This window comes from Clostridium carboxidivorans P7, from assembly GCF_001038625.1.
GTDB lineage: Bacteria > Bacillota > Clostridia > Clostridiales > Clostridiaceae > Clostridium_AM > Clostridium_AM carboxidivorans.
In genome coordinates, this window is record NZ_CP011803.1 from 5,130,569 (window position 1) to 5,188,239 (window position 57,671).

The 57,671-nt window shown below is 29.4% G+C and carries 48 protein-coding genes (2 of these 48 running past the window's edge); 32 read left to right on the top strand and 16 right to left on the bottom strand.

Translation table 11 applies throughout. The features are described from left to right. On the top strand, window positions 1–808 hold the 3' portion of the coding sequence (locus Ccar_RS23120; protein WP_007059218.1) for a CvfB family protein. Its footprint begins 62 nt before the window's first position; 808 of the gene's 870 nt are visible here — the last part of the coding sequence; its start codon lies beyond the left edge, outside the window; the stop codon is at window positions 806–808. A 159-nt stretch (window positions 809–967) separates the two neighbouring features. Further along, entirely contained in the window at window positions 968–1,789 is an 822-nt protein-coding gene (locus Ccar_RS23125; RefSeq protein ID WP_007059217.1) for a ComEC/Rec2 family competence protein, read from the top strand. Window positions 1,790–1,803: 14 nt separating this feature from the next. Here the strand turns inward: Ccar_RS23125 and Ccar_RS23130 are convergent, their stop codons facing one another. Together Ccar_RS23130 and Ccar_RS23135 are read right to left on the bottom strand one after the other, a co-directional pair. Continuing rightward, a complete protein-coding gene (locus Ccar_RS23130) occupies window positions 1,804–2,328 on the bottom strand; it encodes a chromate transporter (RefSeq protein ID WP_007065119.1) in 525 nt (174 codons plus the stop codon). Further along, window positions 2,329–2,865: a chromate transporter gene (locus Ccar_RS23135; RefSeq protein ID WP_007059215.1), complete on the bottom strand. Its 537-nt coding sequence runs from the start codon at window positions 2,863–2,865 to the stop codon at window positions 2,329–2,331. It abuts the gene before it with no gap. A 175-nt stretch (window positions 2,866–3,040) separates the two neighbouring features. Between Ccar_RS23135 and Ccar_RS23140 the strand changes: the two genes are divergently transcribed. Together Ccar_RS23140 and Ccar_RS23145 are read left to right on the top strand one after the other, a co-directional pair. Beyond that, the gene (locus Ccar_RS23140) at window positions 3,041–4,954 is read left to right on the top strand and encodes an NAD(+) synthase (RefSeq protein ID WP_007059214.1); all 1,914 of its coding nucleotides are present in this window, start codon (window positions 3,041–3,043) and stop codon (window positions 4,952–4,954) included. A gap of 127 nt (window positions 4,955–5,081) precedes the next feature. Next, window positions 5,082–6,056 (top strand): 3D domain-containing protein, encoded by a 975-nt coding sequence (locus Ccar_RS23145; protein ID WP_007059213.1) that lies wholly within the window; start codon window positions 5,082–5,084, stop codon window positions 6,054–6,056. 159 nt (window positions 6,057–6,215) lie between these two features. On the opposite strand, the gene Ccar_RS23150 is transcribed toward Ccar_RS23145, so the two are convergent. Further along, window positions 6,216–6,638 (bottom strand): YaaR family protein, encoded by a 423-nt coding sequence (locus Ccar_RS23150; protein WP_007059212.1) that lies wholly within the window; start codon window positions 6,636–6,638, stop codon window positions 6,216–6,218. Window positions 6,639–6,807: 169 nt separating this feature from the next. Beyond that, the gene (locus tag Ccar_RS23155; RefSeq protein ID WP_007059211.1) at window positions 6,808–7,002 is read right to left on the bottom strand and encodes an alpha/beta-type small acid-soluble spore protein; all 195 of its coding nucleotides are present in this window, start codon (window positions 7,000–7,002) and stop codon (window positions 6,808–6,810) included. A 365-nt stretch (window positions 7,003–7,367) separates the two neighbouring features. Between Ccar_RS23155 and Ccar_RS23160 the strand changes: the two genes are divergently transcribed. The 9 genes from Ccar_RS23160 to Ccar_RS23200 all read left to right on the top strand — a co-directional run bounded on the left by Ccar_RS23160 (window position 7,368) and on the right by Ccar_RS23200 (window position 18,439). Further along, complete coding sequence (locus Ccar_RS23160; protein WP_007059210.1) at window positions 7,368–8,336, top strand: glycosyltransferase family 2 protein; 969 nt, start codon at window positions 7,368–7,370, stop codon at window positions 8,334–8,336. Continuing rightward, a complete protein-coding gene (locus Ccar_RS23165) occupies window positions 8,320–8,739 on the top strand; it encodes a GtrA family protein (RefSeq protein ID WP_007059209.1) in 420 nt (139 codons plus the stop codon). The genes Ccar_RS23160 and Ccar_RS23165 overlap by 17 nt, the downstream gene beginning before the upstream one ends. A 24-nt stretch (window positions 8,740–8,763) precedes the next feature. Then, window positions 8,764–9,696, top strand: a complete 933-nt coding sequence (gene galU, locus Ccar_RS23170; protein ID WP_007059208.1) for a UTP--glucose-1-phosphate uridylyltransferase GalU — start codon at window positions 8,764–8,766, stop codon at window positions 9,694–9,696. 148 nt (window positions 9,697–9,844) lie between these two features. Beyond that, the gene (locus Ccar_RS23175; protein WP_007059207.1) at window positions 9,845–10,522 is read left to right on the top strand and encodes a response regulator; all 678 of its coding nucleotides are present in this window, start codon (window positions 9,845–9,847) and stop codon (window positions 10,520–10,522) included. Further along, window positions 10,519–12,027 (top strand): sensor histidine kinase, encoded by a 1,509-nt coding sequence (locus tag Ccar_RS23180; RefSeq protein ID WP_007059206.1) that lies wholly within the window; start codon window positions 10,519–10,521, stop codon window positions 12,025–12,027. The genes Ccar_RS23175 and Ccar_RS23180 overlap by 4 nt, the downstream gene beginning before the upstream one ends. Before the next feature lie 16 nt (window positions 12,028–12,043). Further along, window positions 12,044–12,448, top strand: coding sequence for a FlxA-like family protein (locus Ccar_RS23185; RefSeq protein WP_007059205.1), 405 nt, complete (start codon window positions 12,044–12,046; stop codon window positions 12,446–12,448). Between the two features lie 202 nt (window positions 12,449–12,650). Continuing rightward, the gene (locus tag Ccar_RS23190) at window positions 12,651–13,499 is read left to right on the top strand and encodes a glycerophosphodiester phosphodiesterase family protein (protein WP_007059204.1); all 849 of its coding nucleotides are present in this window, start codon (window positions 12,651–12,653) and stop codon (window positions 13,497–13,499) included. A gap of 943 nt (window positions 13,500–14,442) precedes the next feature. Continuing rightward, entirely contained in the window at window positions 14,443–15,972 is a 1,530-nt protein-coding gene (locus tag Ccar_RS23195) for a glycosyltransferase family 4 protein (RefSeq protein WP_156184595.1), read from the top strand. 25 nt (window positions 15,973–15,997) lie between these two features. Then, a complete protein-coding gene (locus tag Ccar_RS23200) occupies window positions 15,998–18,439 on the top strand; it encodes a sugar phosphate nucleotidyltransferase (protein WP_007059201.1) in 2,442 nt (813 codons plus the stop codon). 67 nt (window positions 18,440–18,506) lie between these two features. Here the strand turns inward: Ccar_RS23200 and Ccar_RS23205 are convergent, their stop codons facing one another. From Ccar_RS23205 to Ccar_RS23225, 5 genes are all read right to left on the bottom strand, one after another. Then, window positions 18,507–19,202 (bottom strand): response regulator transcription factor, encoded by a 696-nt coding sequence (locus tag Ccar_RS23205; protein ID WP_007059200.1) that lies wholly within the window; start codon window positions 19,200–19,202, stop codon window positions 18,507–18,509. Between the two features lie 10 nt (window positions 19,203–19,212). Continuing rightward, entirely contained in the window at window positions 19,213–20,655 is a 1,443-nt protein-coding gene (locus Ccar_RS23210; protein ID WP_007065116.1) for a sensor histidine kinase, read from the bottom strand. A gap of 9 nt (window positions 20,656–20,664) precedes the next feature. After that, the gene (locus Ccar_RS23215; RefSeq protein ID WP_007059198.1) at window positions 20,665–21,417 is read right to left on the bottom strand and encodes an ABC transporter permease; all 753 of its coding nucleotides are present in this window, start codon (window positions 21,415–21,417) and stop codon (window positions 20,665–20,667) included. Further along, complete coding sequence (locus Ccar_RS23220) at window positions 21,404–22,129, bottom strand: ABC transporter ATP-binding protein (protein WP_007059197.1); 726 nt, start codon at window positions 22,127–22,129, stop codon at window positions 21,404–21,406. Before Ccar_RS23220 ends, Ccar_RS23215 begins: the two co-directional genes overlap by 14 nt. 75 nt (window positions 22,130–22,204) lie before the next feature. After that, window positions 22,205–23,476, bottom strand: coding sequence for a hypothetical protein (locus Ccar_RS23225; protein ID WP_034826723.1), 1,272 nt, complete (start codon window positions 23,474–23,476; stop codon window positions 22,205–22,207). A gap of 367 nt (window positions 23,477–23,843) precedes the next feature. Here Ccar_RS23225 and Ccar_RS23230 point away from each other — a divergent pair, with 367 nt between their 5' ends. The 10 genes from Ccar_RS23230 (at window position 23,844) to surE (ending at window position 37,501) form a co-directional block, all read left to right on the top strand. Next, complete coding sequence (locus Ccar_RS23230; protein WP_007059195.1) at window positions 23,844–25,613, top strand: ABC transporter ATP-binding protein; 1,770 nt, start codon at window positions 23,844–23,846, stop codon at window positions 25,611–25,613. After that, a complete protein-coding gene (locus tag Ccar_RS23235; protein ID WP_007059194.1) occupies window positions 25,582–27,321 on the top strand; it encodes an ABC transporter ATP-binding protein in 1,740 nt (579 codons plus the stop codon). Before Ccar_RS23230 ends, Ccar_RS23235 begins: the two co-directional genes overlap by 32 nt. A 24-nt stretch (window positions 27,322–27,345) precedes the next feature. Beyond that, window positions 27,346–28,206 carry a polysaccharide deacetylase family protein gene (locus Ccar_RS23240; protein ID WP_007059193.1) on the top strand — a complete coding sequence of 287 codons (861 nt, stop codon included), beginning with the start codon at window positions 27,346–27,348 and terminating at the stop codon, window positions 28,204–28,206. 175 nt (window positions 28,207–28,381) lie between these two features. After that, on the top strand, window positions 28,382–31,828 hold the full coding sequence (gene addB, locus Ccar_RS23245) for a helicase-exonuclease AddAB subunit AddB (protein WP_007059192.1): 3,447 nt from the start codon (window positions 28,382–28,384) through the stop codon (window positions 31,826–31,828). A 296-nt stretch (window positions 31,829–32,124) separates the two neighbouring features. Continuing rightward, window positions 32,125–33,285 (top strand): ABC transporter substrate-binding protein, encoded by a 1,161-nt coding sequence (locus Ccar_RS27510; RefSeq protein WP_048030449.1) that lies wholly within the window; start codon window positions 32,125–32,127, stop codon window positions 33,283–33,285. Between the two features lie 80 nt (window positions 33,286–33,365). Further along, a complete protein-coding gene (locus tag Ccar_RS23255; protein WP_007059189.1) occupies window positions 33,366–34,250 on the top strand; it encodes a branched-chain amino acid ABC transporter permease in 885 nt (294 codons plus the stop codon). Continuing rightward, the gene (locus Ccar_RS23260; RefSeq protein WP_007059188.1) at window positions 34,251–35,162 is read left to right on the top strand and encodes a branched-chain amino acid ABC transporter permease; all 912 of its coding nucleotides are present in this window, start codon (window positions 34,251–34,253) and stop codon (window positions 35,160–35,162) included. It begins immediately after the preceding gene. A 4-nt stretch (window positions 35,163–35,166) separates the two neighbouring features. Continuing rightward, entirely contained in the window at window positions 35,167–35,946 is a 780-nt protein-coding gene (locus tag Ccar_RS23265) for an ABC transporter ATP-binding protein (protein ID WP_007059187.1), read from the top strand. Continuing rightward, entirely contained in the window at window positions 35,933–36,643 is a 711-nt protein-coding gene (locus Ccar_RS23270; RefSeq protein WP_007059186.1) for an ABC transporter ATP-binding protein, read from the top strand. Before Ccar_RS23265 ends, Ccar_RS23270 begins: the two co-directional genes overlap by 14 nt. A 108-nt stretch (window positions 36,644–36,751) precedes the next feature. Further along, window positions 36,752–37,501: a 5'/3'-nucleotidase SurE gene (gene surE, locus Ccar_RS23275; RefSeq protein ID WP_007059185.1), complete on the top strand. Its 750-nt coding sequence runs from the start codon at window positions 36,752–36,754 to the stop codon at window positions 37,499–37,501. 155 nt (window positions 37,502–37,656) lie between these two features. Here the strand turns inward: surE and Ccar_RS27670 are convergent, their stop codons facing one another. Continuing rightward, the gene (locus tag Ccar_RS27670; protein ID WP_007065114.1) at window positions 37,657–37,782 is read right to left on the bottom strand and encodes a hypothetical protein; all 126 of its coding nucleotides are present in this window, start codon (window positions 37,780–37,782) and stop codon (window positions 37,657–37,659) included. A gap of 44 nt (window positions 37,783–37,826) precedes the next feature. After that, window positions 37,827–38,747, bottom strand: a complete 921-nt coding sequence (locus Ccar_RS23280; protein WP_007059184.1) for a GntR family transcriptional regulator — start codon at window positions 38,745–38,747, stop codon at window positions 37,827–37,829. Window positions 38,748–39,092: 345 nt separating this feature from the next. On the opposite strand from Ccar_RS23280, the gene Ccar_RS23285 reads away from it, so the two are divergent. The 6 genes from Ccar_RS23285 (at window position 39,093) to Ccar_RS23310 (ending at window position 48,588) form a co-directional block, all read left to right on the top strand. Continuing rightward, the gene (locus Ccar_RS23285; protein WP_007059183.1) at window positions 39,093–40,697 is read left to right on the top strand and encodes a xylulokinase; all 1,605 of its coding nucleotides are present in this window, start codon (window positions 39,093–39,095) and stop codon (window positions 40,695–40,697) included. A gap of 108 nt (window positions 40,698–40,805) precedes the next feature. Then, window positions 40,806–42,161, top strand: coding sequence for a sugar porter family MFS transporter (locus tag Ccar_RS23290; protein WP_007059182.1), 1,356 nt, complete (start codon window positions 40,806–40,808; stop codon window positions 42,159–42,161). Between the two features lie 441 nt (window positions 42,162–42,602). Next, a complete protein-coding gene (locus Ccar_RS23295; protein WP_007059181.1) occupies window positions 42,603–43,301 on the top strand; it encodes an L-ribulose-5-phosphate 4-epimerase in 699 nt (232 codons plus the stop codon). Window positions 43,302–43,320: 19 nt separating this feature from the next. Beyond that, window positions 43,321–44,787, top strand: a complete 1,467-nt coding sequence (gene araA, locus Ccar_RS23300; RefSeq protein WP_007059180.1) for an L-arabinose isomerase — start codon at window positions 43,321–43,323, stop codon at window positions 44,785–44,787. A gap of 267 nt (window positions 44,788–45,054) precedes the next feature. Beyond that, entirely contained in the window at window positions 45,055–47,448 is a 2,394-nt protein-coding gene (locus Ccar_RS23305; RefSeq protein ID WP_007059179.1) for a phosphoketolase family protein, read from the top strand. A gap of 102 nt (window positions 47,449–47,550) precedes the next feature. Next, window positions 47,551–48,588, top strand: a complete 1,038-nt coding sequence (locus tag Ccar_RS23310) for an aldose epimerase family protein (protein ID WP_007059178.1) — start codon at window positions 47,551–47,553, stop codon at window positions 48,586–48,588. 113 nt (window positions 48,589–48,701) lie between these two features. On the opposite strand, the gene Ccar_RS23315 is transcribed toward Ccar_RS23310, so the two are convergent. Beyond that, window positions 48,702–49,850, bottom strand: coding sequence for an aminotransferase class V-fold PLP-dependent enzyme (locus tag Ccar_RS23315; RefSeq protein ID WP_007059177.1), 1,149 nt, complete (start codon window positions 49,848–49,850; stop codon window positions 48,702–48,704). 289 nt (window positions 49,851–50,139) lie between these two features. On the opposite strand from Ccar_RS23315, the gene moaA reads away from it, so the two are divergent. Beyond that, window positions 50,140–51,096 carry a GTP 3',8-cyclase MoaA gene (gene moaA, locus Ccar_RS23320; RefSeq protein ID WP_007059176.1) on the top strand — a complete coding sequence of 319 codons (957 nt, stop codon included), beginning with the start codon at window positions 50,140–50,142 and terminating at the stop codon, window positions 51,094–51,096. A 39-nt stretch (window positions 51,097–51,135) separates the two neighbouring features. Here moaA and Ccar_RS23325 read toward each other — a convergent pair whose 3' ends face one another. Continuing rightward, window positions 51,136–52,344, bottom strand: coding sequence for an EAL and HDOD domain-containing protein (locus tag Ccar_RS23325; protein WP_007059175.1), 1,209 nt, complete (start codon window positions 52,342–52,344; stop codon window positions 51,136–51,138). Between the two features lie 295 nt (window positions 52,345–52,639). On the opposite strand from Ccar_RS23325, the gene Ccar_RS23330 reads away from it, so the two are divergent. After that, window positions 52,640–54,358 (top strand): methyl-accepting chemotaxis protein, encoded by a 1,719-nt coding sequence (locus Ccar_RS23330; protein ID WP_007059174.1) that lies wholly within the window; start codon window positions 52,640–52,642, stop codon window positions 54,356–54,358. Between the two features lie 194 nt (window positions 54,359–54,552). Next, window positions 54,553–55,098: a hypothetical protein gene (locus Ccar_RS23335; RefSeq protein ID WP_007059173.1), complete on the top strand. Its 546-nt coding sequence runs from the start codon at window positions 54,553–54,555 to the stop codon at window positions 55,096–55,098. Window positions 55,099–55,331: 233 nt separating this feature from the next. Here Ccar_RS23335 and Ccar_RS23340 read toward each other — a convergent pair whose 3' ends face one another. The 3 genes from Ccar_RS23340 to Ccar_RS23350 form a co-directional block, all read right to left on the bottom strand. Continuing rightward, entirely contained in the window at window positions 55,332–56,030 is a 699-nt protein-coding gene (locus Ccar_RS23340; RefSeq protein ID WP_007059172.1) for a hypothetical protein, read from the bottom strand. A gap of 134 nt (window positions 56,031–56,164) precedes the next feature. Next, the gene (locus Ccar_RS23345; protein ID WP_007065112.1) at window positions 56,165–57,616 is read right to left on the bottom strand and encodes a HAMP domain-containing sensor histidine kinase; all 1,452 of its coding nucleotides are present in this window, start codon (window positions 57,614–57,616) and stop codon (window positions 56,165–56,167) included. A gap of 4 nt (window positions 57,617–57,620) precedes the next feature. Then, on the bottom strand, window positions 57,621–57,671 hold the 3' end of the coding sequence (locus Ccar_RS23350; protein ID WP_007059169.1) for a response regulator transcription factor. Its footprint extends 648 nt past the window's final position; only the last 51 of its 699 coding nucleotides appear in the window; its start codon lies beyond the right edge, outside the window; its stop codon occupies window positions 57,621–57,623.

Genomic DNA, 57,671 nt, shown 5'->3' on the forward strand with positions numbered 1-57,671 from the left:
TTTAGATGCAGGTACAGGAAATACTAGTGATGATATACTTTTACCAAATAAAAGTGCGTTAGAAAAAGAAATTTCTATAGGTGATGAAGTTAATGCTTTTATATATAGGGATTCAAAAGATAGAATTATAGCTACTTTAAAAGAGCCTATAGCCCAAGTTGGAGAAATTGCATACCTTAAAGTGGTGTCCAAAACTAAAATAGGAAGTTTTATAGATTTTGGAATGGAAAGAGATATTTTTGTTCCAATGAAAGAACAAGTTTACAGACTGGAAATAGGTAACTATTATCTATTTTATATATACTTAGACAAAACAAATAGAATTGCAGCTACTACAGATATAGATAGATACTTAGAAAATTTAAATGTTGAAGAAACAGATGAGATTTTAAATGGTAAGTATAGAGTAGGGGACGAGGTTACAGGGATTATCTATGGTTTTCAAACTAATAGAAGTGCTATGGTAGCTATAGATAAAACCTATAGAGGAGTAATACTTAAAAATGAGTATTTTGTAGATTTAAAAGAAGGATATGAGCTAAAAGTTAGAATTAAAAAAATATACGAGGATGGAAGAATGGGTCTTACTCCAAGAAAAAGAGCTGTGGATGAGAGAACGGAGCTCCAGGAAAATATAGTTCAATATCTTAAAAAACACAATGGAAGTATGCCTTTTAATGATAAAAGTTCTCCAGAAGATATAAAAGAAGTATTTCATGAGAGCAAGAATTATTTTAAAAATGCCTTAGGAGGACTTATGAAGCAGGGAATTATAGAACAAGATGAGAATGGAACAAGGCTGAAGTAATATTTGTGTAACTTAATAAATATCGTTGATGCAAAAATACATCATTGGTGCGAAAAGTCACCACTGGTGTATTTTTTCTTTTTTTCGTACATTTTACAGTCATATTATGATAAAAGAAACAAAAAATAAGTGCGAAATAGAAATTGGAGCTGATTTTAGTTGAAAAGAAAATTAATGATATTATTTATGATTATAATCGTTACAACAAATAGTGTGCTTGCTAAACAAAACAGATATGAAGTACATTTTTTAGATACCGGGCAAAGTGATTGTATATTAATAAAAACAGATAATAGCAATTACTTAATAGATACGGGAGCGTCTTATTATTCTGATAAAATTTTAAAATATTTAGATGCAAATGAAATTAATAAAATAGATACAGTGATTTTAACTCATTACCATGATGATCATTATGGTGGATTATTAGCCATAGCAGAGAGTAAAAAGGTAAACAAGGTATTGTTGCCAATGCATGATGATAAAATTAAATACACAATTTACAAGCAATTGACTAAAAAAGGTATTAGTGTGAAATATATATCTAATAATTATGTTCTAAAAGAAGAAAAAATGAATTTAAAGGCTTTAACTCCATTTAAAGAGGATAAAAGAATAGAAAATAATAATTCTATAATATTACAAGGTGAAATAGATGGGATAAATTATTTATTTGCGGCTGATTGTGAAAAAACAGAAGAAGAGTATATGATAAATAATAATAAGATAAGTCATTGTGATATTTTAAAGGTACCACATCATGGTTTAAACACAAGTAGTACAGAAGGTTTTTTAAAAAAAGCTTCTCCTAAAATTGCAATAATAACTTCTAATGGTGTGGAGAGTCCGGAAAATAAGGCTTTAAATAGAATAAGTAACATAGGAAGTATAGTTATAAGAACAGATTTACAAGGAGATATAGTAATTAAAAATGGAAATTTACAAATGACAAGATCTGATTTAAGTATAAAAATCAAGTAATTGAAATTTGAAAATTACCTGTAAAAAATTATTCCTAAAACACCTGATATAATTATTATAATTATAGGATGTATTTTTTTGTGAAGTAGTAAAATCATAGTAAGTACACCTATAATAACGCTTTTTAAATCATAATAAGATTCTTTAGCAAGAGATAAAAAGGCGCATATAATAAGACCTATAAGTGCAGGTCGCATTCCCATAAGTACTGATTTTATAAGTATAGATTCTTTAAATTTTAATATGTAGTGAGTAGCCACGGAAACTAAAATAAATGGTAAAATAACTACACCTATAGTAGCATATAAACTTCCCCAAAAACTAGAAACCTTGTAGCCTACAAATGTAGCTGAATTTATAGTAATAGGTCCTGGTGTAATTTGAGAAATTCCTATTATATCTATAAATTCTTTATAGTTGATCCAATGATTATTAGTAACTATTTCCCTTTCAATTAATGGTAATATGGTGTAACCACCGCCAAATCCAAAAGCACCTATTTTAAGAAAGCATAGGAATAATTTTATCAATAAGCCCATTTAGCCCACCTTCTTTCGACAGAAAAAGTATCCATAAATCCCTGATAAAATTATAATCAGTACAGGATGAAATTTGAAAAATTCAATACACAATACAGTTATAATAATTATTATTAAATTTGTGTAATTTTTTTTTATAGATTTTGATAAACTTACTATAGCAACTAATACTAGCATTGGTACTGCAGCACTTATGCCTTTAAATATTAAGCTTATAAAGTAGTTACTTCTAAATTTGGTGAAGAAAGAAGCTATAAGCAGAATTATAATAAAGGATGGTAAAATAGTTCCTAAAAGAGCTAAAATTGCACCCAAAATTCCACCTAACTTGTAGCCTATGAAGGTATTTATATTAACAGCAAGGGCACCTGGAAAGGATTGTGATATTACTACGATATTAAGAAATTCTTCTTTGGTAATCCACTTATGTCTGTCTACGACTTCAGCTTCAATAAGAGGAATCATAGCATAAGCACCACCGAAAGTAAAAGCACCTATTTTAAAAAAAATCCAAAACATGGAAAATATTTTACCCATGTTAAACACACCTCATTTCATTAATTATTATTTTATAATATAATGTTTATAAAATAAAGAATTGATAGTTGAAAATTACAATCTTATAGTTTGACAATTTAAAATTTCTAAATGATAATTATAATTGGATAATTTTAGTTTTGCCAGGAATAATATAAAGGAAAGGGATGATAACATGCCAACTGATAATTTTATAAGAGTAGCAGCTGCAAGTCCTATAACTAATGTAGCTGACATAAAATTCAATTTAAAAAACATAGTTAATTGTATAGATAATGCTATTGAACAAGGTTCAAAGCTTGTGGTTTTTCCAGAACTCTGTATAACTTCCTATACCTGTGCTGATCTTTTTTGGCAGCAGTTATTGCTTAATGAAGCCATAGATGGAGTAGAACATATATGTAGTTATTCTAAAGAAAAGGATATACTTATAGCTGTGGGTGCACCACTTATACATAATAATTGTTTATATAATTGTGCTTACATAATTTTTAATGGAAAAGTACTTGGAATAGTGCCTAAAAGCTATATTCCAAATTATACAGAATTCTATGAAAAAAGATGGTTTACAGAAGGTATAGGTATTGTAAATAAAAAAGTAAATTTGTTTTTTCAAGAAGAAATTCCTTTTGGAACTAACTTAATATTTGCTTGTGGTGATTTTAAGTTTGGATTTGAGATTTGTGAAGATCTTTGGGTTACTATTCCACCAAGCAGTTATTTAAGTTTAATGGGAGCAAATATCATAGGAAACCTTTCTGCCTCAAATGAAATTGTAAGCAAAGCTGATTATAGAAAAGATTTAGTAAAAGCTCAAAGTGCTAGATGTATGGCATCCTATATATATGCATCTTCAGGGGTATTTGAATCTACTACAGATTTAGTTTTTAGTGGTGATTTGCTTATAAGTGAAAATGGCAGCCTTTTACAACATAATAATAGATTTCAAAGAGAAAATGAAGTAATAACTTCAATTGTAGATGTAAATAAATTAAATAGTGAAAGGTTGAGAAACGTAAGCTTTAGAGATAGCACTAGGCTAATACCTGTTGAACCTCTACAAATAAATTTTGAATTTGAAAATTTAGACTACAAGAATTTTGATAGGTATATAGATAAACATCCTTTTGTGCCTTCTAATAAAGCTGAAAGAGATATTAGATGCAAGGAGATATTTAATATACAAACTTCTGGACTTGCAAAAAGAATAAGTCATACAGGAGTAAAGAAGGCTGTAGTAGGAATATCTGGTGGATTGGATTCTACATTAGCTTTATTAGTTATGATAAAAACATTTCGTATGTTAAATATTCAAAGTGAGAACATAATAACTGTAACTATGCCTGGTTTTGGAACAACAGATAGAACTTACAACAATGCTGTAAATCTATGTAAAAAACTTGGAACGGAATTTAGAGAAATAAATATAGTTCCAGCTTGTTTGCAGCACTTTAAGGATATAAGCCATGATGTTGAAAAACACGATGTCACATATGAAAATGTTCAAGCAAGAGAGAGAACTCAAATTCTTATGGATATAGCTAATAAAGAAGGTGGACTTTTAATAGGAACAGGAGATTTATCAGAGCTTGCTTTGGGATGGTGCACATATAATGGAGATCATATGTCTATGTATGGTGTAAATTGTTCTATACCTAAGACGTTAGTTAGATATTTGGTGAAATATGTAGCTGAAACAGAAGTTCCTAAAGATATTTCTGATATATTGATGGATATTCTTGACACTCCTGTAAGTCCGGAACTTCTTCCTAAGGATAAGAATGGTGAAATTGCACAAAAAACTGAAGATATAGTAGGTCCTTATGAACTTCATGACTTTTTCTTGTATAATTTTATAAGACAAGGTGCTGAACCTAATAAAATACTTTTTTTAGCAAAAGAAGCATTTAAAGATGACTATGATAATGAAATTATAGAAAAATGGTTTGAAAAGTTTATAAAAAGATTCTTTACTCAACAATTTAAACGTTCTGCTATACCAGATGGTCCTAAAGTAGGAACTGTAAGCCTTTCGCCAAGAGGAGATTTTAGGATGCCTTCTGATGCAAGTTACAATCTTTGGAAATAAATTACAAAATTTAGGCCATATAATTCCAAAGGGGTTGAGTTTTTATATGTTTTAATGATATAATAGAAAACATTAACAAGTTTTTTATAAAAAAATAACTTGATAACTAGCCTAAGGAGGAATTGTATTGAAGAAAAAAGCGTTATCTGTTGTTATGATGCTAGTATTAATGTTAATAACAAATAGCACTGCTCTTGCTGCTCCGAGCACTAGCACATCAGATGAATTAAAACAGGTTCAAGACAACAAGAAGGCCTTAGAAACAAAGGTTAATGACTTAAATAAACAAATTGACGAAGTTATGAAAAAAGTTGATAGCAATAAAAAAGATATGAATAAAGTTGCACAGGACATAAAAAATACACAAGTTAAGTTAGATGAGGTGGAGAAGAATTCAAAAGCTCAAGATGATTTGTTCAAAAAAAGAGTAAGATCCATGTATGTAAATAACAATGATGGTTATCTTAATGTAATATTGTCATCAAACAATTTAAGTGATTTTATATCCAAAATGGATATGATTTCAAAAGTAATGAGCTTTGATAAAAACCTTATTAATAAGCTAAAAGAACAAAAACAGGCAGTAACAAATGAAAAAAAGGTTCTAGATGATAAGAATGCCAAGTTACAGCAATTAAAAGCAAGTAATGAAAGTGCTTTATTGAGTTTAAATAAGGACATAAAAGCACAAAAAGATCTTTTAAGCCAAGCTAGTGAAAAGGAAAAGCAGTTAGTAGCTGCTCAAAATGTACAAGCTCCTAGTGTCAGCGTGGCTTATCAAAGTGGTACATTATCTCGTGGTATGTCTAAGTCTGTTTCATATTCACAAGTAATAAGTATGAGATCAACTGCCTATTCGGGAGATGCTGTTACTGCTTCAGGAACTGCAACTAAAAGAGATGGAAGTAGTTATAGTACTGTAGCTGTAGATCCTAGAGTTATACCACTAGGTTCCAGACTTTATGTAGAAGGTTACGGATATGCCGTTGCAGATGATACAGGAGGAGCTATTAAAGGAAATAGAATAGATTTGTTCTTTCCAACAGAAGGTGAATGTGAAAGTTGGGGAGTAAGAAATGTTACTGTTTATGTACTTAATTAAATAGTTATAATTAAACTCATCTTTTTAATGTCGGATGAATAAGCGATTATCCTAAAATCATAGATTTTAGATGTCTGCTTAAAGTTAGGCTGTACCATATTGGTACAGCCTTTTAAATTAGCTAAATATATATGTTTTTATTAAGTGAAATTTTTAAATTTATTTGTAAATGTCCACCATTAATCCTGTAATATCATCAATGGTAGCTGCTACGTTTAAATTATCTTTTTGTTCGCTCATAAGCATTTGAGTAAGTTCTTCTAATTTGTTATCTATAGTTTCTACTGTTATAAAATACTGTGTTTGCCAAAAGCTTATATCCTTTTTTACGCTGTACATATAGTTTAATATGGAACTAAGATATTCTTTAATCATTCTTTTATAAGCTTTAACGTCTGCATAGCATTTTGTTATAGCAAGTCTATTTCCCTTTTTCTTTATACTATCAAACATTTCTTTAAGTTGCTCTTCAGATTTTTGTTCCCTCTGAGAATTAAAGCTTTGGGAAAAATCTTTTTTCATTGATGTAGTCTTTTTTTCAGTAGTAACTGTAGAAGGTCTGCCTAGTCTAGATATTTCCATAAAATTACCTCCAATAAAATTTCAACAAAAATATATACTTCAAAGACTCACGATTTAATTTATATCTATTATATCGTAATTTCTGTAAAACCACAAAAATTATTTAATGAAATTAAATAAGGGCTTTGTTCAAAATGAGAACAAAGCCCTTATTATTAATTATGTTTTATTATAAACCTTTTTCGTAAGCTTCTACCATCTTTTTAACCATGTTTCCGCCTACTGATCCAGCTTCTCTTGCAGTCAAATCTCCATTGTATCCTTGTTTTAGATTTACGCCTACTTCATTAGCTGATTCCATTTTAAATTTGTTTAATCCATCCTTTGCTTCTGGAACTAATGCTCTATTACCTCTACTTGCCATAATAAATTCCTCCTTTTGAATCTATATAATATTTTTTTGATTCTATTAAAAGTTTGTACAGTTTTAAAGTTATTACTCTATTAAAATAGATGTAAAACATGAAGTATTTTCTACTTTCCTTAAAATTATACTTAAGCTTTATATTCTGAGTGTTTTAAGAAGAAAGTAATGAATAAAATGGTTGTTTTTAGTACAACTTTTATGCAAATGATATAAACATTTTTTATAATAAATATTAATGAAATTGTATTTAAGTTGTAACTAAACTGTAATAATAGAAGACTACAATAAGCATATAGATTCAAAGAAAGAGATAACTTAAATTGAAAATATTAAAAAATATATTAATAATTGAGGTGAATTAAATGAATAATAAAATAATGTATTCTATAGTAGTGCCACTATATAATGAGGAGCTTGTTGTTCAAGAAACTTATAGAAGATTAAAATCAGTTATGGATAATACAAAAGAAAATTATGAAATTTTGTTTGTTAATGATGGAAGTAAAGATAAAACAGTTAATATAGTAGAAGGTATATGCAGAAATGATGGAAGAATAAAGCTTATTAATTTTTCACGAAACTTCGGTCACCAGGCTGCTATAACTGCAGGAATGGATATGGCTTTAGGGGCTGCTGTTGTGGTAATAGATGCAGATCTTCAAGATCCTCCAGAAATTATTTTAGAGATGATTAAAAAATGGAAGGAAGGTTATGAAGTTGTTTATGGTAAAAGAGCTAAAAGAGAAGGAGAAACATTCTTTAAGAAGTTTACAGCAAAAGCATTTTATAGATTGCTAAAAAGTATGACAACTATAGATATTCCAGTAGATACAGGAGATTTTAGACTTATAGATAGAAAAGTATGTAATGCTTTAATATCACTTCCTGAAAAAAATAGATATGTAAGAGGCTTGGTGAGCTGGGTAGGGTATAAGCAAACTTGTGTTGAATTTGTAAGGCAGGAGAGGTTTGCTGGAGAAACTAAATATCCTTTAAAAAAGATGATGAAGCTAGCCTTAGATGGTATAACTTCTTTGTCATATAAGCCATTAATCATTTCAGGATATCTTGGGGTATTAACTTTTATAGCTGGAATATTTGCAACTATTGGTGTTATTATAAATCAACTGATTAATAGAATAAATATAATAAGCTTACCATTAATTTTATCAATAAATGTAACAATGTTTGGTTTAGTACTGGGCTGTATAGGTATAATGGGCCAGTATATTGGAAGAATTTTTGATGAAAGTAAAGGAAGACCTATATATATAATAGATAGCACAATAAATTATAAGAGAGTTGATAAGAGATATGAAATTAGTTGCTAATATAACAAATTACGTTTTTGATGGAAAGTTTAAATCTTTAAGCAGGTTTTCTTTAGTTGGTATATCAAATACTCTTATAGATTTTATAGTATTTACAATATTTCAAGGTTTGATTGGAGTAAATTACACTCTAAGTCAGGTGTTAGGATATAGTTTTGGCGTTGTAAATAGTTTTATATTTAATAAGAAATGGACATTTCAAGGAGGTAAATCTAATAAAAAGATTTATCATGAATTGTTTCAATTTATTATAGTTAATATAATGTCGCTTGCTATTACACTAATATTTATGAAACTTTTAATAAAAGATTTTAATTTCAATGTATATGTAGCAAAAGTAGTTGTAACATTTATAGCTCAAATAACAAATTTTATTGCATATAAGCTTTGGGTGTTCAACTAAGTATCATAGAAGGGAATGATTATTATGAAGGTAAGAAAAGCAATAATTCCGGCTGCTGGACTGGGAACAAGATTTTTACCAGCAACTAAAGCTCAACCTAAAGAAATGATGCCAATAGTAGATAAACCTGCTATTCAATATATAGTTGAAGAAGCTGTTGCTTCAGGAATTGAAGAAATATTAATAATTACAGGAAGAAACAAAAGAGCAATAGAGGATCACTTTGATAAATCTGTTGAACTTGAGGATGAACTGCAAAATAGCAATAAGGGTGAATTACTAAAGGTAGTTAAAGATATAAGTAATATGGCTGATATTTATTATATACGTCAGAAGGAACCCAAGGGTTTAGGGCATGCTATAAGCCGTGCTAGAAATTTTGTAGGAGATGAGCCATTCGCTGTAATGTTAGGTGATGATATAGTTGATAGCAAAGTTCCGTGCCTTAAACAATTAATGAATTGCTATGATAAATATAAAACTTCTGTTTTAGGAGTGCAGCCAGTTAATAAGTCTCAGGTATCTAAATATGGTATTGTTAATGGAATGGAAATTGAAAATAAGGTTTATAAAGTTAATAATATGATAGAAAAACCTAAAGTAGAAGAAGCACCATCAAATATTGCCATTCTTGGAAGGTATATTATAACACCTGAGATATTTGAAATACTGGAAAGAACCAAACCAGGCAAAGGTGGAGAAATACAGCTTACAGATGCATTAAAAGAATTATCAAAACAAGAATCTATATATGCTTATTCCTTTGAAGGGATAAGATATGATGTTGGAGATAAGTTGGGATTTTTAAAAGCTAATATAGAATATGCTTTAAAACGACAAGAATTAAAGGATGATTTACTTTCATATCTTTTAGGAATAAAAGGTGCAAATAATGCTAAAATACATGAAGAGATCTATCATAAGTTAGAATCCAGAAAAATGGCTTTGGCTAAATAAAAGTTTTATAAGTGGTTAGTATATAAGTAATACTAACCGCTTTTTAGATGATAGAATTAAAATATATTGAATAATAAGTAGGTTTGTGACAGAATTGTAACAAAAGTGTTTTATAATAAACATAGTAGTTTTTCACGGAGGAATATTTATGAGTAATAAGAAAATATTAGTAGTTGATGATGAACCATTAATAAGAAAACTTGTAACAGATTTTTTGAAAAGAGAAGGGTATATTACCCTTGAAGCAGAAGATGGTCGAAAGGCTTTAGACGTATTTTCATCTGAAAAGGATATAGATTTAGTAATTCTTGATGTGATGCTACCTGAATACGATGGATGGACTGTATGTAGGGAAATAAGAAAGAAATCTAGTACACCTATTATAATGCTAACAGCAAGAGGAGAGGAATTTGATGAACTTTTTGGCTTTGATATAGGAGCAGATGAATATATTGCAAAACCGTTTAGTCCCAATATATTGGTGGCAAGAGTAAATGCTGTTTTAAGAAGAGCTGTTCCAGTAGATAGTAAAACTAAGGAGTTTAATGGATTAATTATTGACGAGAATGCTCATGAAGTTAATATTGATGATTGTACAATTGATTTAAGTCCTAAGGAGTATGATTTATTAATGTACCTTACTGAGAATTATGGTAAGGCTGTAAGTAGAGAACAGATATTAGATAAAGTATGGGGATATGATTATTATGGAGATTTAAGAACTGTAGATACTCATATAAATAGATTAAGAATAAAATTAGACTCTAAAAGTAACTATGTACAAACGGTACGGGGTTATGGCTATAGATTTGAGGTAGAAAAATGATTAAATCTATAAGAGCAAAATTATTTATGTTTATAACATTATTACTTATATGCTTTATTTCCCTTCTATGGATATTGAATAGTATGTATCTTGAAAAATACTATATAAATAAGAAGAAAAATATACTTACCCAAAATGCTAATACTATAGTAAGTATGTATAAGGGAAATATAAGTGATATACAAAATGAATTAGATAGAACAGCTAATATAACTGGAAGTAATATTGATATACGTGATAAAAATGGAAAGATAATTTATATGTCTGCAAGAAGACCTCCAGAGGAAAAAAATTCAAATAATAGTTCTCAGCAAAAACCTCCACCAGATAAACCGCATAATCTGGATGATTATGATACTAAAGCAAAAGAATATCCAGTAGGTAAAATTCATTTTGAAAACAGAATGGATGTTCAAATGAAAATAGAATTTCTTACTCTTGTAGTAAAGCTTAGTAATGGAGATGTAATGGCTACAAGGGTACCACTAGTTTCTATAAAGGAAAGTGTGGATATTGCAAATAGATTTGTTATAATAATAGGTTCTATAATAATATTTTTAGGTAGTATAGGAGCCTACTTATTTTCAAGGAAATTTACAAAGCCAATACTGGAAGTAAACAATATTGCACGAAACATGGCTAAATTTGATTTTAGTCAAAAGTGTAGCATAAGTGGTAATGATGAAATTGGACAATTAGGACAAAGTGTTAATTACCTTTCAGAAGAATTAGATACAGCAATTACAGAATTAAATGAAAAGAATCAAAAACTAGAAGAAGATATTGAAAAAGAGAGAAAAATAGATGAAATGAGAAAAGAATTTATATCCAGTGTTTCTCATGAATTGAGAACACCTTTATCTTTAATACAAGGATATGCAGAAGGTCTTATCAGCAATGTAAATGAAAGTGAAGAAGATAGAAATTTTTATTGTGATGTTATTATGCAAGAAACAATAAAAATGAATAAGTTGGTAAGAGACTTGCTAAATTTATCTCAAATTGAATCAGGATATTTCCAAATTGATAAAAGTGAATTTGATATAATACACTTAATAAATTATGTGCTTACTAAGTACAAATCCATATTTACAGAAAAAAATGTTAAAGTAGAGACAGAACTTTTTGGTGAAACTTGTATTGTCTATGGAGACATGGTAAGAATTGAACAAGTACTTACAAATTATATAAACAATGCTATCAATCATGTAGATGAAAATAGAATTATAAAAATAACTAGCAGCATTGATAGTGATAAAGTGAGGGTGAATGTATTTAATACTGGAAAGCATATACCAGAAGATTCACTTAAAAAGCTATGGAACAGCTTTTACAAAGTGGATAAAGCAAGAACAAGAGCTTATGGTGGATATGGATTAGGGCTTTCTATAGTAAAAGCTATTCAAGACCTCCATAAAAGCGCTTATGGTGTGGAAAATATTAATCATGGTGTGAATTTTTGGTTTGAAATAAATAAAGTAAAAGACATAAATAATAACAATTAAACTGGGGGAATATATTATGAGTATTTCAGCAATTTCATCAATGTCATCACATTCAGCAATATCAAATTTATCATCAAAAAAAGCTAGCAGTAGTAGTAGCACAAGTAGTAGTAGTGCTAGCAGCAGTTCAAGTAGCAGCATAAGTAGCCTTGAACAACAAAGATCTAGTATTGAGCAGCAAATACAGCAAGAAAATTCAAGTAATGACAGTTCAGATGTAAAACAACAAAAAATTCAAGCATTGCAGGCTGAATTGGAACAGATTGAAGCTCAAATTCAGCAGGCAGAGCAAGCGCAGCAAACACAACAGGTAAGTAAATCAGCTGAAACATCTAACAGTCAGGCAGAATCAGTACAAACTATGAATAATGAATCAAATACTAATAGCAATAGTAATAATATAATAGATGTATATGCTTAATTAATGCATTATAATAAAGTTTTATTTGTACGTAAAAGGGGTAATTTTACCCCTTTTATTTTTATATTCATTTTAAAATGTAAAGTTAATGTAAATAAAATTAAGATATTCTTAAGAATTATGTAAGATTAATATAATATGTTGGTGGTATTATATAATTAAAATGTAAATTGTTTGTTAAAAATAGAGGGGACTAAATTATATGAAAACAAATTGTATTAATAGAAAAAGTGAAATATTAATGATTACTAGTATAATAGTCATTTTTATCTTATCCCTATTAGTAGGCTTTAAATTAGCTTCACAGCAAAAGAGTAAGAGCAGTGGAATTTATGTAACTGATATTCCAGTGAAAATAATAGCTCATAGAGGAAGCAGTAGACGAGCTCCTGAAAATACAGTAAGTTCTATTTTATGTTCAGTAGAAGATAAGGCTGATTATGCAGAATTGGATGTACAACAGACTAAAGATGGTGTAGTTGTATTAATGCATGACAAAAATTTAAAAAGAATTTCTAAATTAAATAAAAATGTTGAAGAAACTAATTATAAAAATATCGAAGAATTAAGTGTTTATGGGAATAATTTTAAAAAATTTAAAGGAGAGAAAATTCCTACATTAGATGAAGTGGTAAAGAAAACTAAAGGAAAAATAAAATTAGACATAGAAATAAAATCTTATGGAAATGATGTTAATTTACCAGAAAAAGTGGTTAAGATTATTGAAGATAATAATGCTACAGATAATTCAATAGTATGTTCATTTGATTACAAAGTTTTGCAAAAGGTAAAAAAGTTAAATCCTAAAATTCAAATAGGATATATAACTTGCTCTAATAGTGAGGATATATTCAAGTTAAAAGATGTAGATTTCTACAGTGTTTGTAATGCTAAAGTTAACAAGGAGTTAATAGATAAAGTACATAGAAGAAATAAAAAAATTCATGTTTGGACAGTAGATAATATTAATGATATGAATAAATTTATAAGAATGGGTGTAGATGGTATTATTACAGACTACCCAGAAAAATTAAGAGCTATGTTAATGTAATATTTTTATACTATAGATGCCCAAGTTAATAAGTAAATAAAACTGCAAGTATGCAGGAATTAAGTAATACTTCAGAACAATTAGAGGAACTTGCTCAAAATTTATCAGATTCTATAAAAACTTTCAAATTAAAGTAGTATTTAAAGTTTATTGTCTTTGAAAAGTAAATTTAAATTCAAAATATAAAAATAGATGAATTCAGATTATTGAATTTATCTATTTTTTTGTTAAGTAAATTGTTTAGAGGCTATGAAATATAAGGTTATGAAATTAAAGATATTGTGCATTAAGAATTGTTAATTGGTCCAGATTAAGCTCTTTATGGCATTCTGCAAGTATTTTCTGATAAATGAATATTTACTTAAATGTAAAACCATGTGTAAATACATGATAGCAATATGACTGTATAGAAATGTGTCAAAATGTAACAATACTAAACATGAAATACTTAAATAATTAAGAATATATTGTAAATAAAAATAAAATAAAATGAAGCTATTTAAAGAAAAAGTGACATTTTAGGAGTTAAATAGAATTATATGTTGATAATTCTAAATATAAACTTAATACAGCAAAAATTAAAATTAAAACAGTTGATTTTTTAAAAAAAACACTTATAATTATTTATATAGTTTTGAACCATTTATATCCAATTTATACATCTAAAGGATATACGCATTTGTTTGATGATAAAATATAATGTTAATGTTGGATGTTTTAATATATGGGTCTTATAAGTCAAATCTTATTTACAACTCATAGCGTTATTCTTAAAAAGTACATCTGCTGTTAATGATTCATAATTATATTAGAGTTTCAGATATTAGAACTCTTTGACTTCATCAGAGTGTTCTTACATTGTGTATAAATTTTTTTACACGTCTGAATAAATTTTTCTAAGTGATTAACGATTTAAGTTTATTTAAAATTGGAGGAGTTTAAAATGAAAATTTTAATGATTTCTTGGGAGTATCCACCCAAAAATGTAGGTGGTTTATCAAATCATGTTTACTATTTATCCCAGGCATTAAGTAAAAAAGGACATGAAATACATGTAATAACCTGTGAAGAAGGCACATCACCTGAAGAACAAAACGATAATGGTGTTTTTGTTCATAGGGTTTCACCTTATAAAATAGATACAAGTGATTTTGTAAAGTGGGTTATGCAATTAAACTTTTCTATAATAGAGAAAGCAGCAAGTCTTATAGTTAAGTTTGGAAAGTTTGATTTAATACATGCACATGACTGGCTGTCTGCTTTTAGTGCAAAAAATTTAAAATGGTCCTTTAAAATTCCTATGGTATGTACTATTCATGCTACAGAATATGGCAGGAATGGAGGCATAAAAACTGATATGCAGAAATATATATCTTCTACCGAATGGATGTTAACTTATGAATCCTGGAAAGTAGTTGCTTGCAGTAATTATATGAGACAGCAAATAAGTGATATATTTCAATCACCATGGAATAAAATTTGGGTTATGCCTAATGGAGTAGATACACAAAAGTTTAATTTTGAATTTGATTGGATTAATTTTAGAAGAAGATTTGCTAGTGATAATGAAAAAATTGTGTTTTATATTGGAAGGCATGTATTCGAAAAAGGAATACATTTGTTAATAGAGGCATGTCCTAAAATACTGGAGAACTACAATGATACTAAAATTATTATTGGTGGTAAAGGACCTATGACAGAGGAGCTAAAAGATAGAGTAAGACAAATGGGTATAGAATCAAAGGTAATTTTTACAGGGTATATAAGTGATGAAGATAGAGACAAAATGTACAGGGTAGCAAATGCAGCAGTTTTCCCTTCATTATATGAACCTTTTGGTATTGTAGCTTTAGAAGCTATGGCAGCAGGATGTCCTGTAGTTGTGTCAGAAACTGGTGGATTGGGTGAAATAGTTGATCATGAAATAAATGGCCTAAAAGCTATAACATCTTCTGCGGAAAGTTTGGCAATTAATGTAAGTAGGTTGTTATTAGATGATGGTTTATCTAATTATGTAAAAGAGAATGCATTAAAGACTGTTCATGAAAAATATACTTGGGATAAAATAGCGGATTTAACCATAAACATGTATAGTCAGGTTCAAGAAGAAACAAAAGGCAGTCAGTGGGAAGTAAAAAGTGAGGATAAAGTTAAAAATGATATTATAAAGAATTTAACTGAGGAACTTAGAGATAAGGTTAAGGAAAAGTTAAAATTTGAATTAAAGGATAAAGTTGAAAAAAAGTTGGAAGAAGAATTAAAAGAAAAAGTAGAAAAGAGTTTAATGGATAGATTAAAAAATAAAATAACTGATAAAACAAAAGATATAGTAGGAGATGCTGTAGATATAAAAGACAAAATAACAGCTCAAACTATTGAAGTTTTGGAAGAAGTCAAAAATTCAAAAACTGTAGAATCTGTACAGAAATTGAAAAATTCTAATGTGATAAAAAATAAAACTAAAAAGAGCTAAAAAGAAAATAAGGGGATGGTATTAAGTGAAAGCTATAATAATGGCAGGGGGAGAAGGAACTAGATTAAGACCTTTAACATGTAACATACCAAAGCCAATGATGCCTATAATGGATAAGCCTGTTATGCAATATGCCATAGAACTTTTAAAAGAAAATGGTATAAATGATATAGGGGTTACGCTTCAATATTTACCAGATGAAATTATCAATTATTTTGGAGATGGAAGAGAATTTGGAGTTAATATAAGATATTTTATCGAAGAAACGCCATTAGGTACAGCAGGCAGTGTTAAAAATGCAGAAGGATTTCTTGATGATACCTTTATAGTTATAAGTGGTGATGCCTTAACTGATATAGATTTGTCCAAAGCCATTGCTTATCATAAAAAAAATAATGCTATATCTACTTTAGTATTAAAAGAAGTTGCTGTGCCATTAGAGTTTGGAGTAGTAGTAACAGATAATGATGGAAGAGTAACAGGTTTTTTAGAAAAACCAAGCTGGAGTGAAGTTTTTAGTGATAAGGTAAATACAGGAATATATATATTAGAGCCTGAGATATTTTCTTACTTTGAAAAAAATCAAAAGTTCGATTTTAGTAATGATTTATTTCCAATACTTTTAAATGAAAAAAAGCCTATGTTTGGATATGTAGCTGAAGGATATTGGTGTGATATTGGAAATATTGAACAATATATAAGATGCCATTTTGATATATTAAAGGGTTTAGTAAAAGTAAATATAAAAGGTGAAAAATATAAAGATGGCATATGGACGGGAGAAAACTGTCAAATAAGTAAAAATGCTTTGATATGTTCTCCGGTTTATATAGGAAGTGGAACAAAAATATATGATGGTGCAGAAATAGGTCCTTATACTATTATGGGAAAAAATAACATAGTGTCAAATCATGCTACTATAAAAAGAAGTATAATTTTTGATAACTGTTATATAGGTGATAATTCACAAGTAAGAGGTGCTGTTCTTTGTAAAAAAGTCCAACTAGAACCAAGAGTTTCTGTATTTGAAGAAGCAACTATAGGTGATGATACTCTTATAAGAGAAAAAGCAATTATAAAGCCTAATATAAAGGTATGGCCTAACAAACTTATTGAAGCTAGTACTGTAGTAAAATCAAATGTAATTTGGGGAGGAAAGTTTTCAAAGGCACTGTTTGGAAAGAGAGGCATAAGTGGTGAAGTTAATGTAGATATAACACCAGAATTTGTATCAAAGTTAGGTGCTGCTTATGGATCACTTTTAAAGTCTGATTCAAAAGTTGCCATAGCTTGCAGTAATGATGGTGCAGCTCAAATGTTTAAATATTCCCTTGCTACTGGATTACTTTCTATGGGAATTGAAGTACTAGACTTGCATAGAATGCCAAGACCAGCAGTAAGGCAGGCTACCTTGTTTTTTGGAGTACAGGGAAGTATTCATGTTTATATAGATAATGAGGATTCTCAAAAGGTTAATATAGTATTCATAGATGAAAATGGCCTTGATATAGATAAAGGCATAGAGAGAAAGATAGAAAATAGTTTTATAAGAGAAGATTTCAGGAGGGTTAAGACCGATAGTTTTAAGCAAATAAATCATATATACAATTCTATAGAATATTATATAAGGCAGCTCATAAATGAATTAGGAGTTAAAAATATAAGAAAACAAAAGTATAAGATTGTCTTAAGCGTTAAAAGTCCTATGATATTAAATATAATTCAGGATATATTCCAGGAGCTGAAAGTAAGTGTTAAATTATACGATGAATTTAATAATATTTTAGGGTTAAGAAAAGAAGTAATAGAAAGTAGTTCAAATTTAGGAATTAGAATTGATGATGAATGCGATAGAGCAACTTTTATAGATGAAAAGGGAAATATAATAAAAGATGAAGCTTATGATGCAACAAATGCTCTTGTTATGTTAAAAACTACAAATATAAGTACATTAGTTGCTCCAGTTACAGCATCTTCTACCATGCAGGAAATTGCAAGTATGTGTGGATGTAAATTTGTAAGAACTAAAACTTCACAAAAATTTATATTAGATAACTATTTAAAACATGAAAATAGAATCACGAGGAGAGAAGTTGTAAGTTCCTATTTAATGACACTAGATGCTATAAGTGTAACTATGTTAACTATCAATTTTATGGCAGCAAGCAATTTAGCACTTTCAACTATATTAGAACAAATTCCAAAGTACTATACTGCTAGAGAAGAAATAAAATGTCCATGGAATCTAAAAGGAAAAGTAATGAGAAACCTTATAGAGGAAAATCATTCAAAATCTGTAGATTTAATAGAAGGAGTTAAGCTGAATTTTAATGATGGTTGGGCATTAGTTTTACCAGATGCAGATGAACCTCTTTGTAGAGTTTATGCTGAATCTAAGAATTCAGATGAATTAAAAAAGCTTACAAATCAATTGTTAAAGAGAATTGAAGCTATAACATTAGAATAACAGTTTTTAACGGCTAATTGTTCACCTTTGTTTAGATATTATGGAGTGTAAAAAGGAGGATATAGGATCAAACCTTAATCCTATATCCAGCACCCCAAACAGTTTCAATATATTGAGGATTAGATGGAGAGGCTTCTGTTTTTTCTCTTATTCTTCCAATATGTACTGTAACGGTAGAGGTATCTCCAATAGCATCAAGTCCCCAAACCTTTTCAAATAATTCCTCTCTGCTGAATACTCGATTAGGATTTTCAGACATATAAAGTAATAGATCAAATTCTTTTTGAGCCAAAGTTACTTCCTTACAATTCACAAATACTTCTCTAGAATCTTTTCGTATTTCTAAACCTCTTATTAGGATAGTATCACTTTTTTTATTACTATCAAATTTATTTTTTATTCTCTCATAGTTTTTTATGTGTGACTTAACTCTAGCAACTAATTCTGCTGGACTAAAAGGTTTTGTAATGTAGTCATCAGCACCAAGGTTAAATCCTTTTATTTTGTCAATTTCTTCTTTCTTTGAAGAAACAATCAAAATGGGAATATCTTTAGTATCTTGTATGCTGCGTAGGATACTAAAACCATCAATTTTAGGAAGCATAATATCAAGAATTAATAGATCAAATTCATTTTCTTTTAAGCAGTTTAAAGTTTCTACACCATCCATACATATTTTAACTTCAAATTCTGAGAGCTCCAGATAGTCTCTTTGAAGCTCAGCAATACTTAAATCATCTTCAGCTATTAAAATTTTTTTCATAATATCCTCTCTATTCTTCTGGTATTTTAGCTAATGATATTAATATGCTTGTACCTTTATCTTCGTGACTTACAGCCCATATTCTACCATTATGTCCTTCTACAATTTGTTTTGCAATGGCAAGTCCCAGACCACTTCCACTTGCACCAGTCCTTGCAGAATCACCTCTATAAAATCTATTAAATATTTTATTTGTATCATTCTTATCAATTCCATGGCCGTTATCTCTTAGTTCAATAACAATACTGGAATTAGTTTCTCTAAGCATTATTACAATTTCACCATTATTTTTATCCATATATTTACGGGAGTTATCAATAATGTTTAATATTACCCTTTTTAATCTGTCTCTATCAATCATAACATACTTGGAATGGGTTAAATCATTTTTTAAATGAATTTTTATATTAGACCTTTCAAGTTCAGGTGCGCTCTCACAAATACAATAGTTAAAGTATTCAATAATATTTGTTTTTTCAAATTTAAAAGGAATTTGATTTAAATCTAGTTTTGAATATAAAAGTAAATCATCAATCATAACATCAATTAGTTCAGCCTTTGAATAAATAGTTTTTAAATAATGTTTTACTTTTTCAGGGGTGTTTGCAACACCATCTAAAAGGCCGTTAGCATACCCTTTTATGGAAGTTATAGGTGTTTTTAAATCATGAGATATACTAGAAACTAACATTCTTCTGTTATCATCATACTTCATTTTCATATGAATAGAATTTTTTAATTCAATTCTCATATGTTCAAAATCACTACATAGTTCTCTGATTTCCTCATCACCAGTTTCAATAATTTCATAATCTAAATCTCCTTTGCTAATTTTTGCAGTAGCATTTTTTAGGAGAGATATTGGATTTAATATTCTCTTGGAAAAAAGATAGGACATAAGTGTATTAACTAATATAAAACAAATAAAAAATACTACAATAATTAATATAATAAATTTTTCAATAAATTGAGATTCATGATTATCTGGTGCTAATAATATTACGTTACCAGAAATTTCATCCTTAAACTTAAGAGATACTACTTCAACAATATAAGAAATATTATTAATTTTAATGTTTTTTTGCATAGAATTATTTTTCACTTCTTCTAAACATCTGGCTATATCAATTTTATTTATATTTTTTGAGGCGAATATAACATTATCCTCTTTGGTAAGTATAAATTCCCCATTTATACTTAAAAGTCTTTTAGATAAATATTGCTGCAGATGTACATCTTCAATATCTGAAGAAGTTTGTTTTGATATATTTGTATTTAAATCCAATAATTCGGATTTTATGGTTAAAAGCTTTTTGAAATTATCATAACTTATATCTCTACTTACAGATGCTGAAGAAATAAAAATAAACATATAAGCGATAATTATTGTAACAATAAAGGGAATTATAATAGTTATAGAATTAAATGTTATTAGACGTTTTTTTATATCCATTTTTTCACCTTAAAAATCTTTTTTATCAAATAAATAGTAACTTCCTGTAAATAAAAGTATATCATAACTTAACATCAGTATAAACTGACGAAGAATTTTAAAAAATGGAATAGTATTCATAATCCATAAGGTATACCAATTAAGCATAGATGTAAAAAATAGACCAGAATATCTATAAAAAATAATTTCTAGTGCTTTGAAAATAATAAAAATGAAGATAGATATAAAAAATACACCTACACTGCTTTTTATTATATTTGTAAAAAGTACAATAATCAATGATAAAACCATCATAGGCATTAATGTGACAACATAAGAAACTAATATTCTAATAATAGCATTTAAGGTAAAAGAATTTGAATTAAATAGAAAGCCTGCTATAATAGAAAAAATCATCACAAATAGAAGATTTGCAAGTACAAATAACATTATTGCAGTGAGTTTTGAGACAAAAAATTTTAATCTAGTAATAGGTCTTGTAAGTGCAATTTTCATGGTGTTATGAGAAAATTCTCCAGAAAAGCTATCTATAGTAACAAGTGCAGTAAACAAAGGTAAAATTGTATTAACAACTACAGAAAGCACAAGTATAGGAAAATCCATACTGGAAACTCCGCGTAATCCAAAACCATTCCTTAAAGCAATAATAGATAATTGTCCAAGTACAATAAAAATAAGTGATATTATTGCTGCTACTAAAACTTTTTTCTTTTTATATAGTTTTTCAATTTCATTAATTAAAGTTGCTTTAAATCCTTCCATTTCGTTCCACCTCGCTAACAAAATAATTTTCAAGGGAAGCATAGTTTTTTAATATGTTTTCAGTAGTATCCACATTAAGAAGCTTTCCATCATATAATACACCAATACGGTTGCAGGTAAGTTCAATGTCATGGATAAGATGACTTGATATAAAAAATGTTATTTTTTCTGTTTCAGCTAAAGTTTTTATAATGTTTCTTATAGATATCATTCCTTCAACATCAAGACCGTTTAGTGGTTCGTCTAGAATGATAACTTCAGGTTTTGATAAAAGTGCAGCAGCAATTCCAAGTCTTTGCTTCATACCAAGAGAAAACTTTCTTGGTTTTTCGTCTTTATATTTTAAAATACCTGTAAGTTCTAAAACTTCATCAATTCTTTTGTCATCAATGTTTTTATAGTATCTTGAGAATTGTTTTAGATTTTCAAAAGCAGTTAAATAGGTATAGGATTCAGCATTTTCTATAATGCAGCCTACCCTTTCCATAGCTTGTTCAAATTGTTCTAAAACACTATAACCTAAAATTTTAACATCACCACTGTCTGGTTTTACAAGTCCAGTCATTATTTTCATAGCAGTAGTTTTGCCAGCACCATTAGGACCCAAAAAACCAAAAATATCACCCTGACATATTTCAAGGTTAATATCTTTTATACCTCTTCCGTTTTTGTATATTTTCGTAAGACTATTTATTTCTATAACTTTTTTCATTTATATACCTCCTTGGGTTTTAACTATAAAAAACAGGATAAAGATAACCTGTATTACCAAGTTATCTTATGAGTGTTATTCAAATACTTTATCGAATGAATCACCAAATAGTACACTTTTGTTTGAACTTTGTCCATCTATATTAAAATTTATAGATGAAAAACGTGGATTAATAAATATATGGGCTTTTACAGTTTTGCCTGAAGAATTAGTACAGTTAAACCTTAGAGAAAGATCATTTTGTTTATTAAACTTTTCATTAAAGTTAAAATCATCTTTACTACTTCCGTAGCTTTCATAGCCTTTTGTATATTCTTCATGATAGCTTCCAGAAATGCCATTGTCATCTAAACTAGTAATAGTTACAATTCTTTCACCTATTTTAACAAATTTATTATCTTTTTGTATTACAAGATCACTTTTGTATTTTCCGATATAGGCTTTAGCGTTAGATAGTTTATTATCATCTTTTTCAACTTGCTTTTGAACTTTTTTATCAGAAATATCAGGCTTATTAACTGTAGTTGAATTAATATTAGTTACTTTTCCTAAGAGTTCAAAAGTTAATGTATGTTCTGAGCCCTGTTCATCTTTACCAGAAAGTGTTCCAGTGAAAAGCACATTTTGTACTAATCCATCTTTGTTTACATCCATAGTTCCTTTAACTTCTTTTACAAAAATGTCTTTTGTGATTTTAGACATTTTTGCCCTATTGCTAGTAGCTTCATTAGGATTATACATTCTAAATTGGTTTTTAAATTCAAAAGATGTTACTGCATTTATAAGTGCAGGAATTTGTGCTTCAGTTAAAGAACCAGACAATTTTTTACTTCCATCAGCATTTTGAGCAACCACAACAGAATCTTTCAAATTACCTACAAGAGCATCTGATATTTTCTCAAGATCTCCTGCTTGTTTTTCTTCAAAAGGATTTGTAAAAATCTTTTTATCTTTAGAATCTTTTAATTCAATCACACGATAAAAATCTTCATCACTATTATGTGAGATAGAAGAATTTTTATCAGTGTAGTAGTAGCTTTCTCCTGTGCCATTAGGTTCTAAAGTATTAGTGGATTTTGATGTTTGTTCTTTAGCACCCTTCGATAAGTCACATTTATTTAATACATTTGTAGAAGAAATAACAGTATTATTATCTTTAATAACAAGTGACATATCAAGTGTATAGTTTGAAAGTTTACTACTTAGGCTATTAGCTGTATACTTTAAAGAATCTTTTAATTGATCATATCCACTTTTAGATGCAACTTCCGCCATAGCGGTGCTGGCAAACATTAAAGTACCTACAGCAAAACTTAAAATAATAGCCAGCCTTTTATTAATTTTCATTTTAAGACCATCTCCCTTTAATTTGTATGGTAAATCTTTCTTTAATTCTATTTTAAAATAAGTGTCTTGATTTTTCATAAACTAAATATAAACAAAGTATAAACAGATTTCTTAGCTCCAGATAGATTTAAATCTAGCTGAAGCTTAGAAATCGTTATCCAGGGACGTACCTGGTCTTTAATATAACTTGAAGAGTTAGATTATTAGAGCATGTAGTCATCGGATAAACAGATATTTTTAAATCCATATAAATTTTATATTGATTCAATACTTAATAAGTATTTTTAATATACATTTCTTTTTGATATAATGTTACAAGAAATTACAATAACACTAAATTTATTACACTTTAAGGGGGGGATTAGTTTTGTTTAGGTTGTTACATTTTTTAAAACCATATAAGAAGCAAGTTATATTGGGTCCTATATTTAAATTATTAGAAGCTATTTTTGAGCTTTTGATACCAACAATTATGGTAGTTCTTATTGATAATGGTATAAAGCATAATGATATTTCCTACATATTAAAAATAGGAGGAATAATGGGAGGTATGGCTATATTAGGGGTTATATCTTCTTTTACTTGTCAATATTATGCATCAATAGTTTCTCAAGGATTTGGAACCAGGCTTAGAAATGCCTTGTTTGAAAAAATAGGAACATTTTCACACAATGAAATTGATAGTTTTGGGACATCCTCTTTAATTAATCGTATAACAAATGATGTCAATCAGCTTCAAGTGTCAGTGGCAATGGTTATTAGATTAGCTATAAGAGTACCATTTTTGTGTATAGGAGGAGTTATAATGGCTACATTTTTAGACATTAAACTTTCTACTATTATGCTTTTAGCATTGCCATTGTTTGCTTTTGTTTTATACTTAATAATGAGCAAGTCAATTCCACTATACAAATTAGTTCAAAAAAAGTTAGATAAATTAGCCTTGATTCTTAGAGAAAATCTTTCAGGAATTAGAATTATAAGAGCATTTGCCCGAGTAGGTTATGAAAAGAAAAGATTTGAAGATTCAAATGAAGATTTTGCAAATACCGCAATTAGAGTTGGAAAGATTTCAGCATTGATGAACCCTATGACTAATATTATAATGAATTTTTCAGTTATTGCCATATTGTGGTTCGGAGGTATGCGTGTAAATGTAGGTGCAATGACTCAGGGTCAAATTATAGCTTATATAAATTATAATACATTAGTTTTATCTGCATTAATTGTAGTGGCAAATTTGGTAGTCATATTTACAAAAGCTGCTGCTTCAGCAGCGCGTGTAAATGAAATTTTTGAAACATCAACTACAATAGCGGATAACTTAAATTTTAAAAATTATACAGCTTTAAATGAAGATGATACTATAATTAAATTTAGAAATGTTTCTTTTGCTTATAATAATTCTAAAGAATATGCTATAAAAAATGTTTCTTTTCAAATAAAACATGGACAAACAGTTGGAATAATAGGAGGAACAGGTTCAGGAAAAACAACACTTATAAATTTAATTCCCCGTTTTTATGATGTAATTAAAGGAAGTATAATGTTTAATGGAATTGAAGTTAAAAATTATATGCAAAATGAACTTAGAGATAAAATAGGAATTGTTCCTCAAAAAGCAGTTCTATTTTCAGGTAGTGTGGCCGAAAATATAAGATGGGGCTTGAAGGATGCTTCTTATGAAGAAATAAAAAAAGCTGCAGAAATTGCACAAGCTTCTGATTTTGTTGAAAAACTGCCTAAAGGCTATGATACTAATATATCTCAAGGAGGAGTAAATTTTTCAGGAGGACAGAAACAAAGACTTACTATTGCAAGAGCTTTAGTACGTAATCCTGAATTGTTAATATTGGATGATAGTTCTAGTGCTTTAGATTATGTTACAGATGCTGCACTAAGAAAGGCTATTAAGGGTAATAAGAATAATATGACTGTTATAATGGTAACTCAGAGAGTAAGTACTATAAGAGATGCTGATATGATAGTTGTTTTAGATAATGGAGAAATGGTTGGAGTTGGAACACATGATGAGTTAATTAAGAATAATAACATCTATAGAGAAATCTACCTTTCCCAATTAGATAAAGGGGGAGACGAGAAAAATGAAGAACAAGACATTGTTGAGGCTGTTTAAATATGTAGGAAAGTACAAGCTGCATATATTTGCTGTTATAATTTGTGCATTTATAAGCAATTTATTAATGGTCATAGGTCCCTTATTAGTGGGAAGAGGAATAGATTATATTGTAAGTTATAGAAAAGTAAATTTTAATTATCTATTAAAGTTAATATATATATTAGCAGCACTTTATGTAATTAGTGCAGTGTTTTCATGGATTTTTTCAATGATAGCAAATGTTATAGCATTTCATACTGTACAGGATATAAGAAAAGAAGCTTTTGATAAAATAAGTATGCTTCCTTTAAGCTATTTTGATAATAATGCACATGGTGATATTATGAGTAGGTTAACAAATGATATTGATGCTATATCTGATGGTGTACTTCAAGGTATTACACAATTTTATCCAGGTATTGTTACTATACTATCATCTTTAGTGCTAATGATTATTTTGAGTCCTAAAATAACGCTTGTTATTTTACTTATGACTCCATTTTGCTTTTTTATTGCATCTTTTATTACTACCAGATCTAATAAAATGTTTAAGGAACAGCAAAAAACTGTAGGAGAGCTAAATGGATATATAGAAGAAATAATAGGCAATCAAAAGGTTGTAAAAGCTTTTGGATATGAAAAAAATTCGCAGGAAGTGTTCAAAGAAATTAATGAGAGATTGTATAAGTGTGGACGTTTTGCACAGTTATATTCATCATTAACAAACCCTTCAACCAGATTTGTTAATAATATTACATATATTTTAGTTGGTGTAGTTGGAGGAATATGCTCGGTAGTAGGTGGACTAAGCATAGGTAAAATATCAAGCTTTTTAACATATTCAACACAATTTTCACAACCTATTAATAATATAACTAGTGTTACTACTCAACTTCAAGCTGCAGTTGCAGCTGCTGAAAGAGTGTTTTCCATTTTAGATGAAATACCGGAAACACCAGAGGCAGAGAATTCATCTACATTAAAAGAATGTTATGGAGATATAAGTTTTAAAGATGTAAGTTTTTCTTATAGAAAAGATGTGCCATTAATTAGAAATCTAAATATCGATATAAAATCAGGCAGTACAATAGCTATTGTAGGACCTACTGGTGCAGGTAAAACAACTATGGTAAATTTATTAATGAGGTTTTATGATATAAATAGTGGAGGAATTTTTGTTGATAAGAGAAATATAGGAGAAATAACTCGTAATAGTCTTCGTGGTGCATTTGGTATGGTACTTCAAGATACCTGGCTTTTTGCAGGTACTGTTAGAGAAAATATAAGCTATGGGAAACCTAAAGCAACTATTAAGGAAATAGAAAAAGCTGCAAAAGCTGCTCACATTCATAATTTTATTAAAAGTTTACCTAAAGGATACGATACTATTATTACTGAAGGTGGTGAAAACCTTTCTCAAGGACAAAAGCAACTTTTAACTATAGCTAGAGTAATGCTGATAGATCCTCCAATGCTTATATTGGATGAAGCAACTAGTAGTATTGACACCAGGACTGAGTTAAGCATACAAAAAGCCTTTTTATCTATGATGAAGGGTCGTACAAGCTTTATAATAGCACATAGACTTTCAACTATTCGTGATGCTGATTTAATTTTAGTTATGAATAATGGAGAAATTATTGAAAATGGTAATCACACAGAACTTATTAAAAAAGGAGGCTTTTACGCAAATCTTTACAATAGTCAATTTGAACTTACTAATTAAGCAAAAACATAGGAGATGATTTTCATGAATAATCATGATGAAACAAATGAAAAAAGAAAAACTATAAGAAGAAATAGGATAATTGCAGCAATTTGTGCGCTAGTTGTTGTGGGTACTGGTTTTTTTGCAGTAAATAGAATGATAGGTAAAAAAAATGCAGTTGTAAATGCTGCAAATGCAAAGAAGAATTCTAGTGAAAGTATTGCAAATAAAAGAGAAAGTCAAGTTCCTAAAGATAACAAAAATGAATCAGGTGAAAATCTGTCTGCTGGAGCATACAAACCTTGGGCAGCAAAAAGAACGGATGGAAAAAAAGTAGCTTATTTAACTTTTGATGATGGTCCATCACCAAATACTACTAAAATATTAGAAATACTAAATAAAAATAATATAAAAGCTACTTTCTTTTTGATTGGAAAAAATGCTGAACATAATCCTGAACTTGTAAAACAGGAAATAGCTCAGGGAAATGCAGTAGGAAATCATACCTATAGTCATCAATTGAATTATAAAGAAGGTCCACAAAAGTTTGTAGAAGATTTGGATAAAGGTAATGTTGTGATTAAGTCCATAGTAGGTGATAAATATGATTCAAAGCTTACAAGATTTCCAGGAGGCTCTTTTGGAAACAAATTAGCACCTTTTAGAGAGGCTGTTACAAAAGCTGGGTATCATTATGTAGATTGGAATGATGAAACAGGAGATGCCGAACATAGCAATGTTCCAGTTAACACTTTACTTAGTAACCTTAAAAAATATACAACTTCAGATACTGTAGTAATTCTAATGCATGATGCTGGAGCTAAGACTACATCAGTACAAGCTCTTCCTCAGGTAATTGAATATTTAAAATCAAAAGGGTATACTTTTGATACACTAAAATAGAATTGACAATGGAAAGTTGACAGTTAAAAGGGTTGAAATGCTAATTAATTAGTATTCCAGCCCTTTTGTCTATATTTAAAATATTAAACTTAAGTAAATGATATAATATAAGCAAGACTTCAGCAGTTAATAGTTAATAATGAAGAGTTGAGTATACATTGAAGGAGAATATATTATGAGTTTGAGATTTATATATGGAAGAGCAGGTAGTGGTAAAAGCCATTTTTGCTTAAATGATATTAAAAAAAGGATAGATGAAGGAGCAGATAATCCTTTAATTCTTTTAGTGCCTGAACAGTTCTCATTTCAAGCAGAAAAAAATCTTATAAAAACTATAGGAGAAGCCGGAATGCTTAAAGCACAAGTTTTGAGCTTTAGAAGGATGGCATATAAGGTATTAAATGAGGTAGGAGGACTTACAAAAAAGCATATGAATGCTTCGGGGAAGAGTATGCTTATTTATAAGATAATGGAGGAGAATAGTGGTAAACTCAAGGTTTTTAGGAAGTCAGTAAAAAGACAAGGGTTTATTACTACGGTTTCTGATATTATAACAGAATTTAAAAGATACGATATTACCCTGGAAAACTTAAATAGCACTTTAGATAGAATAGAAAATGAAAATTTAAGAAACAAAATGGAAGATTTAATATTAATTTTTTCGCAATTTGAAGAAAGACTTCATAAAAAATATATTGATTCAGAAGATGATTTAACTATTTTGGCAGAAAAAATGTCAAAATCGCATATGTTTGATGAAGCAGAAATATGGATAGATGAATTTTCAAGCTTTACTCCTCAAGAATATAAAGTTTTAGATAGGCTTATGGATAAGACTAAAAGGATTAACATAACTTTATGTACGGACTATTTAGATTGCAGCTCGGCTGATAATAGTACAGATGTATTTTTACCAACTAAAAGTACAGAAGAAAAAATTTTAAAAATTGTTTTAGAAAAAAATATAAAATATGATAAACCAATTGCATTAAAATGTAGTCCTTGCTATAGATTCAAAGATACTAAGGAACTTCAACATTTAGAAAAATACTTATTTTCTTATCCATATAAAATTTATAAAGAAAAGTGTCAAGACATAAGTATTTTTAAGGCATTAAATAAATACACAGAAGTGGAAGACACAGCAAGAGATATAGTTAGAATGTGTAGAGATAATGGGTTTAGGTTTAAAGATATTGCAGTAATAAGTGGGGATTTGGATGGATATGAAAGTTTGTTTAGTGCAATTTTTAAGGAATACGATATACCTTATTTTATAGATAAAAAAAGAAAAATCAATGATAATCCTATTATAATGCTAATAATGTCTGTAGTAGAAATATTATCCCAAAATTGGAGCTATGAAGCTGTATTTAGGTATTTAAAAACAGGACTTTTAGAGTTAACTAAGGAAGATATGGATTTAATAGAAAATTATGTGCTTAGTAACGGAATTAAAGGAAATGCTTGGATTAAAGAAGAACCTTGGGATTTTGGTTTAAGCTATAGTTTTGAAAAGAAAGAAATATCGGATTATGAAAAGGAAATTCTGAACAAGATAAATTTAATTAGAGATAAAATAAGAGAACCTATTATTAAACTATCTAAAGATATAAAAGGAAGAAAAAAAGGAAGAGCTATATGTGAAGGACTTTACAATTTTTTATGTAATATAAAATTAGATGAAAAGGTAGCTGCATGGATAGAATATTTTAAGGAAAATGGAGAATTAGATAAAGCTAATGAATATAGTCAGATATGGAATATAGTAATGGAGGTTTTAGACCAAATAGTAGAAGTAATGGGAGAGGAAACGCTAGCTATTGGAACCTTTTCACAGGTTTTATCTAAAGGCTTTGATGAATATGAAATAGGGGTAATTCCACCAGCTTTAGATCAAGTTCTCATTGGTAGTGTTACGAGACTTAAAAGTCATGATGTATCTGTATTATATATTGTTGGAGTTAATGACGGAGTTTTTCCAGCTGCATTAGCCCAAGAAGGAGTGTTAACAGATAGTGATAGAGAGATCTTAAAGGGAAGAGGAATAGAAATTGCAAAGGATACTAGAAGTAGAGCCTTTGAAGAACAATTTTTGGTGTATACTACCTTGACCACTGTAAGTAAATATTTAAGACTAAGCTATTCTATAGCAGATGAAGGTGGAAAAACAAAAAGACCTTCTATAGTAATAGGTAGAATTAAAAAGATATTTAGCAATGTGGAAGAACAAAGCAATTTAATAGAAATACAAAATGATGAAGAAAAATTAAAGTATGTAACAGGACCTAGAGCAACCTTTAATAAGCTTATATCAAATATTAAGAAGGATTCTAATGGATATATAACGCCTATGTGGCTAGATGTGTATAGATGGTACAATAAAAGTGATAAGTGGAATAAAAAACTTGAAAATATATTTAATGGTTTTTCATATAGTAACGAAGCAGAAATTATGGATACAAATAGGGTAAGAAAGCTTTATGGAAGGCATTTGAATATAAGTGTATCTAGACTTGAAAAGTTTGTAAATTGTCCATTTTCTTATTTTATACAATATGGACTTAATGCGAAGGAAAGAAAAGTATATAAATTAAGTTCACCTGATTTGGGAAGCTTTATGCATAATGTACTTCAAGTATTTTCAAGCAAACTTAAGGAAGAAAACTTAAGTTGGAAGGAAATTGATAGTGAATGGTGCGAGAGAGAAGTTTCTGAAATAGTGGATGAAATTTTAGAAAGTATGCCTAGTTCTGTATTTAATAGTTCTAAAAGATATAAGCATATAACTAATAATGCAAAAAGAATTCTCAATAGATCAGTGTGGCTTATAACTGAGCATATGAAAAGGGGAGGATTTGAACCTTCTGGGTATGAATTATCATTTGGTAATTCAGGAGATTTCCCACCTATTTCCCTACAGCTTCATTCTGGTGAAACTGTAAGCCTTATAGGAAGAGTTGATAGAGTAGATAGTATGAACAGTGAGGAGAATACTTATTTAAGGATAGTAGATTATAAATCTGGAACAAAGGAATTTAAGCTTTCAGATGTATATTATGGTTTACAAATGCAGCTTTTAATATACTTAGATGCTATGCTCACGGAACTTGAAAAAGAAATGAATAAAGATGCTATTCCAGGAGGAATTCTTTATTTTAAATTAGACGACCCAATAGTAAAGACAAAAGGAGATATTGTTGATTCAGAAATAGAAGAGAGAATAATGAAAGCCTTAAAAATGAATGGATTATTATTAGATGATCCTGATATTATAAGAGAAATGGATAATGAAATAGAAAAAACTTCTGATATTATACCAGCTTCCATAAAAAAGGATGGTACTTTGTCTAAATCCTTTTCTTCAGTTGCTACAATAGAGCAATTTAATCTTTTAAGAAAATATGTAAGGGATACTATAGCCTCTTTATGTGAGCAAATATTAGAAGGTAATATAGGTGTGAAGCCTAGTAAACACAAAAATGGAGATGCTTGTGAATATTGTGTTTATCCATCAATATGTCAATTCGATACATCTTTAGAGGAAAACAAGTACAGGATAATAAATGATAAGAGTGATGAAGAAGTTTGGAATGAAATAGAAAATAAGTATAACAAATAAGTTTAATAACAAGCTCTAAGATTGCATTGTATGAAAGGTTATATATGCAGCTTAGAGCTTGTTTTTTAGATTGGAGGTGATAGGGAAATTTATCGATATATGGGGGTACCTTGAATAATAAATTAATCTATATATTCATTATATGTAAAGTACAAATTTGTGTGAATAAAATTTTATAAAAATTTGGAAAAATTCAAAAATATGGAAGGAAACTAGAAGTTTTTATAGAAATAGTATGTGAATATGTAATGTTGAAAATGTAAATTCACATTTATGTATATAAGGGGGAATAAACAATGAAAAAAAATCTTTTGAAAGTAATTGCAGCTATGGTTATTACGGGATTAATAACTACTTTTTCAGGTTGTTCAAGTGAACAAGCTTCTACAAGCAGCGGTGACAAGGAAATAAAAATAGGTACTTTTGGTCCTTATACAGGTGATGCCGCTACAGATGGAATTCAATCTAGGGATGGTGCAACTCTTGCTGTGGAGCAAATAAACAAAAAAGGTGGAGTTATTGGAAAACAAATAAAATTAGTTACAATGGATGATCAAGCAAAGGCACCAGAATCTATGAATGTAGTTCAAAAGCTTATACAACAAGAAAAAGTTACAGCTTTAGTCAGTGGATCCTATAGTACTCCAAGCAAAACAGTATCCCCTGTGGTTCAGCAAGCAAAAGTACCTATGGTAGTTGCTTATGCTGTAAATCCGGATATAACTCAAGGAGGAAAATTTGTATTTAGAGCAATTTATGCAGGACCAGCTCAAGGTGCTGCTATGGCAGAATATGTGGTAAAAGAAAAAAAATTAAAAAAGGTAGCAATACTTAATGTAAACAATGACTATGGCAATACCAATGCAGATGGTTTTACTAGTCAAGCAAAGAAATTAGGTGGAGAAATAGTTATAAGTAGAAATTTTGTAGATGGAACTAAGGATTTTAAAGCTCTTCTCACTACGGTAAAGGAGAAAAATCCACAAGCAATATATGTAGGTTCATATTATAATGAGGCTTCACAAATTTGTGTTCAAGCAAGACAATTAGGAATTTCAGTTCCTATTTTCGGAGATGATGGATTTGATTCACCAAAGTTTTTGGAGCTTGGTGGAAAGAGTGTAGAAGGAGTGCAATTTACTACTCCATTTTTCAGAGAAGAACCAAGACCAATAGTTCAAGAGTTTATAAAAGCTTATAAAGAAAAATTTAATAAGGAACCAGATATGCTTTCAGCACAATCTTACGATTCAGTACTTGTACTAGCAGATGCTATAAAGAGAGCTAATAGTACAGACAAAGAAGCTATAAGAAAAGCTCTTTCAGCTACAAAAGGATTTGAGGGTGTTACAGGAAAGTTCTCCTTTGATGATAAAAATGAGGTTATTAAACCAGTTATAATTACTAAAGTTGAAAATGGAAAATTTACTTATGTTAAGAGTCAAGAGTATAAATAGTTAGAAGTTTGAAAAGGGGAAATTAAAAAAGTTTTACAGCTTTTTATTTCCCTTTTAGTTTAATATTCGGAGGTAAGTATATGTTTTTTCAACAACTATTTAATGGTATTACAATGGGAAGTGTTTATGTGCTTATTGCCATAGGGCTTACTATGATTTATGGAATTCTAGAATTGCTTCATTTTGCACATGGTGTAGTATATATGGCAGGAGCTTTTGCAGCAATTAGTTGCATTACATTATTTCATACAAACATATTTGTAGCAGTAGTTGCAGCAATGATTGTTTCAGCTTTTTTTGGATGGTTTATAGAAATTTTTGCATATAAGCCAGTGAGAAATGCTCCTAAAATAACTGCTTTAATAAGTGGTATAGGGATGGCTATAGTTTTAGAAAATATATATAGAATTATCTATGGTTCTCAAACTATAGCTTTTCCGGAGCAATCAATAACTCCTGTAAAAACTTATAATCTTTCTAAGAATATTTCTATTACAAATTATCAAATTTACATAATCGTAATGACTATAATACTTATAATTATTTTGCATTTATATTTAAAATATACCAAAAACGGTATGGCTATGAGAGCAGTATCTATGGATTTTGATGCTTCTAGTCTGATGGGCATAAATGTAAATAAAATAATATCTATTACCTTTATTATAGGTTCTGCTATGGCTGGAGTGGCAGGAACTTTAGTTGCCCTATATTTCAATGCAGTATATCCAGCTATGGGTTCTATGCCTGGTATGAAAGCCTTTGCTATTGTGGTGTTAGGTGGATTGGGAAGTATTCCAGGTACTATTGTTGGAGGGCTTTTTCTTGGCATAGTAGAATCCTTTGCTGATGGATATTTAGGAAATTTTATAGTAGGGAAGGATGCTTTTGCTTTTGTTATATTAATTCTTGTGCTTCTCATAAGACCATCTGGATTGTTTGGTAAGAAAATAGAGAAAGTGTAGGTGATAATTTTGGATATATTTAATTCTTATTTTATAAATATACTGGTTGTAGCAGGAATATATGTAATATTAACTTTAGGATTAAATTTGACTACAGGATTTGCTGGACAGGTTTCTCTTGGACATGCTGCTTTTTATGCTATAGGAGCATATACTGCAGCAATTTTATCAGTGAAGTTTGGATGTAGTATATGGATTACTCTCCCAATATCTGCCTTAGTAACTTGGATTATAGGTGCCATTCTTGGACTTCCAAGTCTTAGGGTAAAAGAGGATTTTTTAGCAGTGGTGACTATGGGGCTTGGGTTAATTATTCAATCTCTTATGTTGAATTTAAAGATAACAGGGGGTCCAATGGGAATTGGAAACATAAAACCAGTATCTATACTAGGACATAATTTTAGTATGTTTAATTTCTTCATACTTGAATTAGTAATCATAGTAATACTCACTTTTACAATGAATAGGATGGTTAATTCAAGGTTTGGACGTGCATTAATTGCCATAAGAGAAGATGAAACTGTGGCAGACACTCTTGGGATTAACACTACAAAATATAAAGTTCTTGCATTTGCTATTGGGGCTATGTATGCAGGTATAGCAGGAACACTTTTTGCACATTATTTTACCTATGTAAGTCCAGATAGTTTTGGTTTTACTGAATCTTCTATAATACTAAGCATGGTAGTAATAGGAGGGCTTGGAAGTATAAAAGGTTCTATAATTGGTGCAGTTATTTTAAGCATAGCACCAGAACTTTTAAGAGGGCTTAAAGATTATAGAATACTTATTTATGGATTGCTTATGGTTATAATGATGAGGTACAGACCTCAAGGATTATTTGGAGAGAATTCAATATTAAACATAAGCTTTAAAAAGAAAAACAAAATTAATATAAATAAGGGAGCGTAAGCAAATGAGTATATTAGAAGCTAAAAAGGTAAGTAAAGTTTTTGGCGGACTAAATGCTGTATCAAATGTGGATTTGAACATAGAAGAAAAAGAAATTGTAGGTCTAATAGGTCCTAATGGAGCAGGAAAAACTACTTTTTTTAATATAGTTTCAGGCCTTTATGCTCCCACATCTGGTGAGGTATTCATAAATGGGGAAAAAACAAATAATATGAAGCCTTACAAAATTGCTTATAAAGGATTGGCAAGAACGTTTCAGAATATTAGGTTATTTGGTAACGTATCTGTACTTGAAAATGTAAAAATGGCTAGATATATAAAGTCAAAATCAGGGGTTTGGAGTTCTATTCTTAGACCTAAATGGGTTAAAGAAGAAGAAAAGATAACTGTGGAAAAAAGTATGGAGCTCTTAAAATTTGTAGGAATTGAAGAATATAAGGATGAAATATCCAGAAATCTTTCATATGGCAATCAAAGAAAGTTAGAAATAGCTAGAGCTTTAGCTAGTGAACCTAAATTATTACTTTTAGATGAGCCAACTGCTGGTATGAATATGGAAGAAACTACTGCTATGATGAGTCTAATTAACACTATAAGAAATAAGGAAATTTCAGTGCTTGTAATAGAACATAATATGAGTTTGGTCATGAATATTTCTGATAGAGTAGTAGTTTTAGATCACGGAATTAAAATTGCAGATGGAAATCCAAAAGAAGTTGCAAGCAATCCACAGGTTATAGAAGCCTATCTTGGCAAGGAGGTAGATGAAAATGTTTTTAATTGATAATATAAAAACTTATTATGGTAATATACAAGCATTAAAAGGTATTTCTTTGAAGATAGAATCAGGAGAAATTGTAACTTTAATTGGTGCTAACGGGGCTGGTAAAACTACAACCTTAAAAACTATAGCAGGTCTTTTAAAACCAAAAGAAGGTAGTGTTATGCTGGACTCAAAAAATATTACTGGATATCCCGCACATAAGGTAGTAAAAGAATCTGTAATCTTAGTTCCTGAAGGAAGAAGAGTGTTTTCAAAACTTACAGTAGAAGAAAATCTTAAAATAGGAGCCTACTCAAGAAATATAAAAATGAATAAATTAAATGAGGAAATAAAAAATATATATACAATGTTTCCTAGATTAGAAGAAAGAAAAAATCAATATGCAGGAACATTAAGTGGAGGAGAACAGCAAATGCTAGCTATAGGTAGAGGACTTATGGCAAAACCTAAAATTTTGCTTTTAGATGAACCTTCTATGGGAATATCTCCAATTGTAGTAAGAGAAATATTTCATATAATAAAAAATATAAATAAGAATTTTAAAACAACAATATTTTTAGTAGAACAAAATGCAAAAATGGCATTATCAGTAGCTAACCGAGGTTATGTTATAGAAACTGGAAATATTATTTTAGAAGGTACTACTGAAGAATTAAAAGAAAGTGAAGAAGTAAAGAAGGCATATTTAGGAGATTAAGAACATTAAGGATTATTTACAGCATTAAGCTTTATATCTACTTTTGTTAAATTTATATGTGTTACAATAGATCTAGTAATGAATTTATATAATTATGGAGGTTAATTTATGAAGTTATTATTGACTAATGATGATGGAGTTAATGCAAAGGGAATATATACTTTAGCCAAGGAACTAGAGAAAAATCATGAAATAATTATTGTTGCACCAAGTGTTGAAAGAAGTGCTTGCAGCCATTCTATAACTATGCGAGAACCACTAATTGTTAAGGAAGTTAAATTGAATGGAATAAAATCAAAAGCATATAGTGTCAGTGGTACACCAGCAGATTGTGTAAAAGTTGCAGTAAATAAACTTACAGATGGTAAAGTAGATATGGTCTTATCTGGAATAAATAATGGTGTAAATGCAGGAATTGATGTACTGTATTCAGGAACAGTTTCTGCAGCTATTGAGGCTGCTATTTATAAAATACCATCCATGGCTGTTTCTTCAGAAATTGAAGGTGGAGAGGATAACTATGAAGTTGCAGCAAAGTATGCATCAGATTTAATAGAAAAAATCAAGAATAAATATCTTAAGGATGATGTTGTATGGAACTTGAATGTTCCTATATTAAATAAGGAAAAAATCAAAGGAATAAAAATATGTAGAATAGGAGGAAGAACTTATAATAGTTATTTTGAAGAAAATGCTATAGATGATGGCAAGAGTTTTCAATTAAGAGGAGAATTAAATAATGTTCAAGATATAGATACAGATGTACATTTTATAAAACAAGGATATGTTACAGTGACACCTCTTCATTATGATCTGACAAATTTTAAAATATTAGAGGAAGTTAGAAAGCTATTTTAATCATAAGTCTACTAAATCCAGTTGTATAATGCTTTTTTTAATATTTTTTGTTGTGGAGTACAATAGAATAAAAAAGAAAGAGGTTGCCGCACTAACAATAAATTTTACAACATATTGTATGTAAATTCTTAGAGTGACAGCACCTTATGGAGAAATTATTTTATTGGAGAAGTTGATTCTCTAATAATAAGTTGAGGATCATAAAGAATTGAATCACTAGCCTCAAAATGATTATTGTTATTGATTAGCTTAATAATCAAATTAGCAGCATCCTTACCCATTTGTTCTTTAGGATGGGTTATAGAAGTTAAAGTTGGACTTATAATTATACTGCAAGCTGTGAGTCGTCAAAGCCTACTATTGATAGTTCTTCAGGAATTTTGATGTTTAGTTTATTAGCAATAGTTAACACTGCGTAAGCTATTTCATCATTGTAACAAAAAATTCCTGTAGGTCTTTTTTCGGATTTTAGTGCATATTCAATCTTAGAAGGCAATGATGAAGCTATTTCCTCAGATAGATAAGTTAAAATCTGTCCAGAGGATGGTGAAATATTATTTTCCTGGCATTCTGCAATGAATCCATTCATTCTATTTATACCTTGTAAATCGTCAACTTTAAAAATACCCATTAGTTTTCTGTGACCTAATGATATAAGGTGATTTGTTGCAAGTTTTCCACCTTTAAAATCATCAGTGCGAAGACTAGGAACATTAATTTCAGGGTAAGAAGCGTTTATTGTTACAACAGGCACATTTTTAGATATTATGTTGTTTAAGTATCCAATATTAGGGCTTTGATATGCACTTTTAGTTGGTTCTAAGATAAGACCATCTATTTCATATGCTAACAAATTCTTCAGATTAATGTTTTCAAACATAACATTGTTATTAGTTGAAGACAATAAAAGAGAATAAGATTCAGAATAAAGAGTATCTTCCATACCATTAATTATATTAGGAAAAATGTAGTTAGATATATGAGTTGTTAACACAGCTACATTTTTATTATTTTTAAGATTTTCTCTATTTTCTGTCCAATCAGAAATATATATGCCGCTTCCTTGTTTTCTATATAAATATTGAGTTGATACAAGATCGCCTATAGCTTTTCTTATTGTGTGCCTACTGACATTGAACATTTGCATAAGTTCTGATTCAGTAGGTATTTTTTCATGTGTTTTATATTTACCTGTAACGACCCAGTCAATAATATTTTTTTCTACTTCTTCATATTTGTATTTCATTAGCTGTTCTCCTGTAAAAATAAATGTTTTTTCATAGAATATTATAACATAAGTTTATATGTTTAGAAACAGCAGTAATTATGATTGATACGTATGAATATAAAGGACATTGATATTTAACAGTTAATTTGAAATTTAATTGGAAAAGTAAGACGGTAGTAAGGATTTATCAATAAAAGTTAGAGCGAATAGGATTTTATATAAATATAAATTATAAGGCAGCAAATCTATTGAGGAAAAATATGTACGTACCTTTTTGAAAATTTTTATTGACATGTACGTACATAAGTGGTATATTCATTCTAAGGAAACCGTTTACTAATATTTTAAGAGGAGGTCATTCTAGTGACTATAAAAGAAAAAATAGTAGAAGAAATTGAAAATGGTAAGACATCACTAGGAATAGAGTTTGGTTCTACTCGTATTAAAGCTGTTCTTATTGGAAACGATTTTGAACCGTTAGCTAGTGGCAGCTTTGAATGGGAGACAAGCTTAGAAGATGGGGTTTGGACCTATTCATTAGAAGAAATTTGGAAAGGGTTGCAATATAGTTATCAAAAACTTTTTTCTGAGGTAAAAGAAAAATATGGAGTTACACTTTCTAAAATTGGTTCCATTGGTTTTTCAGCAATGATGCATGGATATATGGCATTTGATAAACAAGGAAACCTACTTGTACCATTTAGGACTTGGCGTAATACAATGACAGAAGAATCAGCGAAAAAGTTAACAAAGTTGTTTAAATTTAATATTCCAGAAAGATGGAGTATAGCTCATTTGTATCAGGCTATTCTTCGTAATGAAACTCATATTGAAAAGTTAGATTTTCTAACTACTTTAGCTGGATATATTCATTGGCAATTAACAGGTGAAAAGGTTTTGGGTATTGGTGATGCATCAGGAATGTTCCCAATTGATATGAATACTCATAATTATGATAATAATATGTTAGAAGCCTTCAATAGCTTGCCAGAAGTTCAAAAATACTCATTAAATGTAGAAAAACTTTTACCGAAGATTTTAGTAGCCGGAGAAAGTGCTGGTATTTTAACTCCAGAAGGAGCTAAAAAGCTTGATGTGAGTGGAAATCTTCAAAGTGGAATTCCATTATGTCCACCTGAAGGAGATGCAGGCACAGGAATGGTTGCCACAAATTCAGTTGCACCACGTACAGGAAATATATCCGCAGGTACATCAATTTTTGCTATGGTTGTTCTTGAGAAGCCACTTAAGGAAGTTCATCCAGAGATTGATATGGTAACAACACCTATAGGAGATTTAGTAGGAATGGCTCATGCAAACAATGGCTATTCTGATATAGATGCATGGGTAAATATCTTTCATGAATTTACCGAAGCGATAAATGTTAAGATTCCAAAAGAGCTTCTTTATATGGGACTCTATAGTCAGGCATTTTTAGGTGATCCTGATTGTGGAGGAATTCTTGCATATAACTATTTGGCAGGTGAAAACATTACAGGTGTTTCAGAAGGTAGACCTCTAGTTGTACGAAAACCAAAAAGTAATTTTAATTTGCCAAACTTTATGAAAGCACATCTCTTTACTTCTTTAGGAGCATTGAAAATTGGTATGGACATTCTTCTTAAGGATGAAGGAGTGAAACTTGATAAATTACTTGGTCATGGTGGATTGTTCAAGACACCTATTGTGGGACAAGAAGCAGTTGCCGCTGCAGTAAATACACCAGTGTCAGTTATGAAAACTGCAGGTGAAGGTGGTGCATGGGGAATTGCGCTATTAGCAAGTTATTTGCAAAATAAGGAAAATAACATCACATTGTCAGAGTTTTTATCAAAAAAGGTTTTTGCTGGTTATGTAGCTGATGAAGTAAAGCCTGAACCAAAAGATGTTGAAGGCTTTGAGAAATTCATGGAGCGCTATAAAAAGGGAATTCCTATTGAAAAAGCAGCAGTGGAACATTTAATTTAAATGAATGCTAGATATATAGTTAAATATAATTAAGGTAAGATTAGAAATTAATTTAACTAAAGAAAATAATAAATATTAATTAACCAATGAGTAAGGAGGAAAATTACAATGAAGAAAAAAGTATCTCCAACATTAATCTACTTCTTTGGAGCCTTTGGAGGATTTATGTTTGGATATGATATCGGAATAATTAACGGTGCTTTACCTGGAATTAAGACAACATGGCAGATTAATCCATGGTTAGAAGGAGCAATTACTTCTGGATTGTTTGTAGGAGCTATGATTGGCGCGTCACTAATGGCTTCATTAGCAGATCGTTTTGGTCGTCGTAAAATGATTATGTGGAGTGCTATTGTATTTGCAATTGGTGCTATAGGATCTGCTATTTCTAAGAGTACAAGCTTTTTAATTGGTGCTCGTATTATTTTAGGGGCAGCTGTAGGTGGTGCTTCAGCATTGGTTCCAATGTACATGGGAGAAATTAGTCCAGCTGAAACACGTGGAAAGATATCAGGACTAAATCAGTTAATGATAACAGTAGGAATGCTTATTGCATATGGTGTTAATTACGGATTTGCAAATGCATTTGAAGGATGGAGATGGATGCTTGGTGGTGCTATGGTACCAGCCATAGTATTGTTATTTGGAACATTAGTGTTACCAGAATCACCACGATTCTTAGCTCGAATTGGAAAAAAGGAATTGGCACTAGAGGTGTTGCAAACATTACGTTCTCCTGAAGAAGCACAAATTGAGTATCAGGAAATTATTAATTCAAAAAATACTGATTCAGGTTCATTTAAAGATTTGTTTGGAAAAACAGCTCTACCTGCTGTAGTTGCAGGCTGTGGTTTAACATTATTACAGCAAATTCAAGGTGCAAATACAATTTTTTATTACTCATCACAAATTCTAGAAAAGGTTTTTGGTTCAGCGATTGGTGGAGTTATTAGTACGGTTGGTATTGGTGTTGTTTTTGTATTAGCAACTGTTATAACTTTAATGATTGTAGATAAATTTAAACGTCGTAGCCTATTTATGTCAGGATCTATTGGAATGGGAGTATGTCTACTATTGGTTGGATTAGTTTATCCTTCTGCTCAAGCTAATCATGCATGGGCAATGTGGACTGTATTCTTCTTTATCTGCTTGTATGTTGTTTTCTATGCATACTCTTGGGCTGCTGTTACTTGGATTGTAGTTGGTGAATTGTTCCCAAGTAATGTTAGAGGAATTGCTACTGGTATTGCATCAACAGTAAACTGGTTTGGTAATATTTTAGTTGCTTTATTCTTCCCAATATTACTTCAAACAGTAGGTTTATCTGTAATATTCTTTGGTTTTGCTGCAATTTGCGTTATAGGATTCCTATTTGCAAAATATGTTCTTTATGAAACAAAGGGAAAATCATTAGAAGAAATTGAAACATATTTATACAATCGTTCTATTGAGAAAGTTTCTTAATTTATTTAAGTTTTTTAGAACATGTACGTACCTATTGAAATAAATTCACTTATTATAGCTATTAAATAATAAGCAGGTACGTATGTGTCACTAAACACATGGAAAACTTTGACTTAATGGAAATAGATTTAGACATAAAGGTATAAGAAATGTTAGAAAACCTTCATAATTAAACTTCCTAAATGATACTAAATATGAATGTGAATATACAATGGTTTTTGCATAAATAAATATAAAAAATAGAATTAAAAGTTGTACGTATAATTTTTAAAAATACATTGACTGTTATACGTATAAATAGTATTATATATGTAAAATCGTTTTTAAGATGTAGATTTAAAATTATAATTCAAGAAAGAAATTTAAATGTTAAGCAAAGAGATTAATGTTATTAAGTATCTAAAACAAATTAATAAAGTTACAGCTAAGGAGGATTAATTTATGCTAGAGGATTTGAAGAAAAGAGTACTAGAAGCTAATCTAATGCTTCCAAAGTATGGGCTGGTTACATTAACTTGGGGCAATGTAAGCGGAATTGATCGTGAGAAGGGGTTAATAGTAATTAAGCCAAGTGGAGTTGAATATACAAATATGAAGGCTTGTGACATGGTTGTTGTAGACTTGAACGGCAATGTTGTAGAAGGTGATTTAAATCCTTCCAGTGATACGCCAACTCATATAGTTTTATATAAGAAATTTACTGATATAAAAGGTGTTGTTCATACACATTCACCTTGGGCTACTTCCTTTGCTCAGGCAGGAATTTCTATTAAAGCAGCAGGAACTACTCACGCAGATTATTTTTATGGTGATATTCCTGTAACACCGCAAATGACTGCAAGTGAGATAAATACAGAATATGAAAAGCAGACGGGAGACGTAATTGTTAGGACTTTTAAAGATAATGATATTGATCCTAATAATATACCAGCAGTATTAGTAAATGATCATGGTCCTTTTACTTGGGGAACAGATCCAGAAAATGCAGTACATAATGCGCTAGTTTTGGAAGAAGTAGCAAAAATGACATATCATTCATTACAATTGAATCCTCATAATATCAGAATGGATCAAGTTTTATTGGACAAGCATTTTAAAAGAAAACATGGAAAAAATGCATATTATGGACAGAAAAAATAAAAGAAGAGGGATGATTAAAATGTTAAAAAATAAAAAGTTAGAATTTTGGTTTGTAGTAGGAAGTCAACATTTATACGGAGAAGAAGCATTAGCTCAGGTTAAAAAAAATTCTGAAGAAATTATAAAATGTTTAAATGAAAGCGGAAAATTACCATATCCTATTGTATTTAAAGCTTTAGCAACATCTGCTGATAAAATTACAAGTATTATGAAAGAAGTAAACTACAAAGATGAAGTAGCTGGTGTTATTACATGGATGCATACTTTTTCACCTGCTAAAATGTGGATTGCTGGAACAAAATTATTACAAAAACCTTTATTGCATTTAGCAACTCAATTTAATGAGAACATTCCTTGGAAAACAATAGATATGGATTATATGAACTTACATCAAAGTGCTCATGGTGATAGAGAATATGGATTTATCAATGCTAGATTAAATAAACATAATAAAGTAGTAGTAGGTTACTGGAAGAAAGATGATGTTCAAAAGCAAATTGCTGAATGGATGCAGGTAGCTGTAGGTTACATTTTAAGCCAGGATATTAAAGTTGCACGTTTTGGCGATAATATGCGTAATGTTGCTGTTACTGAAGGAGATAAAATAGAAGCTCAAATTCAATTTGGATGGACAGTTGATTACTTTGGTATTGGTGATTTAGTTGCTGAAATGAACAAAGTTTCAGAAAAACAAATTAATGATACTTATGAAGAATTTAAAAAGCTTTATATAATGGAACCAGGTGATAACACTCCTGAATTCTATGAAAAACAAGTAAAAGAACAAATAAAAATGGAAATTGCTTTACGTAATTTCTTAGATGCTGGTGGATATACAGCATTCACTACAAACTTTGAAGATTTATATGGAATGAAACAATTACCTGGACTTGCAGTTCAGCGTTTAAATGCAGAAGGTTATGGTTTTGCAGGTGAAGGCGATTGGAAAACTGCTGCATTAAGCCGTTTAATTAAAATCATGACTAAGAATGAAAAAACTGGATTTATGGAAGACTATACTTATGAATTAAATTCTGGCAGTGAAACAATTTTAGGTGCTCATATGTTAGAAGTAGATCCTACTCTTGCAGCAGACAAACCTAGAGTTGTTGTTAAACCATTAGGTATTGGTGGAAAAGAAGATCCTGCACGTTTAATATTTAATGGAACAACTGGAGAAGGTATCACTATATCTATGCTTGATCTTGGAACACACTATCGCATGCTTATTAATGAAGTAACTGCTGTTAAAGCTGCTGAAGATACACCTAATTTACCTGTAGCTAAGATGGTATGGCAGCCACAGCCAAACTTTGCAGATGCTGTTAAAGCTTGGATTTATGCTGGCGGCGGACATCATACTGTTCTTACTTTAGCTTTAACTTCTGAGCAAGTTTATGATTGGGCTCGTATGGTTGGACTAGAAACAATTATAATAGATAAAAACACTAACTTAAGAGATCTTATTAAAGAAGTTTCAAGATAATTATTTAAAAGCTAGTAATAACGCTTATTATACTGTAAGAAAAAATGACAACTATGGAATTTGTAATGGATCCATAGTTGTCAAAAAAATATTCTAATTTATACGTATAAATAATTTAAAATTTAAAATATATACGTATAAAATGAAGAGCTCATAATACATAATAAAATGTTGGATTACAATTAACAAAAATCAAACACTTGTTATTTGTTAAATATGACATCAGATGATTTCACAATGAAAAAATTATAAATCAGGAGGAATATTATGAAAGTTATAACAACAAAAGAACATACAGGTGAAGGAAATATTACACCAGAATACTTGAAAAAGGTGGATGCTTACTGGCGTGCTGCTAATTATTTATCTGCAGCACAATTATATTTATTAGACAATCCTTTACTTAAAGAACCTTTAAAGCCTGAACATTTAAAAGGAAAAGTAGTTGGACATTGGGGAACTATTCCTGGACAAAACTTTATTTATGCTCATTTAAATAGAGTTATAAAAAAGTATGATTTAGACATGATTTATGTTTCTGGACCAGGACATGGTGGTCAAGTTATGGTATCCAATTCTTATTTAGATGGAACTTACAGTGAGGTTTATCCTAATGTTGCTCGTGATATTCCTGGTTTAAAGAAACTATGTAAACAATTTTCTTTCCCGGGTGGAATTTCTAGCCATATGGCACCTGAAACTCCTGGTTCTATACATGAAGGTGGAGAATTAGGTTATTCTTTAGCTCACTCATTTGGTGCAGTTTTTGATAATCCTAGTTTAATTACTGCTTGCGTTGTTGGTGATGGTGAATCTGAAACTGGTCCACTTGCTACTTCATGGCAGGCAAATAAATTTTTAAATCCTATTACAGATGGTGCAGTACTTCCAATATTACATTTGAATGGTTACAAAATTAGTAATCCTACTATATTATCACGTATTCCTAATGAAGAATTAAAAAAGTTCTTTGAAGGAAATGGATGGAAGCCTTATTTTGTGGAAGGCGAAGATCCTAAAACTATGCATGAATTAATGGCTAATACACTTGATATAGTAACTGAAGAAATTCTTAAAATACAAGAAAATGCTCGTAAAAATAATGATGCTACTCGTCCTAGGTGGCCAATGATTGTTTTACGTACTCCAAAGGGATGGACAGGTCCTAAAATGGTTGATGGAGTTCCAAATGAAGGTTCTTTCCGTGCGCACCAGGTACCTCTTCCAGTAGACCGTTGTCACACAGAACATTTAGATGATTTGGTAAAATGGTTAAAGAGCTATAAACCAGAAGAATTATTTGATGAAAATGGTAGATTAGTTCCTGAACTTCAAGAATTAACTCCAAAGGGAAATAAGAGAATGGCATCAAATCCACATACAAATGGTGGTTTATTATTAAAGGAACTTCGTACTCCTGATTTTCGTGATTATGCTGTAGATGTACCTACTCCAGGAGCTACTACTTCACAGGATATGATTGAACTTGCAAAATACCTACGTGATGTGGTTAAATTAAACGAAGAAAATCGTAACTTCCGTATCTTTGGACCAGATGAAACTATGTCCAACCGTTTATGGGCATTATTTGAAGGAACTAAACGTCAATGGTTACCAGAAATAAATGAACCAAATGATGAATTCTTGGCTCATGATGGAAGAATTGTAGACTCAATGCTTAGTGAACATTTATGTGAAGGTTGGTTAGAAGGATATTTATTAACTGGACGTCATGGTTTCTTCTCAAGCTATGAAGCTTTCCTTCGTATTGTAGATTCTATGATTACTCAACATGGAAAATGGTTAAAAGTAACTTCAGAACTTCCTTGGAGAAAAGATATAGCTTCTCTAAATTTAATAGCTACATCTAATGTATGGCAGCAGGATCACAATGGTTATACACACCAGGATCCAGGTTTACTTGGTCATATAGTAGACAAGAAACCAGAAATAGTTAGAGCTTATTTACCAGCTGATGCTAATACTCTACTTGCTGTTTTTGATCATTGTCTTCATACTAAACATAAAATCAATGTATTAGTTACATCAAAACATCCAAGACAACAATGGTTAACTATGGAACAAGCTGTTAAGCATGTAGAACAGGGTGCTAGTATTTGGGACTTTGCAAGTAATGACCAGGGACAAGAACCTGATGTAGTTATAGGTACTTGTGGTGATACTCCAACTTTAGAAGGTTTAGCAGCAGTTACAATTTTGCGTGAACATTTACCAGAGCTTAAAGTTCGTTTTGTAAATGTAGTAGATATGATGAAGCTAATGCCTGAAAATGAACATCCTCATGGATTAAGTGAACAAGATTATAATACATTGTTTACAACAGATAAGCCAATTATATTTGCTTTCCATGGCTATGCTCATTTAGTTAATCAATTAACTTATCATCGTGCTAATCATAACTTACATGTTCATGGTTATCAAGAAGAGGGTACAATTACGACTCCATTTGATATGCGTGTTCAGAATAAATTAGATAGATTTAATCTTGTAAAAGATGTAGTACAAAATTTACCTCAACTTGGAAACCGTGGAGCACACCTTGTTCAATTAATGAACGACAAAATAGTTGAACATAATAAATACATTCGTGACTTTGGTGAAGATCTTCCTGAGGTTGCTAAATGGCAGTGGCATGTGTAATTGCTAACAGATTATTATAATGATAAAATAGGAACTATTATACTAAGAAATTAGTATAATAGTTCCGTTTTTGTAAAAATATGATATGAGGGGATGAGTAACATGGTTCAAAGTGAACTATTTGGATGTATTGGAGAAAAGGAAATTAGAAAGTATACAATGACAAATAGTAATGGAATGAAGGTTTCTTGTATTTCCTATGGAGCTAAATTAACAGAAATTTTTGTGAAAGACAAACAAGAAAACTTATCAAATGTTTTATTAGGTTTTGATAATTTAGATAGTTATTTAAAAGATAGAAGTATGTTTCTAGGAGCAGCCATAGGAAGAGTTGGTGGTCGTATAGCTAAAGGTAAATTTCAAATTAAAGATAATTTATATAAGGTGCCAACTAATGAGGGAGAAAACACATTACATGGTGGAGAAAACGGTTTCGATACATTAATATGGAATAGTGAAGTTGTAGAATCTAAAGATGATACCAGCATAATTTTTTATAGAACAATTACATCTGAAGAAGATGGTTTTCCAGCAAACTTGCAGGTGAAAATAATATATACACTTAATAATAAGGATGAAGTTCTAATTACTTTTAAAGGTATATCTGATGATTATACACTTTTTAATCCTACAATTCATTCGTATTTTAATTTAAATAATGATTTTAGCAAATTGTTATCAGGACATACATTACAAATTAATGCAGATAATTATACTGAACTTGCTGATGATTTAGTACCAACTGGCAAATTAAATGATGTATCTGAAACACCATTAGATTTTAGAGAACAGAAAGATTTGTCACAGGCAATTGAAGATGTAAAAAGACATTTCAAAATAAGTGGTATTGATCATCCTTTTAAGGTAGACAATAGTGGAAATATAGCAACTTTAATTAATCATGAGACAGGTAGACGTCTTGATATTGAGTCAAATCGTAATGGATTAGTAGTTTATACTCTTAATGTTGTAGATCAGATTTGGAAGGTTCAAAATAAGAAAGTATTGCCTGAATTTGGAGTAGCTCTAGAAGCTCAAACATTACCTGATTCAATACATCACAAAAACTTTGGAGATATAGTATTGAAACCAAATAAGGAAGAGGAATATTATATTAAATATAAATTTAATATAGTATAACAAATAGATTTTTGTATATTTTAAATTAATAAGACTGACACCTTTTTTATATTGTGTCAGTCTTGTTTTTCATTGAAAGTTTTCAAAATTAAAGTGTAATTTATATCACATAATTATTTTATACATTTATAAATGCAATCTATAGCATAATTAATTTCTTCTTCTGTATTAGTATGACTGAAGCTCAAACGAACAGTACCTTGAGGATAAGTGTTAAGGGTTTTATGTGCTGATGGAGCGCAATGAAGACCACATCTGTTAAGTATTGAGTAGTCACTTGATAGTTTAAATGAAACTTCCGCATTGTCGCTGCTTGTAAAATCAAGAGATACAACAGCAGTTCTATTCTCTATTCCATCTAAACCTACTAATCTTATATTATCCATGTTTTTAATCTTATTTATAAAAAGTTTTGTAAGGTAGAGTTCTTTTTCTCTTATAGTATTAAGACCTATATCTTTTAAATAGTTTAATGAAGCATTTAATCCAAATACTCCAGGAATATTCATAGTACCGGCTTCAAATTTATCAGGCATATAATCAGGTTGTTTTTCTGAGGACGAAACACTTCCAGTACCACCTTCTATAAATGGATCAACTAGAGGTACAAGATTAGTATCTATTATAAAGCCTCCCATACCTTGAGGGCCAAGAAATGCCTTATGACCAGTAAAAGCTATAGCATTTGCATTTAAGGCTTTAAAGTCTAAATCCAAAAATCCGGCAGTTTGAGCACTATCAATTAAAAAGTATAAATTGTTTTTCTTGCAAAATTCCCCAACTTGTATAAGCGGTAAAATAGTGCCACATACATTAGATGCATGAGTCATAATTACAGCTTTTGTATTTGGCTTTAAGTATTTATCAAGATCTTCTATGTTAAGTGTACCATCGATATTGCAAGGTACTCTGGAAAATTCTACAGAAGACTTTTCCATAGAGGTTAGCGGACGCATAACAGCATTATGTTCCATAGAAGATACTATTACATGGTCGCCAGGTTTTAGTAAACCTTTAATTAAAATATTTAAACTTTCAGTAATGTTCTTTGTAAACACAACATTTTCAGGAGTATCAAAATTAAAAAAAGAACAAATCAAATTACGAGTATCAAAAAGTACTCGTTGAGCTTGAAGAGCAGAAGCATAAGCACCTCTATTTACATTACAGCCTATGTTTGTTATATAATTTACCATACTTTCAGCAACTCCTGGAGCTTTAGGAAAACTTGTTGCGGCATTATCAAAATATACAGAATTCATTATTGTACCACCTCTTAAGTAATTATAATTTTAAAGTAATTATAACATTATAAAGAGAAATGCTAAAGCTAATAAGAATATTTTCTATATGGATTTTATTTTACTAAATGGTGAAATTTTCCGAAAATTTAAAATAATTTATGTGAAAATTATTAAAAAGTTATAAATTGTGTTGAATAATATTTAAAAGCGTTATATGATATTAAGTAATACGAGGATATATATTAATGCTTGTCTAAAAAATTTAAACACTGAATCCATAATATATATAATTAAAGGTGGGTGTAAAATGATTGATAACTATGGAAGAAATATAGACTACCTTAGAATTTCCCTTACAGATAGATGTAATTTAAGATGTATATATTGTATGCCTGAGCAGGGCGTTTCTAAAAAGTGCCATGAAGATGTAATTAGATTTGAAGAAGTCTTAAAGATTATAAAATCTGCAGTTCCTCTTGGAATAAAAAAAATAAGGTATACAGGAGGGGAACCTTTAATATTAAAAAATATAAGTTCATTAATAAGTGAAACTTCTAAAATACAACAAATTAAGGATATAGCTATAACTACTAATGGAATACTTTTATACGATTTAGCCGATGAGTTAAAAGAAGCAGGACTCAAGAGAGTAAATATAAGCTTAGATACTTTAAAAGAGGACAAGTTTAGTTATATAACTAGAGGTGGAGACTTAAATAAAGTATTAAAAGCAATAGAAAAATGCATAAGTTTAGGTATTAAAGTAAAAGTTAATACAGTACTTATAAAAGGGATAAATGATGATGAAATAAAAAACTTTATAGATCTTACTAGAGAAATACCTGTAGAAATAAGATTTATAGAACTTATGCCTATAGGGGAAGGCGAAAAGCTTTACAAAAGTGGTTTTATGTCTTCAGAAGATGTTTTAAATGAGTTTCCAGAACTTATACCTTTAGAATCTAGTAAAAGTAGCACTGCATCTATGTACAAGCTTATTGACTCAAAAGGTAAAGTAGGATTTATCAGTCCACTAAGTTGTAAGTTTTGCAGCAATTGTAATAGAATAAGACTTACATCTATGGGAACCATTAAACCTTGTCTTCATTCAGCTAAAGAAATAAACATAAGGGAATATGTAGATAATGAAGTTTTACTCACATCAGTTTTAAAGGATATTATATATAATAAACCTTCACAACATCATTTAGAATGTGATAATAAAAGTCATAGTTTAAAAATGATGTATCAAATAGGTGGTTAAAAAAGAATTAAAGCAAAAATAATGGCTATAGGGTAAAACTTAATAGCCATTAAGTTGTTTTAACCAATTTAAGGATTCAAAATAGCAGTTTGATAAATCTTGCTCACTAACATTTAATTTTTTTGAATATGTATCTACCTTGTCCCAAAGTCCTTTTTCATAAAAAGTTATTAATTTGATTATTGAACTTAATATATTTTCTTTATTTAATAGAGCATCTTTAATTTCAACTGATAAGCACAAATCTTTTACTATTATTTCAATAGGTTGATTTAAAATTACATCAATAAATGAAAGTAAACCTGTAATATATGAACTATAGCTTTTGTATTTTAATCCCATTTTAACGCAGAGTAATTCTGCAAATTTAGCTCTAATAAGTGTACAATTTATTAATTCATTTGGTTTATCTTCTCCTAGAGAACGTATTATAACTACATATATCCATTTTTTGATTTCTCTTTCTCCAAGCAACGAAATTGCTTGTTTTATTGAGTTTACCTTATTTTTTAATGAAAATGCTGTTGAGTTTACTAATCTTAATAGTTTAAAGGAAAGAGAAACGTCTATTAATATAAGCTTTTCTAAGCCTTCGATATCAAGGTCTTCATTAGTTAATTCTTTTAAAATTTTAAAGTTAATAAGTTTATCATGTGGAATATCTTTCCCAGAAAGTATTACAGGTTTACTAAAATAGTAACCCTGAAAATATGAATATCCCAATGATTTTGCTTCATTAAATTCATCTATAGTTTCAACTTTTTCTGCAAGAAATCTAATATTATTTGAGTTTATTCTTTTTATTATATTTTGTCTTTCATACCCTTTAGTTATGGAAAAATCCACCTTTACAATATCAGCAATCTGTATAAGATTATTGTGTTTTTCATCAAATACAAAATCATCAAGAGCGATAGTATATCCTTTTTTCTTTAATTTTTTGCATTCCATTATAACTTTGGGACTTGGATAAACGTTTTCCAATATCTCAATTGTAACAATATCAGGAGGTAACAATGCAATAAAGTCCTGATTTAATAAGTTTTCAGTAAAATTAATGAAAACATGTTTTCCATTGGTAACATTATCTATTCCTAAAGTATACAAACTATTTATTACATTTAAAGTAGCAGTATCGCCATCCCCATTTGTATATTTATTATCATAGCTATTTCTAAAAAGTAATTCATATCCTATGACCTTATTACTTTTGTTAAAGATAGGTTGTCTTGCTACAAATATGTCCATTAATGTTCACCTCCGTATAAATGCTTTATATAGTAATTATTGCATGGTATATAAAAATTTGCAATAAAATTCACTAATAGTACAAATTAATATACATAATTTTTACAATATTGTGATTAAGCATAGATAGGTTTCATGTATTGGTAAAAAATATAAAAATATAACATATATTTTTACAAAATTACATTTTTAAAAAAATTTTCATATGAAATAGTACATATATTGAGAAATAATATTAATTTATAAAATAAACAGTCGATATATATGTATAAATTTTTTATAAAGAGGTGAAGTTATGAATTTAAAAAAAGTAAAGCTAACAAGTAAACTTTTATTTAGTTTTGGTGTTATGATGATAATGCTTATTGTCATTTCAACTGCAGCTATAGTTAAACTTAAGGAATCAAATGCACTATTATATCAAACAATTAATGTAAATAACAGGAAGGTAAAATTAGCTACTGATATGAGAGGATACATTAACAAAATAGCAATAGACATTAGAGATATTGGAGTTAGTAATGATGTGAATTACATGACTTCAAAGAAAAAGGAAATAGATGAAAGTTTAGCAAAATACGAAGATGCACAAAATGAATTGCAAAAATTACTTTCTACACAAAAAGGCAAAGAAATATTTGAAAAAGTGAAATCTGGTAAAGAAGATGTTGTTCCAATTTTTAATGATGCTGTAAAGACTGGAATGAGGATTGGTGTAACTAATGAGGAATTATTGGTTATGTTTGAGAAAATGGAAAAGCCTCAAAATGCTTTGATTTCTAATATTCAAAGTATGGTAGATTTACAAGATGAATTATCCAAACAACAGGGAGCGAAGGCGAATGCTTCTGCACAAAAGGTTATACAATTGATGATTATTATTGGTATTGCATGTTTAATTTTAATTGTTATATTCTCATATATTATTATTAAAAGTATAAAATCACAGATGAAAGAGTTATCAGAGGCAGCAAATAAACTAGCACAGGGAAATTTTAATTTTGAGATAGAAGTTCATGCAAATGATGAAATTGGACAAACAGTTAAGGCATTAAATGATGCTATAAAGGTTTTAAAGGGAACAATAATTGAAGTAAAAAACCAGGGCCAAAGTACAACTGAAAGTGTAAATAGAACGGTAAAAATGTTTGAAGAGGTAAATTCTCAAGTTCAGAGTATATCAGCATCTACAGAGCAAATATCAGCAGGAATGGAAGAATCTGCAGCATCCTCAGAAGAAGTAACATCAATGGCAACTACAGTAAAGGAAGAAGTAAATGTTTCAGCTGAAAAGGCTAAAGAAGGACTAAATATTGCTATTGCAATAGAAAAAAAGGCTGATGATATAAATAAAAATTCTTCACAGGCTAAGGAAAATGCAGAAAAAATTTATAAGTATGCTAAAGATAAATTAGAAAAAGCTATAGAAGATTCTAAAGTAGTTAAAAATATATCAGAAATGGCTGATAGTATTTTAGATATATCAGAACAAACAAATTTATTATCATTAAACGCAGCTATAGAAGCTGCACGTGCAGGAGAACATGGAAAGGGATTTGCAGTAGTTGCAGAAGAAGTACGTAAACTTGCGGAGGAATCATCTGACGCAGTTGTTGAAATACAAACTAATGTTAAAAAGGTTTTAGCTGCTGTAGAAGAACTGTCCAATTCCTCCAGGGAAGTTTTAGTGTTTATTGAAAGTGATGTTTTAAAGGATTATGGAAATTTAATAGAGATAAGTAAACAATATAAAAATGATGGAAGCACTGTTAAATCTATAGTGGAAAATTTTTCAGAAGTTTCAGAAAGTATTTCCAGTGCTGTAGATCAAATTGTAAAAAGTATGGAGGAAGTTGCTGTTTCTGTAGGTGAAGTTGCAAAAGCTTCAGGAGAAATAGCAGAGGGTGTATCTGCAGTAAATGATAAAAATATGCTTATATCACAAGAAGTTGATAAAAATGCAGAAGGAGCAGAAAAGCTATCAATAATTATGGAAAATTTTAAAATAAATTAGAAATTACTATACAAAGCCGTTGGTATTAGCAAACTTTTAAAGGTTAGCTGTTAATATCAACGGCTTTAAAATTTAAGCAACAAATATATTTGTTGCTTAAATTGTTATGAAGCTGTTATGAAATTGTAACAAAAAAGTATTAAGATTTAGTAAATAAAGTTAATATTAAGTGTAAAAAGGAAGGTATAATAAAAATGAAAAAACATAATTTATTTAGTAAATCTGTTATGTGTTTAGTTGCAGTTGCTATGTCAGTATCTTTATTTGCAGGTTGTGGTAGTAAAAGCAGTACTAGTACTGGCAGTAGTAGTACTAAACAAACAACTTCACAAAGTAGTAATAAGACAAGTAACTCAGATGAAAGAAAAACACAGATACAAGAAAGTCTTAAAGCTCTTGTAACAGCAGGAACTATAAACCAAACTCAATCGGATAAGATTCTAACAGCTCTTACAACTAAACCAGATAATAAAAGCGGAGATAACAAGCCACCACAAGATAATGGTCAGAATAATAATCAAAATCAACAAAGTAATCAACAGGGAAATGGACAAGCTAATTCACAAGGAAATGATCAAAATAAAGGTAAAAGTCCTTTAAGCAAACTAGTAACTGATGGGGTTATCACTCAAGCTCAAGCAGATGCTGTTATGCAAAAGATAAGTGCTAATATGCCTCAAAAGAACAATGGACAATCAACTTCAAACAATAGTAGCCAAACATCTCAAAGTTCTAATTAGTGAAAAAGTTTTACCTAATGGATGACTACTGTGACATTTCCACTAAGTAAAATTTATTGATAAAAAGAGGAAGATGACTTTACCTTCCTCTTTAGTCTTTAATATATGCTAGTTTATAAACATTCAAAGCTAGTTTAACTTATTTACTTAGTTAATGTTAATTAAGCCAGTCTACATTATGTATATATTAAATTTTTATTGGATATTTATAAATAAAGTTTTATTTTGTTATTCTAGCTTTCTTGATTCTGGGATGAATTAGTTTCAGTATTTGATTTATTGATATTTTGATCAATAGAACTTATAATAGTATCTTCTTGATCTTGAGTTATAACCTTTGAACTTACTAGGTTATCTAGTGTAGATTTTACTGTTGTATTTAAATTATTTTTATACATATTAGAAAGTCTATTTGGTGGAGTAGGAGTAAGGCTTCCTATTGAATTAGCTTGATCCTTAGATATAATATTGGCACTTACTAAATCTTTTAAAAGGTCAGGTTTACCTTCAGATTTCTTTTGCTCTAAATAAGATTTTCTATCACTAGTACTCATATTTTTAAGCTTATCCATTTCAGATTTTCTTTCTTCATTTTTTTGTTGAATAAAATCTTCAATTTTATCTTCTTGATCTTGAGTAATAGTTCCAGCAGTTACAAGACTACTAAGTTTTGATTTAATGCCATCAGATAAGTTAATGTTAGGGGCAATAAAGTTATTGATGTTATTAGTATATGGTTGACCGTATTTTATTGATGATGTTGTAGAACTTAAAGTGTCAACAGCTGTTTTGCTTAATTGAATTGAATCAGTAGTTATATCAGTATTTGAGTCATCTGAATCAGTGTTGTTAGTACTATTAGTTGTTAAGTTGTTATTATAAAGAGGATTAAGTAAATATTGATAAATGTCATTTGTAGTATTAACGTTCATAATATCACCCTTTCTTTAAAAATAATAATTTATCTCATAATAATTATAATTGTAGATTGTTACAGGCATGTTACAATTATGTCACAGTTGGTATATTGTGGATAAATGGTGCGTTTAATTATAAATTACCAAGCTTAGGTGATTTTAATTAAGGGCAATTCAATTATAAACAATGCTCCTGAATCAGAATTTTTAGCGATAATTTTTCCATTATGCTTTTCAATAATATTTTTGCTGATAGGCAAGCCTAAACCAAAGTTGCCTTTTTTACCTTTATAAAATCTTTCAAATATATTAGGAAGATCATTTTTTTGAAAACCTACGCCATCATCAGATATAGTTAAGAGTATTTTACTATCTATAACTTTAACTGTTAATATAACAGCACTAGATGCGTATCTTATACAATTGCTTATTATATTAGTAATTGCTCGCGAAAGTTTTTCTTCATCTGCATTTATTTCAATTTTTTTATCTATGTTATTTAGAATAATTTTTATATTATTATTTACAGTAATAGTATTCATGCGTCGAACACAACTTTTTATTAAATCGTTAAAATCCAAATTATTATAGTGATAATTATCATCTATTGTATTAAGCCTAGATAAGTAAAGTAAGTCTTCAACTAAACGGGTTAATCGTTTTGTTTCATCAATTATAATGTCAGCAGCCTCATCAGTATCAATCACATCATACTTTATACCTTCGGCATAACTTTGGATCGACATAAGTGGAGTTCTAAATTCGTGAGATGCATTCTGAAAAAAAGTTTTTTGTGCTTTATCATATATCTCTAATTTTTCAGACATGATATTAATGTTGTTTACAAATTCACGTAATTCATCATCTACAGACATATTAATTTTGGTATCAAAATTTCTTTCAGCAATAGATCTTATATGTTGACTGAGCGTAGAAAATGGAGAAGATATTTTTTTTGATAAAATAGATGAAAAAATTAAAATAATCAATGATGAAAAAATTAAAATAATTGAAAGAATAATATTTATTCCAATTTGCAGTTGTTTTACTTTTTCAATGTTTGAATATATGATTATCCATCCCAGTCCAAAGGAATTTTTTTCAGATACAGGTTTAACTATTGCTATATATTCAGTACCAGATAAATAAAAGTTCAAATAATTTTTAGAACTAAGTTTTTTTGATTTATTTGCAGTTTCATTTATTTGTTTTAATATATCGGCTGAATTTACAGAGGATTCTCTTGGAAAAGGAGTTAGTATATTTTTAGATTTATCAAGTAAAATATAATTTGCATTCAAAACAGTAAGGGAATCTCTCAATGAACGATCTAACATAAAATAGAAATGTATAAGGCTATTACTGTTTTGAGGTGAAGGAGGTGGTGGCGGCACCTTCTCTGATTTTACAAAAAAATCTGGCCCATGCTGTAAGGCTATGCGCTCAGTATTTGATGCAATTTTATTTAATTGCATAAATAAATCCTTTTCAAAATATAGACGAATAGCAATATTAAATATTATTGTAGTCAGTGTAATTAACATAATAATTATAATAATATTATATTTAAAAATTCTCCATTTAATTGTAGTTTTTTTCATAATATCATTCCTTAAATTGTATTTTAAAGCCAAAACCCCATACGGTATCAATTTT

Bases quoted from the DNA above. Each gene is read 5' to 3' on its own strand.
- Ccar_RS23140 (WP_007059214.1), top strand. From the start codon at position 3,041: ATGCCAACTGATAATTTTATAAGAGTAGCAGCTGCAAGTCCTATAACT.
- Ccar_RS23325 (WP_007059175.1), bottom strand. From the start codon at position 52,344: ATGGACATATTTGTAGCAAGACAACCTATCTTTAACAAAAGTAATAAG.
- Ccar_RS23295 (WP_007059181.1), top strand. From the start codon at position 42,603: ATGCTAGAGGATTTGAAGAAAAGAGTACTAGAAGCTAATCTAATGCTT.
- Ccar_RS23210 (WP_007065116.1), bottom strand. From the start codon at position 20,655: ATGGATATAAAAAAACGTCTAATAACATTTAATTCTATAACTATTATA.
- Ccar_RS23180 (WP_007059206.1), top strand. From the start codon at position 10,519: ATGATTAAATCTATAAGAGCAAAATTATTTATGTTTATAACATTATTA.
- araA (WP_007059180.1), top strand. From the start codon at position 43,321: ATGTTAAAAAATAAAAAGTTAGAATTTTGGTTTGTAGTAGGAAGTCAA.
- galU (WP_007059208.1), top strand. From the start codon at position 8,764: ATGAAGGTAAGAAAAGCAATAATTCCGGCTGCTGGACTGGGAACAAGA.
- addB (WP_007059192.1), top strand. From the start codon at position 28,382: ATGAGTTTGAGATTTATATATGGAAGAGCAGGTAGTGGTAAAAGCCAT.
- Ccar_RS23215 (WP_007059198.1), bottom strand. From the start codon at position 21,417: ATGGAAGGATTTAAAGCAACTTTAATTAATGAAATTGAAAAACTATAT.
- Ccar_RS23335 (WP_007059173.1), top strand. From the start codon at position 54,553: ATGAAAAAACATAATTTATTTAGTAAATCTGTTATGTGTTTAGTTGCA.
- Ccar_RS23130 (WP_007065119.1), bottom strand. From the start codon at position 2,328: ATGGGCTTATTGATAAAATTATTCCTATGCTTTCTTAAAATAGGTGCT.
- Ccar_RS23240 (WP_007059193.1), top strand. From the start codon at position 27,346: ATGAATAATCATGATGAAACAAATGAAAAAAGAAAAACTATAAGAAGA.
- Ccar_RS23330 (WP_007059174.1), top strand. From the start codon at position 52,640: ATGAATTTAAAAAAAGTAAAGCTAACAAGTAAACTTTTATTTAGTTTT.
- Ccar_RS23165 (WP_007059209.1), top strand. From the start codon at position 8,320: ATGAAATTAGTTGCTAATATAACAAATTACGTTTTTGATGGAAAGTTT.
- Ccar_RS23150 (WP_007059212.1), bottom strand. From the start codon at position 6,638: ATGGAAATATCTAGACTAGGCAGACCTTCTACAGTTACTACTGAAAAA.
- Ccar_RS23340 (WP_007059172.1), bottom strand. From the start codon at position 56,030: ATGAACGTTAATACTACAAATGACATTTATCAATATTTACTTAATCCT.
- Ccar_RS23225 (WP_034826723.1), bottom strand. From the start codon at position 23,476: ATGAAAATTAATAAAAGGCTGGCTATTATTTTAAGTTTTGCTGTAGGT.
- Ccar_RS23155 (WP_007059211.1), bottom strand. From the start codon at position 7,002: ATGGCAAGTAGAGGTAATAGAGCATTAGTTCCAGAAGCAAAGGATGGA.
- surE (WP_007059185.1), top strand. From the start codon at position 36,752: ATGAAGTTATTATTGACTAATGATGATGGAGTTAATGCAAAGGGAATA.
- Ccar_RS23305 (WP_007059179.1), top strand. From the start codon at position 45,055: ATGAAAGTTATAACAACAAAAGAACATACAGGTGAAGGAAATATTACA.
- Ccar_RS23235 (WP_007059194.1), top strand. From the start codon at position 25,582: ATGAAGAACAAGACATTGTTGAGGCTGTTTAAATATGTAGGAAAGTAC.
- Ccar_RS23345 (WP_007065112.1), bottom strand. From the start codon at position 57,616: ATGAAAAAAACTACAATTAAATGGAGAATTTTTAAATATAATATTATT.
- Ccar_RS23175 (WP_007059207.1), top strand. From the start codon at position 9,845: ATGAGTAATAAGAAAATATTAGTAGTTGATGATGAACCATTAATAAGA.
- Ccar_RS23220 (WP_007059197.1), bottom strand. From the start codon at position 22,129: ATGAAAAAAGTTATAGAAATAAATAGTCTTACGAAAATATACAAAAAC.
- Ccar_RS23280 (WP_007059184.1), bottom strand. From the start codon at position 38,747: ATGAAATACAAATATGAAGAAGTAGAAAAAAATATTATTGACTGGGTC.
- Ccar_RS23195 (WP_156184595.1), top strand. From the start codon at position 14,443: ATGAAAATTTTAATGATTTCTTGGGAGTATCCACCCAAAAATGTAGGT.
- Ccar_RS23160 (WP_007059210.1), top strand. From the start codon at position 7,368: ATGAATAATAAAATAATGTATTCTATAGTAGTGCCACTATATAATGAG.
- Ccar_RS23310 (WP_007059178.1), top strand. From the start codon at position 47,551: ATGGTTCAAAGTGAACTATTTGGATGTATTGGAGAAAAGGAAATTAGA.
- Ccar_RS23135 (WP_007059215.1), bottom strand. From the start codon at position 2,865: ATGGGTAAAATATTTTCCATGTTTTGGATTTTTTTTAAAATAGGTGCT.
- Ccar_RS23270 (WP_007059186.1), top strand. From the start codon at position 35,933: ATGTTTTTAATTGATAATATAAAAACTTATTATGGTAATATACAAGCA.
- Ccar_RS27670 (WP_007065114.1), bottom strand. From the start codon at position 37,782: ATGGGTAAGGATGCTGCTAATTTGATTATTAAGCTAATCAATAACAAT.
- Ccar_RS23255 (WP_007059189.1), top strand. From the start codon at position 33,366: ATGTTTTTTCAACAACTATTTAATGGTATTACAATGGGAAGTGTTTAT.
- Ccar_RS23265 (WP_007059187.1), top strand. From the start codon at position 35,167: ATGAGTATATTAGAAGCTAAAAAGGTAAGTAAAGTTTTTGGCGGACTA.
- Ccar_RS23185 (WP_007059205.1), top strand. From the start codon at position 12,044: ATGAGTATTTCAGCAATTTCATCAATGTCATCACATTCAGCAATATCA.
- Ccar_RS23315 (WP_007059177.1), bottom strand. From the start codon at position 49,850: ATGAATTCTGTATATTTTGATAATGCCGCAACAAGTTTTCCTAAAGCT.
- Ccar_RS27510 (WP_048030449.1), top strand. From the start codon at position 32,125: ATGAAAAAAAATCTTTTGAAAGTAATTGCAGCTATGGTTATTACGGGA.
- moaA (WP_007059176.1), top strand. From the start codon at position 50,140: ATGATTGATAACTATGGAAGAAATATAGACTACCTTAGAATTTCCCTT.
- Ccar_RS23190 (WP_007059204.1), top strand. From the start codon at position 12,651: ATGAAAACAAATTGTATTAATAGAAAAAGTGAAATATTAATGATTACT.
- Ccar_RS23290 (WP_007059182.1), top strand. From the start codon at position 40,806: ATGAAGAAAAAAGTATCTCCAACATTAATCTACTTCTTTGGAGCCTTT.
- Ccar_RS23205 (WP_007059200.1), bottom strand. From the start codon at position 19,202: ATGAAAAAAATTTTAATAGCTGAAGATGATTTAAGTATTGCTGAGCTT.